The 56,121-nt window shown below is 71.7% G+C and carries 48 protein-coding genes, 2 tRNA genes and 1 pseudogene (2 of these 51 cut by a window edge); 30 read left to right on the forward strand and 21 right to left on the reverse strand.

Annotation, left to right across the window (positions count from 1 at the left end):
* The 3 genes in view from ACWD3E_RS26690 to ACWD3E_RS26700 are tightly spaced (each overlapping or abutting the next) and all read right to left on the reverse strand, a layout consistent with a single transcriptional unit that may run on beyond the window.
* Positions 1-332 carry the start of an NAD(P)/FAD-dependent oxidoreductase gene (locus ACWD3E_RS26690; RefSeq protein WP_451390092.1) on the reverse strand. 904 nt of this gene lie to the left of the window's left edge, so the window shows 332 of its 1,236 coding nt (coding positions 1-332); it begins with the start codon at positions 330-332; the stop codon falls past the left edge of the window.
* On the reverse strand, positions 329-1,774 hold the full coding sequence (locus ACWD3E_RS26695) for an FAD-dependent oxidoreductase (RefSeq protein WP_451390093.1): 1,446 nt from the start codon (positions 1,772-1,774) through the stop codon (positions 329-331). The genes ACWD3E_RS26690 and ACWD3E_RS26695 overlap by 4 nt, the downstream gene beginning before the upstream one ends.
* Positions 1,771-3,201, reverse strand: a complete 1,431-nt coding sequence (locus ACWD3E_RS26700) for an FGGY family carbohydrate kinase (protein WP_451390094.1) — start codon at positions 3,199-3,201, stop codon at positions 1,771-1,773. Before ACWD3E_RS26700 ends, ACWD3E_RS26695 begins: the two co-directional genes overlap by 4 nt.
* Positions 3,202-3,488: 287 nt before the next feature.
* On the opposite strand from ACWD3E_RS26700, the gene ACWD3E_RS26705 reads away from it, so the two are divergent.
* The 3 genes from ACWD3E_RS26705 (at position 3,489) to ACWD3E_RS26715 (ending at position 7,471) form a co-directional block, all read left to right on the forward strand.
* Positions 3,489-4,490, forward strand: coding sequence for a hypothetical protein (locus ACWD3E_RS26705; protein ID WP_451390095.1), 1,002 nt, complete (start codon positions 3,489-3,491; stop codon positions 4,488-4,490).
* Positions 4,491-4,627: 137 nt separating this feature from the next.
* Positions 4,628-6,160, forward strand: a complete 1,533-nt coding sequence (locus ACWD3E_RS26710) for an amino acid permease (RefSeq protein WP_451390096.1) — start codon at positions 4,628-4,630, stop codon at positions 6,158-6,160.
* A 213-nt stretch (positions 6,161-6,373) separates the two neighbouring features.
* On the forward strand, positions 6,374-7,471 hold the full coding sequence (locus ACWD3E_RS26715) for a mechanosensitive ion channel family protein (RefSeq protein WP_451390097.1): 1,098 nt from the start codon (positions 6,374-6,376) through the stop codon (positions 7,469-7,471).
* A gap of 18 nt (positions 7,472-7,489) precedes the next feature.
* Here the strand turns inward: ACWD3E_RS26715 and ACWD3E_RS26720 are convergent, their stop codons facing one another.
* Positions 7,490-9,079 (reverse strand): M1 family metallopeptidase, encoded by a 1,590-nt coding sequence (locus ACWD3E_RS26720; RefSeq protein WP_451390098.1) that lies wholly within the window; start codon positions 9,077-9,079, stop codon positions 7,490-7,492.
* 236 nt (positions 9,080-9,315) lie between these two features.
* Here ACWD3E_RS26720 and ACWD3E_RS26725 point away from each other — a divergent pair, with 236 nt between their 5' ends.
* Positions 9,316-11,535, forward strand: coding sequence for an NADP-dependent isocitrate dehydrogenase (locus ACWD3E_RS26725; protein ID WP_451390099.1), 2,220 nt, complete (start codon positions 9,316-9,318; stop codon positions 11,533-11,535).
* A gap of 124 nt (positions 11,536-11,659) precedes the next feature.
* On the opposite strand, the gene ACWD3E_RS26730 is transcribed toward ACWD3E_RS26725, so the two are convergent.
* Positions 11,660-11,980: a DUF5713 family protein gene (locus ACWD3E_RS26730; RefSeq protein WP_451390100.1), complete on the reverse strand. Its 321-nt coding sequence runs from the start codon at positions 11,978-11,980 to the stop codon at positions 11,660-11,662.
* Between the two features lie 102 nt (positions 11,981-12,082).
* On the opposite strand from ACWD3E_RS26730, the gene ACWD3E_RS26735 reads away from it, so the two are divergent.
* Positions 12,083-12,883 (forward strand): N-formylglutamate amidohydrolase, encoded by an 801-nt coding sequence (locus ACWD3E_RS26735; RefSeq protein WP_451390101.1) that lies wholly within the window; start codon positions 12,083-12,085, stop codon positions 12,881-12,883.
* 67 nt (positions 12,884-12,950) lie between these two features.
* Entirely contained in the window at positions 12,951-14,183 is a 1,233-nt protein-coding gene (locus tag ACWD3E_RS26740) for a cytochrome P450 (RefSeq protein ID WP_451390102.1), read from the forward strand.
* A gap of 9 nt (positions 14,184-14,192) precedes the next feature.
* Here ACWD3E_RS26740 and ACWD3E_RS26745 read toward each other — a convergent pair whose 3' ends face one another.
* From ACWD3E_RS26745 to ACWD3E_RS26755, 3 genes are all read right to left on the reverse strand, one after another.
* Complete coding sequence (locus ACWD3E_RS26745; RefSeq protein WP_451351103.1) at positions 14,193-14,636, reverse strand: hypothetical protein; 444 nt, start codon at positions 14,634-14,636, stop codon at positions 14,193-14,195.
* 104 nt (positions 14,637-14,740) lie between these two features.
* Positions 14,741-15,379, reverse strand: a complete 639-nt coding sequence (locus tag ACWD3E_RS26750; RefSeq protein ID WP_451390103.1) for an RNA polymerase sigma factor — start codon at positions 15,377-15,379, stop codon at positions 14,741-14,743.
* On the reverse strand, positions 15,376-16,800 hold the full coding sequence (locus ACWD3E_RS26755; protein WP_451390104.1) for a S8/S53 family peptidase: 1,425 nt from the start codon (positions 16,798-16,800) through the stop codon (positions 15,376-15,378). The genes ACWD3E_RS26750 and ACWD3E_RS26755 overlap by 4 nt, the downstream gene beginning before the upstream one ends.
* Before the next feature lie 86 nt (positions 16,801-16,886).
* On the opposite strand from ACWD3E_RS26755, the gene ACWD3E_RS26760 reads away from it, so the two are divergent.
* On the forward strand, positions 16,887-19,499 hold the full coding sequence (locus ACWD3E_RS26760) for a CHAT domain-containing protein (protein WP_451390105.1): 2,613 nt from the start codon (positions 16,887-16,889) through the stop codon (positions 19,497-19,499).
* A gap of 6 nt (positions 19,500-19,505) precedes the next feature.
* Here ACWD3E_RS26760 and ACWD3E_RS26765 read toward each other — a convergent pair whose 3' ends face one another.
* Positions 19,506-21,284: a LuxR family transcriptional regulator AbsR2 gene (locus tag ACWD3E_RS26765; RefSeq protein ID WP_451390106.1), complete on the reverse strand. Its 1,779-nt coding sequence runs from the start codon at positions 21,282-21,284 to the stop codon at positions 19,506-19,508.
* A 94-nt stretch (positions 21,285-21,378) separates the two neighbouring features.
* Between ACWD3E_RS26765 and absR1 the strand changes: the two genes are divergently transcribed.
* From absR1 to ACWD3E_RS26805, 8 genes and pseudogenes are all read left to right on the forward strand, one after another.
* On the forward strand, positions 21,379-22,467 hold the full coding sequence (absR1, locus tag ACWD3E_RS26770) for a beta-glucuronidase AbsR1 (protein ID WP_451390107.1): 1,089 nt from the start codon (positions 21,379-21,381) through the stop codon (positions 22,465-22,467).
* 305 nt (positions 22,468-22,772) lie between these two features.
* Positions 22,773-23,012, forward strand: a pseudogene (locus ACWD3E_RS26775) (ArsR/SmtB family transcription factor); the annotation flags it as partial.
* A gap of 67 nt (positions 23,013-23,079) precedes the next feature.
* Positions 23,080-24,282, forward strand: a complete 1,203-nt coding sequence (locus ACWD3E_RS26780) for an NAD(P)/FAD-dependent oxidoreductase (protein ID WP_451390108.1) — start codon at positions 23,080-23,082, stop codon at positions 24,280-24,282.
* On the forward strand, positions 24,279-24,581 hold the full coding sequence (locus tag ACWD3E_RS26785) for a (2Fe-2S)-binding protein (protein WP_451390109.1): 303 nt from the start codon (positions 24,279-24,281) through the stop codon (positions 24,579-24,581). The genes ACWD3E_RS26780 and ACWD3E_RS26785 overlap by 4 nt, the downstream gene beginning before the upstream one ends.
* Positions 24,574-25,992, forward strand: a complete 1,419-nt coding sequence (locus tag ACWD3E_RS26790; protein ID WP_451390110.1) for an FAD/NAD(P)-dependent oxidoreductase — start codon at positions 24,574-24,576, stop codon at positions 25,990-25,992. The genes ACWD3E_RS26785 and ACWD3E_RS26790 overlap by 8 nt, the downstream gene beginning before the upstream one ends.
* 72 nt (positions 25,993-26,064) lie before the next feature.
* Entirely contained in the window at positions 26,065-26,961 is an 897-nt protein-coding gene (locus tag ACWD3E_RS26795; protein ID WP_451390111.1) for a dihydrodipicolinate synthase family protein, read from the forward strand.
* Positions 26,962-27,043: 82 nt separating this feature from the next.
* Positions 27,044-28,045 (forward strand): proline racemase family protein, encoded by a 1,002-nt coding sequence (locus ACWD3E_RS26800; RefSeq protein WP_451390112.1) that lies wholly within the window; start codon positions 27,044-27,046, stop codon positions 28,043-28,045.
* A 42-nt stretch (positions 28,046-28,087) separates the two neighbouring features.
* Entirely contained in the window at positions 28,088-28,828 is a 741-nt protein-coding gene (locus ACWD3E_RS26805) for a GntR family transcriptional regulator (RefSeq protein WP_451390113.1), read from the forward strand.
* 30 nt (positions 28,829-28,858) lie between these two features.
* Here the strand turns inward: ACWD3E_RS26805 and ACWD3E_RS26810 are convergent, their stop codons facing one another.
* Positions 28,859-30,310, reverse strand: a complete 1,452-nt coding sequence (locus ACWD3E_RS26810) for a purine-cytosine permease family protein (RefSeq protein WP_451390114.1) — start codon at positions 30,308-30,310, stop codon at positions 28,859-28,861.
* Between the two features lie 186 nt (positions 30,311-30,496).
* Here ACWD3E_RS26810 and ACWD3E_RS26815 point away from each other — a divergent pair, with 186 nt between their 5' ends.
* Complete coding sequence (locus ACWD3E_RS26815; RefSeq protein WP_451390115.1) at positions 30,497-31,312, forward strand: serine hydrolase; 816 nt, start codon at positions 30,497-30,499, stop codon at positions 31,310-31,312.
* 34 nt (positions 31,313-31,346) lie between these two features.
* Here the strand turns inward: ACWD3E_RS26815 and ACWD3E_RS26820 are convergent, their stop codons facing one another.
* Entirely contained in the window at positions 31,347-32,063 is a 717-nt protein-coding gene (locus ACWD3E_RS26820; RefSeq protein ID WP_451390116.1) for a DUF4232 domain-containing protein, read from the reverse strand.
* Between the two features lie 606 nt (positions 32,064-32,669).
* On the opposite strand from ACWD3E_RS26820, the gene ACWD3E_RS26825 reads away from it, so the two are divergent.
* From ACWD3E_RS26825 to ACWD3E_RS26840, 4 genes are all read left to right on the forward strand, one after another.
* A complete protein-coding gene (locus tag ACWD3E_RS26825) occupies positions 32,670-34,658 on the forward strand; it encodes an ABC transporter ATP-binding protein (protein ID WP_451390117.1) in 1,989 nt (662 codons plus the stop codon).
* Complete coding sequence (locus ACWD3E_RS26830; RefSeq protein ID WP_451390118.1) at positions 34,655-35,227, forward strand: class I SAM-dependent methyltransferase; 573 nt, start codon at positions 34,655-34,657, stop codon at positions 35,225-35,227. Before ACWD3E_RS26825 ends, ACWD3E_RS26830 begins: the two co-directional genes overlap by 4 nt.
* A 22-nt stretch (positions 35,228-35,249) precedes the next feature.
* Positions 35,250-36,470, forward strand: coding sequence for a bifunctional class I SAM-dependent methyltransferase/NUDIX hydrolase (locus tag ACWD3E_RS26835; protein WP_451390119.1), 1,221 nt, complete (start codon positions 35,250-35,252; stop codon positions 36,468-36,470).
* 226 nt (positions 36,471-36,696) lie between these two features.
* Complete coding sequence (locus ACWD3E_RS26840) at positions 36,697-37,266, forward strand: substrate-binding domain-containing protein (protein WP_451390150.1); 570 nt, start codon at positions 36,697-36,699, stop codon at positions 37,264-37,266.
* Here ACWD3E_RS26840 and ACWD3E_RS26845 read toward each other — a convergent pair.
* The 3 genes from ACWD3E_RS26845 to ACWD3E_RS26855 all read right to left on the reverse strand — a co-directional run bounded on the left by ACWD3E_RS26845 (position 37,232) and on the right by ACWD3E_RS26855 (position 38,857).
* A tRNA-Pro gene (locus ACWD3E_RS26845) sits at positions 37,232-37,305 on the reverse strand. The two genes, ACWD3E_RS26840 and ACWD3E_RS26845, sit on opposite strands and share 35 nt — an antisense overlap.
* 71 nt (positions 37,306-37,376) lie before the next feature.
* A complete protein-coding gene (locus ACWD3E_RS26850) occupies positions 37,377-38,309 on the reverse strand; it encodes a dioxygenase family protein (protein ID WP_451390120.1) in 933 nt (310 codons plus the stop codon).
* Positions 38,310-38,341: 32 nt separating this feature from the next.
* A complete protein-coding gene (locus ACWD3E_RS26855) occupies positions 38,342-38,857 on the reverse strand; it encodes a hypothetical protein (protein WP_451390121.1) in 516 nt (171 codons plus the stop codon).
* Positions 38,858-39,020: 163 nt separating this feature from the next.
* Here ACWD3E_RS26855 and ACWD3E_RS26860 point away from each other — a divergent pair, with 163 nt between their 5' ends.
* From ACWD3E_RS26860 to ACWD3E_RS26870, 3 genes are all read left to right on the forward strand, one after another.
* On the forward strand, positions 39,021-39,365 hold the full coding sequence (locus tag ACWD3E_RS26860; RefSeq protein ID WP_451390122.1) for a cupin domain-containing protein: 345 nt from the start codon (positions 39,021-39,023) through the stop codon (positions 39,363-39,365).
* Positions 39,366-39,512: 147 nt separating this feature from the next.
* Positions 39,513-40,673 carry a Gfo/Idh/MocA family protein gene (locus ACWD3E_RS26865; RefSeq protein ID WP_451390123.1) on the forward strand — a complete coding sequence of 387 codons (1,161 nt, stop codon included), beginning with the start codon at positions 39,513-39,515 and terminating at the stop codon, positions 40,671-40,673.
* A gap of 76 nt (positions 40,674-40,749) precedes the next feature.
* Positions 40,750-41,754, forward strand: coding sequence for a Gfo/Idh/MocA family protein (locus ACWD3E_RS26870; RefSeq protein ID WP_451390124.1), 1,005 nt, complete (start codon positions 40,750-40,752; stop codon positions 41,752-41,754).
* Positions 41,755-41,803: 49 nt separating this feature from the next.
* Here the strand turns inward: ACWD3E_RS26870 and ACWD3E_RS26875 are convergent, their stop codons facing one another.
* The 5 genes from ACWD3E_RS26875 to ACWD3E_RS26895 all read right to left on the reverse strand — a co-directional run bounded on the left by ACWD3E_RS26875 (position 41,804) and on the right by ACWD3E_RS26895 (position 46,038).
* The gene (locus ACWD3E_RS26875; RefSeq protein ID WP_451390125.1) at positions 41,804-42,001 is read right to left on the reverse strand and encodes a hypothetical protein; all 198 of its coding nucleotides are present in this window, start codon (positions 41,999-42,001) and stop codon (positions 41,804-41,806) included.
* A 120-nt stretch (positions 42,002-42,121) separates the two neighbouring features.
* The gene (locus tag ACWD3E_RS26880; RefSeq protein ID WP_451390126.1) at positions 42,122-43,024 is read right to left on the reverse strand and encodes a sugar phosphate isomerase/epimerase family protein; all 903 of its coding nucleotides are present in this window, start codon (positions 43,022-43,024) and stop codon (positions 42,122-42,124) included.
* 2 nt (positions 43,025-43,026) lie between these two features.
* On the reverse strand, positions 43,027-43,938 hold the full coding sequence (locus ACWD3E_RS26885) for an ATP-binding cassette domain-containing protein (protein WP_451390127.1): 912 nt from the start codon (positions 43,936-43,938) through the stop codon (positions 43,027-43,029).
* Positions 43,939-43,942: 4 nt separating this feature from the next.
* Positions 43,943-45,019 carry an ABC transporter permease gene (locus ACWD3E_RS26890; RefSeq protein ID WP_451390128.1) on the reverse strand — a complete coding sequence of 359 codons (1,077 nt, stop codon included), beginning with the start codon at positions 45,017-45,019 and terminating at the stop codon, positions 43,943-43,945.
* Positions 45,019-46,038 carry a sugar ABC transporter substrate-binding protein gene (locus ACWD3E_RS26895; RefSeq protein ID WP_451390129.1) on the reverse strand — a complete coding sequence of 340 codons (1,020 nt, stop codon included), beginning with the start codon at positions 46,036-46,038 and terminating at the stop codon, positions 45,019-45,021. The genes ACWD3E_RS26890 and ACWD3E_RS26895 overlap by 1 nt, the downstream gene beginning before the upstream one ends.
* 313 nt (positions 46,039-46,351) lie before the next feature.
* Between ACWD3E_RS26895 and ACWD3E_RS26900 the strand changes: the two genes are divergently transcribed.
* From ACWD3E_RS26900 to ACWD3E_RS26915, 4 genes are all read left to right on the forward strand, one after another.
* Positions 46,352-47,692: an ABC transporter substrate-binding protein gene (locus ACWD3E_RS26900; RefSeq protein WP_451390130.1), complete on the forward strand. Its 1,341-nt coding sequence runs from the start codon at positions 46,352-46,354 to the stop codon at positions 47,690-47,692.
* Positions 47,693-47,700: 8 nt separating this feature from the next.
* On the forward strand, positions 47,701-48,618 hold the full coding sequence (locus ACWD3E_RS26905; protein ID WP_451390131.1) for a carbohydrate ABC transporter permease: 918 nt from the start codon (positions 47,701-47,703) through the stop codon (positions 48,616-48,618).
* Positions 48,615-49,502, forward strand: coding sequence for a carbohydrate ABC transporter permease (locus tag ACWD3E_RS26910; RefSeq protein ID WP_451390132.1), 888 nt, complete (start codon positions 48,615-48,617; stop codon positions 49,500-49,502). Before ACWD3E_RS26905 ends, ACWD3E_RS26910 begins: the two co-directional genes overlap by 4 nt.
* 160 nt (positions 49,503-49,662) lie before the next feature.
* The gene (locus tag ACWD3E_RS26915) at positions 49,663-51,063 is read left to right on the forward strand and encodes an amino acid permease (RefSeq protein ID WP_451390133.1); all 1,401 of its coding nucleotides are present in this window, start codon (positions 49,663-49,665) and stop codon (positions 51,061-51,063) included.
* A 244-nt stretch (positions 51,064-51,307) separates the two neighbouring features.
* Here the strand turns inward: ACWD3E_RS26915 and ACWD3E_RS26920 are convergent, their stop codons facing one another.
* Positions 51,308-52,624 carry a M20 metallopeptidase family protein gene (locus tag ACWD3E_RS26920; protein WP_451390134.1) on the reverse strand — a complete coding sequence of 439 codons (1,317 nt, stop codon included), beginning with the start codon at positions 52,622-52,624 and terminating at the stop codon, positions 51,308-51,310.
* 505 nt (positions 52,625-53,129) lie between these two features.
* Here ACWD3E_RS26920 and ACWD3E_RS26925 point away from each other — a divergent pair.
* A complete protein-coding gene (locus tag ACWD3E_RS26925; RefSeq protein WP_451390135.1) occupies positions 53,130-54,464 on the forward strand; it encodes a PP2C family protein-serine/threonine phosphatase in 1,335 nt (444 codons plus the stop codon).
* Between the two features lie 84 nt (positions 54,465-54,548).
* On the forward strand, positions 54,549-55,613 hold the full coding sequence (locus tag ACWD3E_RS26930; protein WP_451390136.1) for an MASE1 domain-containing protein: 1,065 nt from the start codon (positions 54,549-54,551) through the stop codon (positions 55,611-55,613).
* Positions 55,614-55,783: 170 nt separating this feature from the next.
* On the opposite strand, the gene ACWD3E_RS26935 is transcribed toward ACWD3E_RS26930, so the two are convergent.
* Positions 55,784-55,857: transfer RNA gene (locus tag ACWD3E_RS26935), tRNA-Pro, on the reverse strand.
* Between the two features lie 106 nt (positions 55,858-55,963).
* Here ACWD3E_RS26935 and ACWD3E_RS26940 point away from each other — a divergent pair.
* Positions 55,964-56,121, forward strand: partial view of a DUF309 domain-containing protein gene (locus ACWD3E_RS26940; RefSeq protein ID WP_451390137.1) — the 5' end (the start) only. The gene runs 352 nt beyond the window's last position; the window shows 158 of its 510 coding nt (coding positions 1-158); its start codon is at positions 55,964-55,966; its stop codon lies off the right edge, out of view.

Here is a 56,121-nt window from a genome sequence, read left to right on the forward strand (position 1 = left end):
GCCGAGATCGTCTCGGGTCCGGTGGGGCCGACCACGGTGACGACCGGTCCCCGTCCCGCCGCCCAGTCCAGCACGGTCACCCCGGTCCGGACCGGGGCGCCCGCACTCTCGGCGGCCTCGGCCAGCAGGCGGGCGTACGCGGGCCCGGTCAGCGGACGTGTCCGGGTGCCGAAGCCGCCGTGGGCGCAGTGCCGGGGTACTCCCCCGGCCTGCTGCTCGCGCTCCAGCACCTCCACCCGGCCGGCTCCGGACGCGGCGAGACGGGCGGCGGCCACCAGGCCCGCGGGCCCGGCGCCGACGACGAGGACGTCGGCGTCCCGGACAGTTGTCATCCCCCGGCCCCTTCCCGCTGTGCCGCCTCGAACAACTCCCGTACCGCCGCCCCGCAGTAGAACCCCTGGCAGCGGCCGGCCCGGGCGCGGGTGCGGCGGCGCAGGCCCTCCGGGGTGCGGGGCGGGACCGTACTGGCGAGGGCGTCGCGGATCTCGCCCCGGGAGACGCGCTCGCAGTGGCAGACGAGGGTGCCGTACTCCGGGTCGGCCGCGATGAGTTCGGGCCTCTGGTAGGGGCGTGGGAAGGCCTCGCCGAGATTGGGCATGGTCACCGGGCCGGGCTCGCGGACCGGCCCGAGGTCCAGGCCGGTGCCCGCCAGCAGCTCGGCGACGTGCGCGGCGATGGCCAGGGACGCGGTCAGACCGGTGGAGCGGATGCCGCCGGCCGTGACGTACGCCTGCTCGGGGTGGGCGGTGATGCGGTAGTCCTCGTGCTCGGTGGCCGCGCGCAGCCCGGCATACACGGCGGTGACCTCCTCGTCCAGGAGAGCGGGCAGGATCCGGCGGCCCTTCTCCCGGAGCGCGGACAGGCCCTCGGCGGTCGAGCCGGTGGCCCGCTTGTCGTCCAGGTCCTCGGCGGTGGGGCCCAGCAGTACGTTGCCGTACACGGTGGGCGCGACCAGGACGCCCTTGCCGAGGGCCGTCGGGACGGGCAGGAGGATGTGCCGGACGAGGGGGCGGGCGAGCTTGTCGTGGACGATGAGCTGGCCGCGGCGCGGGGTGACGGTGAAGTCGTGGTGGCCGAGCTGCCGGTCGAGGCTGTCGGCGTGCAGCCCGGCCGCGTTGACCAGGTGACGCGCGTGCAGGGTGCCCCGGGTGGTGGTCAGGCGGTGCCCGCCCATGTCCGAATGGGCCTGCTCCACACGGGTGTTGAGGTGCAGGTGGGCGCCCGCGCGGACCGCCTGGGTGGCGTAGGCGAGGGTGGTCGACCAGGGGCAGATGATGCTCTCGCCGGGGACGTGGAGCGCGCCGAGTGCGCCGGGGCCGAGGTGCGGCTCGCGCGCGTACAGCTCGGCGGGGCTGAGGAGTCGGGTGTCGTGGTACTCGTTGCGCTCGGCCTTCTCGGCCAGCCGGGGCAGTGTGGCGAGCTGTTCCTCGTCCCAGGCGACGAGGAGCGCGCCGACCCGTTCGACGGGGATGCCGGACTCGGCGGCGTAGTCGGCCAGCCGTCGGTAGCCCTCGCGGACGAGGCGGGCCTCCAGGGAGCCGGGGGTCGCGTCGAAACCGGTGTGCAGGATCGCGGTGTTGGCCTTGGAGGTGCCCTGGCCGACGTCGTCCTGGGCCTCGACCAGGGCGATGCGCAGGCCGGGGTGGCGGGCGAGTTCGCGGGCGATCGCGCAGCCGACCACTCCGGCGCCGACCACCGCGACGTCGTAGGTGTGCGTGGGCAGCGGTCCCGCGGCGGTGACTGTGGTGACCACCGTGTCCGTGCTGGGCGTCATGAGCCGAGGAGCGCGGTGACGGCGGTGCGGAAGCGGGCGCGGCGTTCGGCGGCCTGCTCGGCCGGGATGCGGGGCTCGTACACGGCGGCGGGTTTCCAGTCGGGGAGGGCCTGTTCGACGCTCAGCGTACGGTCCGCCCCGAGCCGGGCGAGGGCGGCGGCGCCGAGCGCGGTGGCGTCGGGCAGCGCGGAGACCTCGACGGGGCGTTGCAGCAGGTCGGCCTGGGTCTGCATGAGGAGCGCGGAGCGGGTGAGGCCGCCGTCGACGCGGAGCGTGTCCACGGGGGTGCCGAGGTCGGCCGCTGCGGCTTCGGCGAGTTCGGCGACCTGGGCGGCGATGCCCTCGCACAGGGCGCGCACCAGGTGCCCGGCGGTGGTGTCGAGGCCGAGCCCGGTGAGCGAGCCGCGCAGGTCGCCGCGCCACCAGGGGGCGGCGAGCCCGGCGAGGGCCGGTACGAAGGTGACGCCGCCGGTGTCGGGGACGGCGCCGCCCACCGGGTCGAGGTCGGCGGCGCAGGAGATGACGCCGAGGTCGGTGAGCCAGCGCACGGCGGAGGCGGCGGTGTAGACCTGGCCGTCGAGACAGTAGCTGGTGTGTCCGGCGAGCCGCCAGGCCACACAGCTGACCAGGCCCGAGGCGCCGCGCCGGGGGGTGTCGCCGGTGTGCGCGAGCAGGAACGCGCCGGTGCCGTAGGTGCACTTGGCGCCGCCGGGCCGGGTGACGCGCTGTGCGAGCAGGGCGGCCTGCTGGTCGACGATCAGGCCGGTGAGCGGGATCTCCGGGCCGAACGCCGTGGTCGTACCGATGTGTTGGGCGTTGTCGGTCGCCTGCGGGAGCCGTTCTCCGGAAAGGCCGTAGATCTCCAGTGCCCGCGGTGACCACTGCGCGCTGTCCAGGTCGAGGAGCTGGGTGCGCCCGGCGGTGGCCGCGTCGGTGACGAAGGCGCCGGTGAGCCGGTGGACGAGCCAGGCGTCGGAGGTGGTGACGACGCCCTCGCGGGTGAGGTGGCGCCGGATCCAGGCCAACTTGGGCGCGGCGAAGTACGGGTCGAGGGGCAGGCCGGACAGCTCGCGCAACTCCTCGGCGTGCTCGGCGAGTTCGGCGCACACGGACTCGGCGCGCCGGTCCTGCCAGACGAGGGCGTCGGTGAGCGGGCGGCCGGTCGCCGGGTCCCAGGCGAGGACGGTCTCGCCCTGGTTGGCCAGGCCCAGCGCGACGACCGGCTCACCGGCCTCGGCGAGGGCGGACCGGCCGGCGTCGAGCACGGAGGCGTACAGCTCGGCCGGGTCCACCTCGACCAGGCCGCCGGGCAGATGGCGGGGGCGCACGGCGGCGAACCCGGTGCCGAGGACGCCGCGTTCGGGGCAGACCACCAGAGCCTTGGTGCCGGACGTGCCCTGGTCGATCGCGAGCACCGGCCCGGTCATCGCACCCTCCCGCACTGTCATGCCGCCCTGCGGACCGCACTGTCGCGCCGCCTCGCTGAAGATCACGCGACAGACTGCCGTCGGCCGACACTCGCCGTCAAGCCTGGCTAACTATCGGTCAACATCCGTGCGTAAAAAGATCAGTTGGCAACAATGGCCCGCCGGAACGTCCGCCTCTATAGTGACCGCCGACTACGAGGAGTATCCCAACAACCGCCCAGAGGAGTGCTGTTGCCTTTTCACCACGCCACCGCGCCTGCGCGCCCGGATACCGGGGCGAGGGGCTGATGGCCAGAGAAGGAGCGCGCCCCTCCTACGATCCGGCCGGCCACGACCAGCCCCTGCGTGCCGCCCTGCAGGATCTGCGCACCGGGCGCTGGATGGCCATGCGCACCCTGCTCGCCGCCACCGCGGACAGCGCGGACTGGCCTCGCTGGACCCAGCGTACCCAGGTCCTCGCGGCGGCTGCCGCCGGCAGCGACGTGGTACGGGCCTGGCTCGCGGAGGAACCGCACAGCGTGCACGCCGCGGTGATGCAGGCCCGGGTCGGTGTCGAGCGGGCGCTGCGGGCCCAGCGGGAACGGCACCGCCGTACGCACGAGTTGTGGATCGAGGCCTGGGACGCCGCGCAGACCGCCACCCGGACCGCCCCGAAGGACCCCGTGCCCTGGGTGTGCTTACTGGCACTCTCCCAGCTCGACGCCGAACAGCGCTGGGAGGAGCACCGTACGGCCGCGCCGGAGCCGCTGCTGCCGTCGGGGCCGTGGGGGTTGCTGGCCGAGGCCGACAAGCGCGACCCGTACAACCGCGAGGCCCACCACCGGATGCTGCAGTTCCTGTACGCGCGCAGCGGCTCGGGCCGGCTCGCGGAGGCCGCCGGCTACGCCCACTGGGCCGCCGACCGGGCGCCGCGCGGCTCCGCGCTGCACCTGCTGCCGCTCTACGTCCGCGTCGAGCGCTACCGCCGGGGCAGCGGGCACGACGCCGCGCTGGACCTGAGCTGGGTGGCGGAGGAGGCGACCCGTGAGGCGGACCAGGCGCTGCGTTCCTGGTTCGAGCTCTCGCACCGGGCCGAACGCTCGATGCTGGACCTCAACCATCTGGCCCACGCACTCTGGGGCGCCGTGCAATTGCCGGAAGCAGCCCGGGTGTTCGAGGCGATCGGCCCGTACTTCACGCCTCCGCCCTGGATGTACCGCACCCCGGACCGCAACCGCGGAGTGGAGATCTTCCTCCAGGCCCGCGACCGCTGCCGGAAGGCCGCGGAGGGTTCCAGCCGCGACTCCTGACCCCCGCACGCCGCTCACTCCTCTCGTACTTCCCCATCGCGCACTACCCGCACCACCCCCGCACCTCCCCCGATCCCTGTAGTCCCTCGACTCCCTCTGCTCCCTCCTACTCCCTCTCATCCCCCGGAGGCCCGCCCATGTCCCACATCCCCGATCCCTCCCCATCGCCAGGTCTGCCGGCGCAGGACGAAGAGCAGCGCCTGCGCGAACTCGGTTACCGGCCGGTCCTGGCCCGCCGCATGGGCGGCTTCGGCAACTTCGCGATCAGCTTCTCGGTGATCTCGATCCTGTCCGGCTGCATGACCCTGTACGGCTTCGGCATGAACACCGGCGGGCCCGCCGTCATGCTGTGGGGCTGGGCCGGCGTCGGCCTGTTCGTGCTGTGCGTGGGCCTCGCGCTCGCGGAGGTCACCAGCGCCTACCCGACCTCGGGCGCCCTGTACTACATGGCCGACCGGCTCGGGGGCCGGCGCTGGGGCTGGTACACGGGCTGGCTGAACCTGCTCGGGCTGCTCGGCGCGATCGCCGGCATCGACTACGGCGCCGCCCTGTTCACCGGTGCCTTCGCGAACCTCCAGTGGGGCTTCGAGCCGACCCCCGGCAGGACCATGCTGATCTTCTGCGCGATCCTGCTGGTGCACGCCGTGCTGAACCTGTTCGGGGTCCGGCTGGTCAGCCTGCTCAACTCGGTGAGCGTGTGGTGGCACCTGGTCGGTGTCGGGCTCATCGTCGGGGCGCTCGCGATCGTCCCCGACCACCACCAGTCGGCGTCCTTCGTGTTCACCAAGTTCGTCAACAACACCGGCTGGCACAGCCCGATCTACGTGGCGGCGGTCGGTCTGCTGCTCGCGCAGTACACCTTCTCCGGCTACGACGCCTCCGCCCACCTGTCGGAGGAGACCTCCAACGCCTCGGTGTCCGCCGCGCGCGGCATCGTACGGTCCATCTGGGTGTCGTGGATCGCGGGCTTCGTGCTGCTCGCGGGCCTGACCTTCGCGATCAAGGACTACGCGGGCACGCTCGGCACCGACACCGGTGTGCCGCCCGCGCAGATCCTGCTCGACGGTCTCGGCACCGACGGTGCCAGCACGCTGCTTCTCGTCGTGATCATCGCCCAGCTGTTCTGCGGGAACGCCGAGGTGGCCGCGGCCAGCCGCATGGTGTTCGCGTTCAGCCGGGACGGGGCGCTGCCCGGCTCGCACCTGTGGCGCAAGGTCAGCACCCGTACCCAGACGCCGGTCGCCGCCGTGTGGCTGTCGGTCGTCGTCGCCGGTGTCCTCGCCCTGCCGTCCCTGTACTCGGCGACGGCGTACGGCGCGGTGACGGCCATCAACGTCATCGGCATCACCCCTGCCTACGCCATCCCGGTGCTGCTGCGGCTGCGCGCGGGCGACCGCTTCGAGCCGGGCCCGTGGCACCTGGGCCGGTGGAGCAAGCCGATCGGCTGGATCGCGGTCGTGTGGGTGGCCGCGGTGACGGTCCTGTTCTGCCTGCCGCAGTCCTCGCCGGTCACCGTGGACACGATGAACTACGCCTCGGTGGCGCTCGCCGTCGTCCTGGTCCTCGCCACCGTCTGGTGGTTCGTCGCCCGCCGTTCGTACGGTACGCCGACCACCGCCGCGTACGGCAGCGACCGCGACCAGGCCGAACTCGCGGAGGGCATCGTCTGATCGCGCGTCCGGGCGCACAGCTCTGAACGCACGGCTGCGAGCGCCGGTCCTGGTGCGAACCGGCATTCCGGATACGGCAGGATGAGCGATCGCGCGGGCACCGGTGCTGCCGGTGACCCGCGCGTTCGCACATCCGGCACATCGAGCAGGTGACAACGTGACGAGACTTCACTCCAGGCTCTCCGCAGCAGCTTTGCGCCCCGGAGGTGACCGGTGAACCGGACGCCCACCCTGGACGACCTCGTCCTCGCCGGCATCGCAGTCGCGGCCGGTCTGCTGCTGGCCTTCCTGTCCCGGGGCGTGCTGCGCTGGCTCGCCAAGCACGCCAAGCGCACGCGCTGGAGCGGCGACGACGTCATCGTGGACGCGCTGCGCACCGTCGTCCCCTGGGCGGCGATCGCGGCCGGTGCCTCCTCCGCGGCGGTGGTGCTGCCGCTGACCCGGACCGTCCAGCACCACGTGAACCAGACCATCCAGGTGGGGCTGATCTTCGCGGTGACGGTGTCGGCGGCGCGGGTGATCGCGGGCCTGGTCCAGACGGTCACCCAGTCCCGCTCCGGCGTCGCCGGTTCGGCCACGATCTTCGTCAACATCACCCGGGCGCTGGTCCTGGCGATCGGCTTCCTGGTGGTCCTCCAGACCCTGGGCATCTCCATCGCACCCCTGCTCACGGCCTTGGGCGTGGGCGGTCTCGCGGTCGCCCTCGCCCTTCAGGACACGCTCGCCAACCTCTTCGCGGGCGTCCACATCCTCGCCTCCAAGACCGTCCAGCCGGGCGACTACATCCGGCTGAGCGGCGGCGAGGAGGGCTACGTCGTGGACATCAACTGGCGCCAGACGACCGTCCGCCAGCTGTCCAACAACCTGGTGGTCATCCCCAACGGCCAGCTCGCCAAGGCCAACATGACCAACTACACGCATCCCGAGCAGCGGTTGACGGTGCTGGTGCAGGTCGGGGTGGGCTACGACGCCGACCTCGAGCACGTGGAGCGGGTCACGGCGGAGGTCGTCGCGCAGACCATGCGCGAGGTCGAGGGCGCCGTCCCGGAACACGAGCCCGCCATCCGCTTCCACACCTTCGGCGACACCCGGATCGGCTTCACGGTGATCCTCGGCGTCGGCGAGTTCAGCGACCAGTACCGCATCAAACACGAGTTCATCAAGCGCCTGCACCGCCGCTACCGCACGGAGGGCATCCGCATCCCCGTCCCGGCGCGGACGGTGGCGCTGGAACAGGGGGCGGTGGCGATTCCGCAGCAGCGCAAGGGCGACAGCGAGCCGGGCGAGGTGCCCTCCGCCCGGCTCGACTGACGGCCAGTGGCCGAGCGCCTACAGGGTGGCCGAGTTGTCGTGACGGTGCCCGCCGCGCAGGCTGTGCGGGGCCGTCAGGGACGAGGCCACCGGGGTGACCGTCCAGTCCGGGTGGCCGGGCATGCGGGGGGTCTTCGTGCCGTACAGCCAGTCGTGCAGGAAGCCGGACTGGTCCTGGCCGGAGACCTCCGTGGCGACGGCGATGTAGTCCCCTGTCGTCGCCGAGCCGCCCCGGAAGCGGTCCAGGAAGGTGCGCTCCACGTCGTGGAAGACGTCCTCGCCGACCAGCTGCCGGAAGGCGTACAGGACGAGGACGCCGCCCAGGTAGCGCTGGCTGTCGAAGAGATTGACCGCGCCCGGTGCGGCGACCGGGCCCGAGTCGTGGCGCCACTGGTCGCCGCGGGCGTAGGTGTCCTTCATGCGGGCCTCCAGCGAGGTGAGGCCCAGGGAGTCGGCCCAGCCGCGCTCGTAGCGGTACAGCAGCCCGTAGAAGTCGGCGTGACCCTCGTTCAGCCACAGATCGGCCCAGGTGGCGGGGCTGACCAGGTTGCCGAAGTAGGAGTGGACCAGCTCGTGCATCATGTGCGAGCCGATCCGCTTCTCCTCCTGGAGCAGGAAGTTCGGCTTGTACAGGGTGAGGGTCTGGGTCTCCAGGCCCGTGAAGTCGAAGGCCTTCGGGTCGTCCGAGTTGCACGGCAGCAGGCCGTACGTCTCGAACGGGAAGGCGCCCAGGCGGTCCTCCAGCCAGGTCACCAGGCCGGGAGTGAGGGAGAGGGCCGGTTCCAGGGCGGCGGCGCGGGCGGTGGGGACCACGTCGCGCAGGGCCAGGCCGTGCGGGCCCTCCCGGTCCTTGACCACGTAGTCGCCGACCGTGATCTGGACGAGTTCGGTGGCGATCGGCGAGAGCGAGCGGTACGAGTACGCCGTACGGTCGTCGTCCACCTCCTCCGTGTCGATGAGCAGGCCGTTCGCCACGCCGCGCAGCCCGTTCGGGACCGTGATGCGGAAGCTGAAGGCCGCCTTGTCCGAGGGGTGGTCGTTGCACGGGAAAACGGTGTGCGCTGAGTTCGGCTGGGGGCAGATCGCGAACCCGTCGGGGGTGGGGACCCAGGCGGTGTGCGCGAGGGTGCGGCGCGGGTCGGCGGAGTACTCGACGCGGACGGTGACGCAGGCTTGCTCCGGGAGCGTGCCGGCGGGCGTGACGCGCAGCTTCTCGTCCGCCTGCTCGAAGGCGGCGTCGCGGCCTCCGACGCGTACGGAGCGTATGTCCAGGCCGAGCGCGTCGAGGGAGAAGCGGGTCAGGGCCTCGGTGGTGCGTATCTTCAGGGTTGCGGTGGCGTCGACCAGTCTGGTCGTCGGGTCGTACGCGAGGTCGAGGTGGTACGACGACACGCGGTAGCCGTCGTTGCCGAGGGCCGGGTAGACCGGGTCGCCGAGGGTCTCCGGGCCTGTGGTCCCCGTTTCGTCCCCCGCGATCCCCCTGTCGTCCCCCTTGACCCGCGCGGCCCCCGTGGCGGGCCGGGCGTGGGCCGAGGTGCCCGTGGTCAGTGCGGTCGCCGTGCCGATCAGGACGGCCGCCGGGGCCGTCACTCTGGTGCGATATCTCATGGTCCGCTTTCGCTCGGGCGGCCGGGTGGTCGGTTCCGGCCGTCGATGAGTGGCGATCACCGAATGGGCGATCGTCTTGTCATGACCACCTGGACCACGGAATCGGTTGCATCCACCGCGCGAGGCGCTTGCACCCGGACTCCGACGTTGCCGAGTCGCGGACCCCTGTCGAGCCGGGGTCGATCACGAGATATCTTGATGTCGAGCAATGTTGCAGACGTGGAGCGGAGCACCCGGTGACTGACTCGACCATCTACTACACCTACACAGACGAGGCCCCGGCCCTCGCGACGCATTCCTTCCTGCCGGTGGTCCAGGCGTACGCCACCCAGGCCGGTGTGTCGGTGGAGACCCGCGACATCTCGCTGGCCGGGCGCATCATCGCCGTCTTCCCGGAGTACCTGAACGAGGACCAGCGCATCCCGGACGCCCTGCACGAGCTGGGCGAGCTGGCCAAGACTCCCGAGGCCAACATCGTCAAGCTGCCGAACATCTCGGCGTCCATCCCGCAGCTGAAGGCCGCCGTCGCCGAGCTCCAGGGCAAGGGCTACGCGCTGCCGGACTACCCGGACGACCCGAAGTCCGACGAGGAGCGCGAGATCCGCGCCCGCTACGACAAGATCAAGGGCTCCGCCGTCAACCCGGTGCTGCGTGAGGGCAACTCCGACCGCCGCGCCCCCGCCTCGGTGAAGAACTACGCCAAGACCCACCCGCACCGCATGGGCGCCTGGACCCCCGAGTCCAAGACCAATGTGGCGACGATGGGCACCGACGACTTCCGCTCCACCGAGAAGTCCGCGGTCATCTCCGAGGACGGCTCGCTGCGCATCGAGCTGAAGGGCGACGACGGCTCCACCACCGTCCTGCGCGAGTCCGTACCGGTCCTGGCGGGCGAGGTCGTCGACGCCTCGGTCATGCGGGTCGCCGCGCTGCGCGAGTTCCTGACCGCCCAGGTCGCCCGCGCCAAGGAGGAGGGCGTCCTCTTCTCGGTGCACCTGAAGGCCACGATGATGAAGGTCTCCGACCCGATCATCTTCGGTCACGTGGTGCGCGCGTTCTTCCCGAAGACGTTCGCGAAGTACGGCGAGACCTTCGCCGCGGCGGGTCTGACGCCGAACGACGGTCTGGGCGGCATCTTCAAGGGCCTGGAGTCCCTCCCGAACGGCGACGAGATCAAGGCCTCCTTCGAGGCCGAGCTGGCCGAGGGCCCGGAGCTGGCCATGGTCGACTCCGACAAGGGCATCACCAACCTGCACGTCCCGTCCGACGTGATCGTCGACGCCTCCATGCCGGCCATGATCCGTACCTCCGGCCACATGTGGGGCCCGGACGGCCAGGAGGCCGACACCCTCGCGGTGCTGCCGGACTCCTCCTACTCCGGCGTCTACCAGGCCGTGATCGAGGACTGCCGGGCCCACGGCGCCTACGACCCGTCGACCATGGGCTCCGTCCCGAACGTCGGCCTCATGGCGCAGAAGGCCGAGGAGTACGGCTCCCACGACAAGACCTTCGAGATCCCGGTCACCGGCACCGTCCGCCTGGTCGACCAGGCCGGGAACGTCGTCCTGGAGCAGACCGTCTCCGCCGGCGACATCTTCCGCGCCTGCCAGACCAAGGACGCCCCGATCCGCGACTGGGTCAAGCTGGCCGTCACCCGCGCCCGCGCCACCGGCGACCCGGCCGTGTTCTGGCTGGACGAGAACCGCGGCCACGACGCCGTGATCATCGAGAAGGTCAAGGCGTACCTGCCCGAGCACGACACCGAGGGCCTGGACATCAAGATCCTCTCCCCGGTCGAGGCCACGAAGCTGTCCATCGAGCGCATCCGCCGCGGCGAGAACACGATCTCGGTGACCGGCAACGTGCTGCGTGACTACCTGACCGACCTCTTCCCGATCCTGGAGCTGGGCACCAGCGCCAAGATGCTGTCGGTCGTCCCGCTGATGGCGGGCGGCGGCCTGTTCGAGACGGGCGCCGGCGGCTCCGCGCCGAAGCACGTGCAGCAGCTGGTCAAGGAGAACTACCTGCGCTGGGACTCGCTGGGTGAGTTCTTCGCCCTGGTGCCGTCCTTCGAGCAGTACGCCGAGGCCACCGGCAACGCGCGCGCCAAGGTCCTCGCCGACACCCTCGACCGGGCCACGGCGACCTTCCTCAACGAGGACAAGTCCCCGACCCGTCGCGTCGGCGGCATCGACAACCGCGGCAGCCACTTCTACCTGTCCCTGTACTGGGCCCAGGAGCTGGCCGCGCAGACCGCCGACGCCGACCTGGCGAAGGCCTTCGCGCCGCTCGCCGAGACGCTCGCCGCCAACGAGCAGAAGATCGTCGAAGAGCTGATCGCCGTCCAGGGCTCCGCGGCCGACATCGGCGGCTACTACCAGCCGGAGAAGGCGAAGGCGGACGCGGTCATGCGCCCGTCGGCCACCTGGAACGAGGCCCTGGCGTCCCTGAGCTGACACCCGGAGCCTGAGCGCCCCTGAACGTCCCCGCCCCGGTCGGCACTGCCCGGCCGGGGCGGAGGCGTGTCACGACCGCACCGGGACGGACGGCAGGGCGAAGGCGCGCAGGGCCGAACCCGCCTCACCACTCCCGGGTCGCGATCAGCTCCTCCGTGTCCGCGTCCTCGAAGCCGTAGGCCCGCGCGACGAACCGGAAGTCGCCGCCCATCTCCTCGCGGGCGACGGTCTCGATCTCGCTCCCGGCCGCCTCGAACTCGGCTTCCAGGGCGTTGAACTCCTCGGTGGCGGCCTGGGTCAGCCGGTAGAGCGCGGGCAGGTCGGCGGGCAGGTCGGCCTCGATGCGCTCGCACAGGGCCAGCAGGATCGCCCGGCCCTTGTCCAGGACGCGGTCGGGGAAGTACGCGTCCTCGTACAGCACTTCCAGAAAGGGGTGCCCGGCCACCCGGGGATTGCTGATCGGCGTGCTCCCGCCCCGCCTCGCTCCGTACTGATGTGGCACCTTGATCCTGCACCACGCCACTGACAACGCCCCCCGGAGCAGCCCGTGACCCAGATCGTCCCCTCGTTCGAGCTTCTGCCCGGTGCCGCCGAGTCGCCCGTGCTGTTGCATGTGCCGCACTCCGCGCGGGCGATACCCGGCGATGTGCGCAAGGGGATCGTGCTGGACGACACGGCGCTGGAGCGGGAGTTGGACCACATCACCGATGCGCACACCGAGCGGATCGCGGAGCGGGCCGCCGGGCCGGCCGGGGTCACGCCCTGGCGGTTCGTCAACCGGCTGTCTCGGCTGGTGGTGGATCCGGAGCGGTTCCCGGACGAGCGTGAGGAGATGCTTGCCGTGGGGATGGGGGCCGTGTACACGCGGACCACGCACCGGGAGGAGCTGCGAGCCGCGGACACCGACCCCGAGCCGTTGGTCGCGCGGTATTTCCGGCCGTACGCGCAGGCCATGACCGAAGCGGTGGCGGGGCGGCTCGCCGCCACCGGGCGGGCCGTCGTGATCGATGTGCACTCGTATCCGAGCGAGGCGCTGCCCTACGAACTGCACGGCAGCGGACCGCGTCCGCCCGTGTGCCTCGGCACCGATGGCTTCCACACGCCGCCCGAACTGAGGGAAGCGGCGCGGGAGGCGTTCTCCGGTTGCGGGGAGACGGGGCTGGACAGCCCGTTCAGCGGGACGTACGTGCCGCTGGAGTACTACGGGCGGGACCGGCGGGTGAGCGCGCTGATGGTGGAGATCCGCCGGGACACGTACATGTCCGAGCCCGGCGGTCCGGCCGGGCCGGGGCTGGAACGGCTCGCCGCCGCGCTGGCCGCGCTCGTGGACGCCGTACAGGCGCTATAGCCGTAGCGCCCTCCGACTGGAGCATTCCCGCAGGACAGCGGGCGGGGTGCGTACGAGGGTGAAGGGCATGACAGGCACAACCGAGGAGACCGGCGGTACTCTCGCCGGCCCTGCGCTGCCACCGGTACGGGACTGGCTGCCGCTGGACCTGGACGGCACGGAGTTCGACCCGACCCTCACCGAGCTGATGCGCGAGGGCCCGCTGACCCGGATCCGGCTGCCGTTCGGCGAGGGCTGGGCCTGGCTGGCCACCCGGTACGAGGACGTCAAGCTGGTCACCAACGATCCGCGGTTCAGCCGGGCCGAGGTCCTGCGGCGTCAAGTGACCCGGCTCGCCCCGAACTTCGCTCCCCGCCCGGGCTCGCTGGCCTGGGCCGACCAGCCCGAGCACAACCGGCTGCGCAAGCCGGTCGCCGCCGCCTTCACCGTCGGCGCGATGAAGCGGCTGCGGCCCCGCGCACAGGAGATCCTGGACGAGCTGGTGGACGGGATCGTGCGGGACGGACCGCCCGCGGATCTGGTCGAGCGCGTGCTGGAGCCGTTCCCGCTCACGGTCGTGAGCGAGGTGATGGGGGTGCCGCCCGCCGACCGGGAGCAGGTGCACGCCTGGACCCGGGAGATCATCTCCACCACCGGCGACGAGGCCGCCGGCCGGGCCAAGCAGGGCATGTACGCGTGGATCACCCGGACCGTCCGGGCCCGGGCCTCGAGCCCCGGACAGGACGTGTACTCGCTGCTCGGAGTCGCCGTCGCACGCGGTGAGATCGCCGAGGAGGAGGCCGTCGGCCTCGCCGGTCCGCTGCAGATCGGCGGCGAGGCCGTCACCCACAACTGCGGGCAGATGCTGTTCCTGCTGCTGACCCGGCCGGAGCTGATGGAACGGATGCGCGCCCGCCCAAAGGAGCGCGGTCCCGTCCTGGACGAGCTGCTGCGCTACATCCCTCATCGCAGCACGGTCGGGCTGGCCCGCATCGCGCTGGAGGACGTGGAGCTGGCCGGCCACCGGATCGCCGCGGGCGACCCGGTGTACGTCTCCTACCTGGCCGCCAACCGGGATCCGGACGCCTTCCCCGACCCGGACGCCCTTCACCTCGACCGCGACGCCAACTCTCATCTGGCCTTCGGTCATGGCCCGCACTACTGCACCGGGGCCGTCCTCGCCCGGCTGCAGACCGAGCTGCTGGTCGACACGCTGCTGGACCGGCTGCCCGGGCTGCGGCCGGCGGTGCAGCCCGAGGAGGTGCAGTGGCGGCACAAGACGATGATCCGGGGGCCGCAGACCCTGCCCGTCACCTGGTGACCGGCTCCCTCAGGCGCGCAGCCACTCCGTGACGACCACCTCTCCGCCCGTGCGCAGCCTGAGCGCGAACGGGCCGGCGGGCGGGGTGTCGCTGGAGAACCGGCCCAGGGTGTCGACCGGGACCGGCCGGGCGGTCCGCGGGCCGCCGAGCACCTCGATGCTCGCCGAACCCGGCGGCAGCACCTGGCCGATCAGGCCCTCCTCGGTGACCTCGATGTCGACGGTCAGCTCGCCCGCGCGGAAGGTCAGCATCCGTGGCGGTGCGGTGACTCCCCTGACCGGCAGCGCGTCCACTAGCGAGTCGAAGGCCAGCTCGGCGACCCGGGCTTCGAGGTCGTGCAACGCGAAGGCGTCCAGGGCCAGTTGGCGCAGCTCGGCGGGGACGGGGTCCAGGACGGCGGCGGCCTGGCGCAGCTCCTCCTCCAGCAGCGCGTCCTGCAACTCGTCCTGCATCACGGCGCTCTCGTCCCTCTCGTCCCTCTCGGCGTTCTCGGCGTTCTCGGCGTTCTCGGCGTTCTCGGCGTTCTCCGCGTTCTCCGCGTTCTCGTCGTAGCCGTTCACTCCGCCCCCCGTGCGGTCATCCGGGCCCGCAGCCGGCGCAGACAACGCTGGCGCAGGGGGCCGATACTGCCGACCGCGATGCCGAGCGCGGCCGAGATCTCCGTATAACTGGGCGGCGGCGAGGACATCAGCACACGCAGCAACTGCCGGCAGCGGTCCCCGAGCGCGTCCAGCTCCTGCCACAGACAGCGGACCCGTTCGGCCTGGGCCGCCGCCTCCTCCGAGTCGATCAGCGACTGCTCCGGCGTGCGGTCCTCGCTGGCCCGGTCCAGGATCTGCGGGTCGTCGGTCAGCGTCAGCCGCGCGAGCCCCTTCAGCACCTTCAGGCACTCGTGGCGTGCCGTACTGGCCAGCCAGGAGCCGGCCTTGTCGGGTTCGCGGATGCGGCCGAGGTGCTGGGCGAAGCGGAACCACACGGTCTGGTAGACCTCGTGTCCGTCGGCGTCGGAGAGCCGGTGTGCGCGCACCACCGACCACACCAGCGGGCTCATGCCCTCCACCAGCGCCTTCCAGGCCGCGGCGTCGCCGTCGACGGCGGACTGGACCAGCGCGCCGACCTCTGTTCGGTCCACGGTTCCACCCCTCGTGTACGGCACGTCATCGTACGCCGTGGAGAGGGTCGTTCCGCACCTCATGCGGGCTGAGCGGGGATCGCTACGGGCACGGGGCGCCAGGTGGAGGGGCGGAGCACCGGTACGTGCGCCCCGCGCACGTCCGCGCGCTCGGTGACGGCGGCGAGCACCTGTGCGCGCGCCGCGCGCGGGTCGCGCTCCTGATGCGCCGTCATGTGCGCCGCGATGAGCCCGGCGGCGACCGGCGTGGCGAACGAGGTGCCGCTCCACTGCGCGAGCCCGTCGAACATCACCTGGTCCGGCTTGGCCGCGGTGCTCTCCCGCGCCTCGCTCAACACGCCGACGTGGCGCGGGAACTGGCAGGTGCAGGCGTAGTCGCAGCCGTACCGGCAGGCGTCGTAGGTGGAGTGCTGGTAGACGTACGGCACCGGCGTGGCGAAGCCGGTGAGGGCGCTGGTGAGGCGCTCGCCGGGGGCGTAGACCCGCACCCAGGGGCCGTGGTTGCTGAAGCAGGCGCCGCCGTCGCCGTCCGACCGCAGGGCGCCCACCGAGAGCACGCTGTCCGCGTACTCGGGCAGGGAGGCGTACGCCGCGGGCCAGAACGGCGTGTCGCTCGCGTTGTTGCCGGCGGCGGCCACCAACAGGGTGCGCTGCTCGCGCAGTTCGCTCATGAAGGCTTCGAGGCCGATGAGTCCGTCGGTGCTGCTGCTCGTGGTGCCCGCGGACAGGCTGATGATGTCGGGCCAGCCGCCCCGGTCGACGGCCTCGAGGAGCTTGGCGCCGAACTCGGACTCCAGGACGGCGCCCGCGTCGGCGAGAGTCCCCCGTACGGTGATGTCGGTGTTGGGCGCGACCGCCGCGACGATCCCGGCGATGAACGTGCCGTGGCCGACGTACTGCCGCAGCACGCCGAAGGTGTCGGTCTCGGTGGCCTGGGTGTCGCCGGTGGTGTGGGCGAGCAGCGGGTAGGACCCGTGGTCGTGCACGAGGCCGGTGTCGATGACCAGCACGCCGACGGCGCTGCCCGGGTCGTACGCGCCGTCGCACGGCGCCGGGTTGGGCGCGCCGGTGCGGGGGACGGGGACGGGTTCGTCGCCGGGACAGGCGTTCACCGCGATGTGCACGACGTGGTTGCGGCCGACCAGCCTGCGGCCCCCGCGGTCCTCGGCCCCCCGCAGTGCGCCCAGCGCGTGGTGCACGGTGTCCTCGCCCAGGGTCGGGTCGCCGACCTGGATGCGGGTGACGCCGGTGCGGTTGGTGGCCGGGCCGGCCCGGCGCACATGGTCGGGGACGAGTCCCTCGGTGGCCGTGAAGTGGTCGCGCACGGTGTCCTCGACGAGCCGGGCCTCCTCGCCGTCACGGGCGAGGACGACACCCTTCTCGTAGAGGAAGTGGGCGTCGTCGTCCGGGCCCATCGCGAGCGGGACGTCCGGGAGGGCGCGCTGGATGTGGTCGAACTGTTCGTGGAATCGCTGTGGAGCCATGGTGTGTCCTCCCCCTGGAGACGGTGTTCGACAGTGAGAGTCGGCGGAACACCGATTGATACAGCTTGATACAGCAGGCCACTACCATGCGTGGCGTGACAGCGGGAAGCGAGTCGATCCTCGAACTGCTGCCGATGGTGTTCGCCGACCCCGGTGAGGCGCGGGCCCGCGCCGAGCAGGTGCTGCGGACCGATGCGTCGCCGTTGCACGGCAGCGTCGCCCACCAGGTGCTCGGCATCTGGCAGCGGGACTTCGGCGACCTGACGATCGCGCTGCGGCATCTGCGGCGGGCCCGGGACCTGGCCGCGCGTGCCGATTCGGCCGACCGTGAGGCGGACGTGCTCGCGACGCTGGGGGTCGCACTGGTGCACGCGGGGCGCACGCGACACGGGCTGGCGTCGTTCGAACGGGGTGTCGCACGGGGCAGCGGACACACCCGGGCCCGCGTGCTGTACCGGCGCGCCTATGTGTGGTGGGTGCTGGGCCGGCACCGGGAGGCGCTGGAGGACGTACGGCGGGCGCTGCCGGTGCTGCGGCAGGCCCGTGACGGCATCTGGACCGCGCGGGCGCTGACCCTGCGGGCCACCGTGCACCTGGCGCTTGGCGCGGTGGACCGGGCGGTCGCCGACTTCACGGCGGCCGAGCGGCTGTGGGAGACCACCGGCCAGGAGCACGACAAGGCGGACGCGGTGGAGAGCCGGGGGCTGGCCGCGTTCCGCTCCGGGGACATCCCGGCGGCGCTGCGGCTGCTGGACGAGGCCGGGGAGCGGTACGCCAAGCTCGGCACGCCGACGTTCATGCTGTCCGTCCGCCGCTGCGAGGTGCTGATGGCGGCGGGGCTCGCGCCGGAGGCCCTGGCCGAGGCGGACGTGGCGATCACGCTGCTGGACCGGATCGGCGGGCAGTCCACGCGCAAGGCCGAGCTGCTGCTCGCCGCGGCACGGGCCGCCCGGTCGGCCGGGGACCCGCACACCGCGATCGCACGGGCCGCGGTCGCCGTACGGCTGTTCGCGGCGCAGCGGCGGCCCTGGTGGGAGACGCACGCCCAACTGGTGCTGATCGAGGCGCGGGTGGCGGCCGGGCGCAGTTCGGGGCGGCTGGTCGCCGACGCGGCGGCGGTCGCCGAGCGGCTGGCCTCCTTCGGCTCTCCGGCGGCCCCCGAGGCCTCTTTGCTCGCGGGCCGCATCGCGCTCGCGCTGGGCTGGACCGCGGACGCGGAACGGCATCTGGCGGTGGCCGCGCGCAGCCGGCACGGCGGGCCGCCGCCGGCCCGGCTGACGGGCTGGGCGGCGCAGGCGCTGCGGGCGCGGGCGGCCGGTTCGCGGCGCGGGGTGCTGGAGGCCTGCCGGCGCGGCCTGGCCGTGCTCGACGACCACCGGATGACGCTCGGCGCCTCGGAACTGCGCGCCCACGTGACCGCACAGGGCGCCGAACTGGCCGCGCTGGCCCAGGAGATGAGTCTGGCCCACGGCGGTCCGCGACGGCTGCTGGAGTGGAGCGAGCGCTGGCGGGCGACCGTGCTGTCCGCGCCACCGACCCGGCCGCCCGCCGATCCGGCGCTGCTGAGCGGACTGACCGCCTACCGGGAGATAGCCGCCCGCTCGGAGGCCGCCCGCATGGAGGGCCGCCCGGTACCGGCGCTGGAGCGCGAACAGCGGCGCCTGGAACGGGAGATCCGCTCCCGCACCCACCACATACGCGGCGCTGCTGCCGGCGACGGGGACCGCTTCGACGCGGCCCGGCTGCTGGAGCGGCTCGGCGACGTGCGGCTGGTCGAACTGGCCGTGGTGGACGGGCAGGTGCACGTCCTGCTGTGCGGGCAGGGGAAGGTACGGCGGTTCGCGGGCGGGGCGCTGGCGGAGGCGGTCGCCGAGGCCGAGTACGTCCAGGCCGGGCTACGGCGGCTCGCGCACCCCGGGGCCGAGGCGCGGCTGCCGCTGGTGGAGATGGCAGGGCAGCGGCTTCAGGAGCTGCTGCTGGGCGACGCCGCCGCGCACCTCGGGTCCGGGCCGGTGGTGATCGTGCCGCCGGGCGCGCTGCACCGGGTGCCGTGGGCGCTGCTGCCCGCGCTGCGCGAGCGGGTGCTGAGCGTGTCGCCTTCGGCCGGCAGCTGGCTGCGTGCCCGGGAGACGGAGCCGCCGCCCGGCGGCCGACTGGTGCTGGTGCGTGGCCCGGGGCTGGCGACGGGCGGCGCCGAGGTGACGGAGCTGGCGGGCCGCTACGGTACGGCGACGGTGCTGGAGGGCGACGACGCACAGGTACCGCGCGTGCTCGCGGAACTCGACGGCGCGGCCCTCGCCCACCTCGCGGCCCACGGCACGTTCCGCGCGGACAGTCCGCTGTTCTCCGCGCTGCGGATGGCCGACGGCCCGCTGATCGTGCACGACTTCGAGCGGCTCGCGCGCAGCCCGTACCGGATCATCCTGGGCAGCTGCGACACCGCCCGGCTCGCGTCGGTCGGCGCCGACGAACTCCTCGGCCTGGTCACGGCGTTGCTGCCGCTGGGCACGGCCGGGGTGGTGGCGGCGAGCGCGCCGGTCAACGACGCCGCGGTGGTGCCGCTGATGTTCGCCCTGCACAAGGGCCTCGGCGCGGGCCTCTCCCTGGCCGAGGCCCTGCGCGACGCCCGAGCCGCACTGCCCGGGGACGCGCTCCACCAGGCGACGGGCTGGGCGTTCGCGGCGTTCGGGGCTGCGTGAGGGGTCTCAGGCCGACCTCTGCTCCGGCTGGTCCACCAGCCACGGCAGCGCGCCACGGTCGCTCGCGCCGAGCCGGGCGTAGGCGCCGTACAGGTGGTTGCCGACCGTGCGGACGGACAGGGTCAGCTTCTCGGCGATCTGCCGGTTGCTCAGACCTGCCGCCGCGAGCGTGACGATCTGCCGCTGCCGGGCGGTGAGTTCACCGAGGACGAGTCCGGACAGGGCCGGGGTCCGGGCGCCCTGGCAGCGCCGGGCGAGGGTGACCGCGCGGGTGCGGGAGAGGCGGGCGGCCCGGGGATCGCGGTGCGCCCGTACGGCCTGGGCGTGCGCCTCGGCCGCGAACAGCAGGAAGCCACGCTCCTCCAGCGCCTCGGCCACCCGGTCCAGGGCGGGTCCGTCGCCGCGGGCGAGGGCGTCGGCGTGCCGGGCGAACACCCCGTCGGCCGGCAGCCGTCCGGCCGCCCGTTCTGGGGCGCCGAGGCGCACGGCGTCGTAGCGGGCGAGGACGTCGTCGTCCGCGGCGCGGTCGGCCGGCGTGGCGTCAGGTGCGGCACATTCCGCCGACATCCCTTCCGCCAGGTCGAGTTCGGTACGGCAGCCGGTGTCGGCCGGGGTCGCCCGCAGCCCCTCCCGGGCCCAGGCCGCCGCCTCCCGCAGCTCTCCGCGCAGCCGGGCGTGCCGGGCGCGCGCGGCGGCGTATCCGGCGGGCACGGGCAGCCCCTCGGCCGGCAGCCAGTCCCCCACCGGCGTCGGCACGGACCGCACATCCAGCTCCGCCAACCTCCGCTCCAGGTCGGCCTGTTCGGTCGCCAGGGCGGGCCGGAGGCGGTCCGGGGTGCGGGCGAGCCGACGGGCCCGCAGCCGCCCGGCCGTGGCGCGCAGGGCGGGTCCGTGCAGCGGGTGAGCCAGGGTGACGGCGCCCTGCTCGTCGGCGTGGAGCAGGCCGTCCTCGTCCAGGCGTTCGAGGACGTCGACGTCGAAGTCGGTCAGGGGCAGCGGCAGGGGCTCGGCGAACGCAAGGCGTTCCAGGGTGTCACGTTCGCCGGGGCCGGTCCGCTCCAGGGCGGGTGCCAGGCGCTCGCGTACGGCCGTGGTGACCGGCAGCGGGCCGCGCCACGCCCACTGGCCCGTCCCCGCAAGCCGGTTCAGGCGGCCCGAGCCACGCAGCGCCCCCAACAGCTCGCGCAGCAGCCGCAGATCGCCCCGGCACACGCGGTACAGGCGGCGCACGGTGAGCGGTTCCAGTCCGTCCGCGGCAAGCAGTTGAGCGGTGTCGCAGTGGGGCAGCGGCGCCAGGGCCAGCCGGGGCAGCAGCTCCCCGGTCCACAGCCGGGACACCGCGGCCGGTGCCGGGGTACCGTCCGCCGCCGCGACGAGCAGACGGGTGCGTCCGTGCACGGCGAGCTGGTGCACGAGCGCGGCGGAGGCCTCGTCCAGCAGCTGGGCGTCGTCCACGACCAGGAGCCGCACTCCGGACAGGATGTGGACCGCACCGTGCAGCGAGACGGTGTCGGGCAGCAGGTGCGCGAAGGCCGCGAACCGCAGCCCCCGGGCCTCGGGCGTCCCGGTCACCCGGACGCAGTCCGTGCCCCGGACCGCCTGAGTGATCAGCCGGGTCTTGCCGCGACCGGCCGGCCCGGTCACCACGATGCCGGGCTGTCCCGCGGCCAACGACCCACGCACCAGCTCCAGTTCGGTTTCCCGGCCGGTGAACGGCCAGGGCAGCTCCAGCGCCCTCGCGTCGGTCCCCACGTCAGTCCTTGCACCCCGTTCGTAAGTCGTCACATCAACTGGAGTGCGATTACTCAGATTTGATACACAGCGACTTGAGTAGCCCCCGACTCAGGCGCGTGCCCGGCGGGAGCGGCACGCTGGGCGCATGACCCGACGTCTCTGCTCGCTCCCGCAGCAGTCGGCACCGGCCTTCCCGCCGGGGCTGACCGCCGAGCGGCTGGGTGCGCTGCTGGGCGGGCGGCGGATGTGGGTCAACGGCACGGTCCTGCACTACCACTTCTACGACGCCGACTCCGACGCCTCGGTGATCCCGGTCCCAGGGACCGGGGAGCTGCGGCGGGTGCCGTGGGCCGGCGGCAAGGAGCAGCAGGACGTGGTGCGCGAGTGCTTCCGCGAGTGGCAGGACCTCGGCATCGGCATCACCTTCGCCGAGGTCGGCGACCGGCACGAGGCGGAGCTGCGGATCGGGTTCCAGGCCGGTGCCGGGTCCTGGTCGGCGGTGGGCCGCGACGCACTGTCGGTCGGCCGGGGCGAGCGCACCATGAACCTGGGCTGGGACGTGACCGCGCCGGGCGAACGCGCCACGGTGCTGCACCAGATCGGGCACGCGCTCGGCATGCTGCACGAGCACCAGAGTCCGTTCGCCGGTATCCACTGGGACGACGAGGCCGTGTACGCGGAGCTGGCGGGCCCGCCCCACTTCTGGAACCGGCAGACGACCTACGACAACATCCTGTGCAAGCTGGACGCCTGCGAGGCGGCCGGCCCGGTGTGGGATCCGCAGTCGGTGATGGAGTTCCCGTTCGGGCCGGGGCTGATCCTGGAGCCGGAGCGGTACCGGGGCGGGTTGCGGCCGCCCGGTGTACTGTCCCCGGCCGACAAGGAGTTCGCGCTCCGCTGGTACCCGCCCGCGCCGGCGCCCCGGCCGCCGGCCGCGCTGGTGCCGTTCCGCTCGGCTCCGCTCGCGCTCGGCCCGCGTGAGCAGGCCGACTTCACCGTCGAGCCGCCGGAGACCCGCGACTACACCGTGGGCACCTTCGGCGACGCCGACACCGTGCTGGTGGTCTTCGAGGAGCGCGACGGGGAGCCGCGCTTCCTCGCGGGCCACGACGACGGGGGCACCTCGCAGAACGCCGCCGTCAGGGTCCGGTTCGTCACGGGCCGCCGCTACGTCGTCCGGGTCCGCCTCTGCTCCACCTGGGGTGCGGGAGAGACCGCGGTCATGTGCTGGTGACGGCACGGACGACCGTACGACTGAACGACCACAGTCCGGCGCCGGGGGGAAGCGGTCGCGGACATCATCCCCGGGGGAGGTGATGTCCGCGGCCACGCCGTGTCATCTCACCCCGCCCTGACCACCGTTGAGGCTGCGGCAGGGGGTCCCAGATCCGCGCGGGATGCCCCGCCCGGTCCAGGAAGGGCGCCCAGGACCATCGCTGAGCCGAGTTCCCTGATCCTTCTCGGTGGCGACGGCGGAGGCGGAGAGAAGCGTCGCGGCGGCCAGGCTGCCCCAGAGGGCGGCCGGGCCGTGGGGCGCGAGCACTCTCACATCCGGTACGGCTGCGGCTGCTGCGCACCCTGGCCCGCGGCCCGCGCACCACCGCTGAACTGGCCCACGTCTGGGAACTTTCACGCCCGGAGGTTTCCCGCCACCTCGCTGTGCTGCGCCGCGCGGGCCTGCTCTCGGCCCGGCGGCACGGCCGTTACGTCCGCTACACCCTCAGCCTGCCCGACCTGACGGCGCTGGGTACCGACCTGCTGGCGGCCGTGCTGCGCTGAGTGGCTTCGCGGCGCGGGTGTGACCGGGGTCTCCCCTTGGAGAGAAACATGTGACATAGTACTGGCCGTGACGAAGCGACTGACCTGCGATGTCGTGGTCGTCGGAGCCGGGATGGCAGGCGCGGCCTGCGCCTTGTACGCAGCCCGGTCCGGCCTGGACGTGCGAGTGGTGGACCGAGGCCCGGTGGCCGGCGGCACCACGGGTGCCGGCGAGGGCAACCTGCTCGTCTCCGACAAGGAACCCGGCCCCGAACTGGAACTCGCCCTGCTGTCCACCCGGTTGTGGGCGGAGCTGGCGGAGGAGCTCGGGGCGTCGATCGAGTACGAGCCCAAGGGCGGCGTCGTGGTGGCCACCACGCCCGCCACACTCACCGCGTTGCACGCCTTCGCGGCGGGCCAGCGCGCCGCCGGGGTCACCGCCGAGCCGGTCAGCCCCGACGAACTCCCCGATCTGGAACCGCACTTGGCGCCCAGGATGGCGGGTGCGGTGCACTACCCGCAGGACGCCCAGGTCATGCCCGCGCTGGCCGCGGCCCACCTCCTCCGCGTCTCCGGCGCGCGGCTGCACACGGGCCGGACCGTGACCGGGGTGCTGCGCTCGGCGGACGGCGCCGTGCTCGGCGTCCGCACGGACCGGGGCGACATCCACGCGCCCGCGGTGGTGAACGCGGCCGGCACCTGGGGCGGCGAGATCGCGGCGCTGTCGGGCGTACGGCTGCCGGTGCTCCCGCGCCGCGGCTTCGTCCTGGTCACCGAGCCGCTGCCGCGCATGGTCCGGCACAAGGTGTACGCCGCGGACTACGTCGCCGATGTGGCGAGCGATTCGGCGGGCCTGCGGACCTCGCCGGTCGTGGAGGGCACCGCCGCCGGCCCGGTCCTGATCGGGGCGACCCGCGAACGGGTCGGCTTCGACCGGTCCTTGTCGCTGCCGGCGGTGCGGGCGCTGGCGGCCGGGGCGATCGGGCTGTTCCCGTTCCTGGAGCGGGTGCGGGCGCTGCGGACCTACGCGGGATTCCGGCCGTATCTGCCCGACCACCTCCCGGCGATCGGCCCCGACCCGCGGGTGCCGGGCCTGTTCCACGCGTGCGGGCACGAGGGCGCCGGCATCGGACTGGCCACCGGCACCGGCCAGTTGATCGCCGGGGCGCTGACCGGGAAGACGCCGGAGCTGGACCTCACGCCGTTCCGTCCGGAGCGGTTCGAGGAGAACTTCGAGGAGCACATCGGCTCCGAGGAGGGCTTCAAGGAGAAGGGAGACAACCGCCCGTGAATCCACTGGAGTTGACCCGGGCCCGGCCGGGTGCCGCGTTCACCGTCACCTTCGACGGCCGGCCCGTCGAGGCACTGCCCGGCCAGACGGTCGCGGCAGCCCTCTGGACAGCTGGTGTCACCGCCTGGCGCAGCACTCGCGAAGCCGGGCTTCCGCGCGGGGTGTTCTGCGGGATCGGCGTGTGCTTCGACTGCCTGGTGACGGTCAACGACCAGGCGAATCAACGAGCTTGTCTGGTCGCCGTGCGGCCGGGCGATGTGATCCGCACACAGCGGGGAACGGGGCGAGACGATGGCTGAGCGACCGCATCTCGCCGTCGTCGGCGCGGGTCCGGCGGGCCTCGCCGGGGCGCTCGCGGCGGCCGAGCGCGGCGTGCGCGTCACCCTCGTGGACGCGGCAGCACAGGCGGGCGGCCAGTTCTGGCGGCAGCCCGCCACCGCCCTCGGCGCCCGCCGCCCGCAGGCCCTGCACCACCAGTGGCGCACCTGGACACGCCTGCGGGACGCCCTCGACCGGCACCGTGACGCCGGACGCATCACTCATCTGACAGATCATCATGTCTGGTGCGTGCAGCGGGACTCGGACACCGGCGTGGTCACGGTGCACGCGCTCCGCGGGCCCGCCCAGGACGAGGACGCTCAGGAGGAGGGCGTCACCGTCCGCGCCGACGCCGTCCTGCTCGCGACCGGCGGCTACGAACGCGTGCTGCCCTTCCCCGGCTGGACGCTCCCCGGCGTCGTCACCGCGGGCGGCGCGCAGGCCATGCTCAAGGGCGGCCTGGTACTGCCGGGCCGCAGGGCCGTCGTCGCGGGCACCGGCGTCCTGCTGCTGCCCGTGGCCGCCGGACTCGTGGCGGCCGGTGCCCGCGTGGCCGCGCTGGTCGAAGCGGCCGGACCGGCGGCCCTGCTGCGGCGGGCACCCGAGCTGGCCGCCCAGCCCGGCAAGCTCGTCGAAGGCGCCTGGTACGCGGGGCAGTTGCTGAGGCACGGCGTGCGCGCCCTGCCCCGGCACACCGTGGTCGAGGCGCACGGCACCGAGCGCCTCGAGGCGGTCACCGTCGCCGCGCTGGACCGCAACGGGCGTCCGCGGCCAGGCAGTTCGCGACGCATCCCGTGCGACACCCTCGCCGTCGGACACGGCATGCTGCCGCACACCGATCTCGCCGAGACCCTCGGCTGCACCCTGTCCGGGACGGACGTACGCGTCGACGACGAGCAGCGCACCGACGTGCCCGGCGTCTGGGCCGCAGGCGAGACCACCGGGATCGGCGGCTCCTCGCTCGCGCTGGCCGAGGGGCACATCGCCGGACGCTCGATCGCCGCCCGCCTGTACGGCAGAGCCCCCGACCCGCGCGGCTGGGCCGCCGCCGCCCGGAGCCGCAAGGGGCTGCGGGAGTTCTACGCGGCTGTCGACGCCGCGTACGCACCACCCGCGGGCTGGGCGGACCAAGTCACGGACGACACGGTGGTGTGCCGCTGCGAGGAGGTCACCGCCGGGGAGGTCCGTACGGCCGCCGGCACGCTCGGCGCGGGCGACCTGCGCACCGTGAAGCTGCTGACCCGGGCCGGGATGGGCTGGTGCCAGGGCCGGGTCTGCGCACCGGCGGTGGCGGGCGTGGCCGGCTGCCCGCTCACCCCGGGACGACGACCGTTCGCCCGGCCGGTGCCGCTCGGGGTACTGGCCGAACTGCCCGTGGAGCAGCCGGACTGACCGCGCGCACACCCCACGCAGACCTCAACATGGCACAGTAATATGTCACACCCTATTGGATTGGGGCCCTTCATGACCCACTCGGAGAACCGACCCTGGCGCGGCATCCTCGTCGCCACCGCGCTCCCCCTCCGCGCCGACCTCTCCGTCGACTACGACCGGTATGCCGAGCACTGCGCCTGGCTCGTCGCGGGCGGCTGCGACGGCGTCGTGCCGAACGGCTCGCTCGGCGAGTACCAGGTGCTCACGGCCCAGGAGCGCGCCAAGGTGGTGGAGACGGCCGTGGCCGCGGTCGGCGGTGCGCGGGTGATGCCGGGCGTCGCCGCGTACGGCTCCGCCGAGGCCCGCCGCTGGACCGAGCAGGCGGGCGAGGCCGGCTGTGCCTCGGTGATGCTGCTGCCGCCCAACGCCTATCGCGCCGACGAGCGTTCCGTGGTCGCGCACTACGCCGAGGTCGCCAGGGCGGGCCTGCCCGTGGTGGCGTACAACAACCCGATCGACACCAAGGTCGACCTCGTGCCCGAACTCCTCGCCCGGCTGCACGGCGAGGGCCACGTCCACGCCGTCAAGGAATTCTCCGGCGACGTCCGCCGCGCGTACCGGATCGCCGAACTGGCCCCGGAACTGGACCTGCTGATCGGCGCCGACGACGTCCTGCTGGAGCTGGCCATGGCGGGTGCCAAGGGCTGGGTGGCCGGGTACCCGAACGCCCTGCCCGCGGCCTCGGCGGAGCTGTACCGCGCCGCCGTGGCGGGCGACCTCGCCACCGCGCTCCCCCTGTACCGGCAGCTGCACTCGCTGCTGCGCTGGGACTCGCAGACGGAGTTCGTGCAGGCCATCAAGCTGTCCATGGACATCGTCGGCCGCTACGGCGGCCCGGTGCGCCCGCCGCGCGTGCCCTTGCTGCCGGAGCAGGAGGCCGCGGTCCGGGCAGCCACCGAGAAGGCCGTGGCCGCCGGACTCGCCTGAGAAGCCCGAGAAATCCAAGAAATTCGAGAAGTCCGAGAAGTTCGAGAAGTCCGAGAGAGAAGGCTGAGAAGGAGGCCGGAGCATGCGCAGCAAGCTCGTCCTGCACGCCGTCGACTCGCACACCGAGGGCATGCCGACCCGGGTGATCACCGGCGGGATCGGCACCGTACCGGGTGCGACGATGAACGAACGACGCCTGTACTTCCGTGAACACCGCGACTCCGTCAAGCAGTTGCTGATGAACGAGCCGCGCGGTCACTCGGCGATGAGCGGCGCGATCCTCCAGCCGCCGACCCGCCCCGACTGCGACTGGGGCGTGATCTACATCGAGGTGTCCGGCTATCTGCCGATGTGCGGGCACGGCACGATCGGGGTGGCCACCGTGCTGGTCGAGACCGGCATGGTGGAGGTCGTGGAGCCGGTGACCACGATCCGTCTGGACACCCCGGCGGGCGTCGTGGTGGCCGAGGTCGCGGTCGAGGACGGTGCCGCCAGGAACGTCACGTTGCGCAATGTGCCGTCCTTCAGCGTCGGCCTGGACCGCAAGGCGGTGCTCGCCGACGGGCGCACGGTGACGTACGACCTCGCCTACGGCGGCAACTTCTACGCCATCCTGCCGTTGGAGGAGTTCGGCCTGCCCTTCGACCGGGCCCGCAAGGACGACATCCTCGCCGCCGGGCTGACGCTGATGGAGGCGATCAATGCCGAGGAGGAGCCGGTGCACCCGGAGGACCCGTCCATCCGCGGCTGCCACCACGTCCACCTGTACGCGCCCGGCGCCACCGCTCGCCTCTCCAGGCATGCGATGGCCATCCACCCCGGCTGGTTCGACCGCTCCCCCTGCGGCACGGGTACGAGCGCGCGCATGGCGCAACTGCACGCGCGGGGCGAACTCCCTCTGCACACCGAGTTCGTGAACGAGTCGTTCATCGGCACCCGGTTCACGGGCCGGCTGCTGGGCACCACCGAGGTCGCCGGAATCCCCGCCGTCCTGCCGAGCTTCACCGGCCGCGCGTGGATCACCGGCACCGCCCAGTACCTGCTCGATCCGACCGATCCCTTCCCGGAAGGGTTCGTGCTCTAGGCTGCGACGACCGGGCGACAACCAGACGATGGCCAGTCTGCGATGATGCGTGACATGGTACAGAGAGCGCAGGGTCCACAGGGTGCGGACGCACCCGCGCTCCCCCGGCTCGACGGCCGGCGGAGCAGCTACCGCGAGCGGGTCGCCGACGCACTGCGGGCCGCGCTGATCGCGGGCGAACTGCGGCCGGGCGAGGTCTATTCGGCGCCGTCGCTCGCCGCCCGCTTCGGCGTGTCCGCGACGCCGGTGCGGGAGGCGATGCTGGACCTCGCCAAGGAGGGGCTGGTCGACACGGTGCCCAACAAGGGCTTCCGGGTCACCGCCGTCTCCGACCAGCAGCTCGACGAGTACACGCACATCCGTGCGCTCATCGAGATCCCCACCGTGGTGGAGCTGGCCCGCACCGCCGACCCGGTCTCGCTGGAGGCGCTGCGCCCGGCCGCCCGGGAGATCGTGACCGCGGCGGTGGCGGGCGACCTGATCGCTTACGTCGAGGCCGACACCCGCTTCCACCTGGGCCTGCTCGCCCTCGCGGGCAATGCCCACCTGGTCGAGGTGGTCGCGGACCTGCGGGGGCGCTCCCGCCTCTACGGCCTGACCGCCCTGGTCGAGGCGGGCCGCCTGCTGGCCTCGGCCGAGGAGCACCTGGAACTCCTCGACGCGCTGCTGGAGCGCGACGAGACGGCCGTGCACGCGATCATGACCCGGCACCTGGGACATGTCCGGAGCCTGTGGGCGGCGAAGGCGACGGGCGCGACGGGAAAGACGGACCCGCAGGACTGAACGCGCCTCCGGCCAGGGGAACTTCGCCGTTCACGGCTCGCGGTGCTCGTGTGCCGCCCGCTCCAGGGCCACCGCCTCCGCCTCGGCGACCCGCGTCTCGGCCTCCACGTCGATCGAGCGGGTCAGCCACCAGTACAGCAGCGCGGAGACCGGCAGTCCGATGAACAGGGAGATGTCGGCTCCGTCGAGCGCCTTGGCAGCGGGGCCGACATACAGGGTCCCGACGGAGAAGAACGGGATCATGGCCACGAAGCCCGCCAGGTAGGCGGTGATGCCGTGCCAGCCCCAGCGCCCGTAGATTCCGTGCGGGTTGAAGATCTCGGCGACGGCGTAGTGGCCGCGGCGCACGACGTAGTAGTCCATGAGGTTCACCGCGGTCCACGGGATGAACAGGTAGAGCACCAGCAGCAGGAAGTTGTTGAAGTTCTCAAGGAAGTTGGAGGTCGCGGCCAGCGCGCCGACCAGGGAGAGCGCCGCGGTCAGACCCAAGGTCACCAGGCGTACCGCGAGCGTGGGCCGGACCCGCTTGAACGAGTCGATGGCGCTGATGAGGGTCAGCGAACCGCCGTACATGTTCAGCGCGGTGACGGACACCAGGCCGAGGGCGGCGAAGAGCAGCACGATCGCGCCGAACCCGCTGAACACCTTGTCGCCGGCCGCGTTGATCGACTTGATGGTCTCGAAGTCCTTGCCGGCCCAGGCCGCCAGCAGGGACCCGAGCACCATCAGCCAGATTCCGCCGAGCGCGGAGCCGAAGTACGTCCAGTAGAAGGTCTTGCGGACCGTCACGTCCGGCGGGAGATAGCGCGAGTAGTCCGAGACGTAGATGGCCCAGCTGATCTGGTAGCCGGCGACGACACCGAACTGGGCGAGGAACGGCGTCCACTTGAAGCCGCCGAGGTCGAAGGAGCCCGCCGGGTAGTGCAGGGTGACGAGGACGCCGACGGTGAAGATCCCGAAGATGACCAGGAAGGTGTACGTCAGGAACCGCTCGGCCTTGTGGATGATGTCGTAGCCCACCAGCGCGACGACGAGCGCGATCACGGTGACCACGACCACCCACAGCTTGACGCTGCCGTGCAGGGTGGTGTGCAGGGAGTCCGCGGCGAGGATGCTGTTGAAGACGTTGAACCCCGCGTACTGCACATAGGCGAAGAGCCACACCAGGAGGGCGCCGACGTAGCCGAACTGGGGCCGCGACTGGATCATCTGCGGCAGGCCCAGCTGGGGCCCCTGGGCCGAGTGGAAGGCCATGAAGAAGGTGCCGATGACGGTGCCGGCGATGATGGAGAGCAGCGACCAGATGAGGTTGCCGCCCTCGGTGATGCTGATCAGGCCGACCGCGAGGGTCGCGATCTGGGCGTTGGACATGAACCACAGCGGGCCGAGGTGCCAGAGCTTGCCGTGCCGCTCGTCCAGGGGGACGTAGTCGATGGACCGGATCTCCAGGCCGGTCACTCGTGGCTCCGCTGATGTGCCCATGACGCCTCCCGAGTGCCGGTCCGCCCCTCTGGTCACATTGTTCCCCGACAGCCTGCCAGTCACGCCGTGCAAGGCTCGGTGACTACTGGTGCACATATCTGTTGCTCTGCTCACAAACAGCCGAAAAGCGACCTTTTCGTGGCAGCCGTCACTTCGCCGAGGCGGCGTCTTGTCTAGGTTCACTCCATGCCGAACCGAACCCGTTCCCTGTCGCTCTGCGGCGTGCTCGCGGCCACACTGACGACGCTGGTCACGGCCGGCACCCTCAGCCCGGCCCAGGCGGCCACAGCCACCGTGCCGACCCCGGCACCGCGCGTGACGACAGCGGTGCTCGACCTGGACGCCACCGGCCGGCAGCCCGCGCTGTACGGCGCCGACGCCCCCTACGACACCGCGAGCATCGTCAAGGTCGACATCCTCGCCACGCTGCTGCTGCAGGCGCAGGACTCCGGGCACGCCCTGACCGCCCAGGATCGCGCCCAGGCGGAGACGATGATCGAGCACAGCGACAACACGGCCGCGAACGCCCTCTGGCGGCGCATCGGCCTCGCCCGCGGCCTCCAGGCGGCGAACAAGCGGCTGGGCCTGACCTCCACCACGGGCGGCCCCGGCGCCAAGTGGGGGCTGACCCGCACGACGGCGAGCGACCAGATACGGCTGCTGCGCGCGGTCTTCGGCACCGGCACGACCACGAAGGCGGGCTCCGCGCCCGCGCTCAACCAGGCGTCCCGCGCCTACATCGGCACCCTGATGCGCCGGATCGCCACCGAGCAGTCCTGGGGCGTCTCGGCGGCGGCCGGCTCCGGGTGGGCCCTGAAGAACGGCTGGCTGGAGCGGAACACGACCGGGCTGTGGGACGTCAACAGCGTCGGCCTGATCACGACGGGCGGCCACCACTACCTCGTCGCGGTCCTCTCGGACGGCCACGCGTCGATGCAGGACGGCGTCGCACGGGTGGAGCGGGCGGCGCGGGCCGCCGTGAACGCGACAGCGGCCCGCTGACGGTACGGCCGACGCCCGCCCCCTCGCGCCGGCGTCAGGACGGCTTCGCCGCCGAGACCGCCGTCGCCGTGACCTTGTTGTCGCACTCGGCGAACACCCCGTCCGTCAGAGCGACTTGATGTGCCCCGGCGCCGGGCAGCCCGACCACCAGCGTCGGGTACGAGGCGGGCTTCGCGCCGGACACGCAGTAGCCGTCGCCCTCGCCCTGCACCTGAACGAAGGTCAGCTTCACCCACGCCTTGCCGCCCGGCGCCAGCTTCACGGTCGACGCGGCGCCGGCAGCGGTCACCGCCAGCGGAGCGTTGTGCTCGGGCGAACCGTTGCCCGCCCCGGCCACCGTCGGGTGGCCCTGCAGGACGCACGGCTTGCCGGACACGTTGACGAACTGGATGACCGCCGCTCCGGTGCCCGTGCCGTCCGGACGTACGGCAGCCTGGTACGCCGTCGCCTCCAGCGACGTGGCCGCGCACGTCGGTACGGCGTGGGTCGATGTGTCGGACGCCGGTGAGACAGGGGCGGCCGGGCTCGAGGGCGAGGAGGCGGCCGGCGAGGAGGCCGTAGGAGAGGCTGCCGCGGGGGAAGCGGCCGGGGCGGAGGGGGCCGTGGGGGACGGAGCCCCGATGGTCGGGGCCTGGGACGGCGCCTTGGACGCGTGCCCGTCGTCGCTCGACTGGCACGCGGTCAGCGACACGGTCGCCGCGATCGCTGCTATCGCCGACGCGGCGACGCGGATGGTGTTTCGGTGCTGCATGGGGTCCCCCGAGGTTCGACGTGCACAGGACGGCCGGCCTCCGAGCCGGTGCTCACCGACGGAGACAGAGCCGCCTGACCAGGGGTTCCACCGCGCAGCACCTGTGACGCGGCAGTGACGAAACCCGGCAGGAATCATGAAGAATCCGCGGACCGGAGGGACAGAAGAGAACCCCTGGGCGTGTTCCGCCGGCTCGCCCTCGCCGCCGTCGGAGCCGGCGTCCGTGACGTTCCAGGCGAACACCCGTCGTCGGGTGCCCGGACGTGTCTCCCGCAATGCCTCGAAGGGGTGATCCGAGCCGTTCGAGTGACACAGGCACGCCCCCGGGCAAGGCGTGCTTGCCCGCAGCCGCCCCATAGAACATCTGTCCACGATCTGCTCCGGTACTGCCCGTTACAGGTCCATCCGGGGGACGTTGTTAGAGCACCAGTACCCCTTGTGCGTCCGTTTGGAGGACCCCGTGAATCCTGTACCCGCCCTCGTGGATCCTGCCGCCGTATTCGAACGTCTCCAGCCGGCCGTCCCGTGCTCCACCCGATCCTGGCGCCGGGTTGACGCCGCCCAGAGCGCAGTACGACCGGGGCCTGCACAAGGAGGCATCCTGTGATGCGGTTCTTCGGACGTGTACGGATGGTCGAGCCCCGGGTTTCCGATGCCGAACATGAGCTGTTCGGGGGTCCCCTGCGCTACGACACGGGCTGGTCCGAACACGAGCACGCGCAACTCGACCTGACCATGCTGTCCGCCCTGCGCTCCATGCCGAGGCTGGTCGGGACGACCTTACGCATGGCGTGGGACGCGGACCGGCGTGCCTTGCTTGCCGTCACATACAGCGAGATCGGACAAGGTATCGCGGCAGCCGTCGGGCTGCTCGCGGTCAATGCGGTCATGCACGCGCTGCTCGGCTCGGGCACGGCGGTGCAGCGGTTGCACGCAGGGTTGCCCGGGCTGCTCGCCGCCGCCGGGATCGCGGTGGTCAACTCGGCTTTCGCCGGATGGTCCACCTCACGGGCGGGCCGCCTGGAACCTCTCGTCGAGCGGATCGCCACCACTCAGTACCTGGCCGCCGCGGCTTCGGTGGAACTGGAAGCCATCGAGGACCCGGACTTCCGCAGGCTGATCGACGTCGCCCAGTACGGTGCGGCATCCGCCCGCCGCATGATCAGTGCGTGCGTGGCCGCCCTGAACGGCACCATCTCACTGATCGCAACGGCCGGCGTGCTCACCGCGCTGCACCCGGCATTGCTGCCCATGCTGATCCTCATCGCCGCCCCACGGGGTTGGGGTGCCATGCGCGTGGCGCAAGAACGATATGTGTCGGTGATGAGCTGGATCGAGCACGTACGGGCCGGCCGCCTCATCGGCAATCTGCTCACCGAGCGCAGCGCAGCCCAGGAGGTACGCATCCACGCCGTTGGTCCGTTCCTGCTCAGCCGGTACCAGCGCATGGCCGAGAGCGCCGAAGCCGAGCAGGAGCGGCTGGCCTCCAGCAAGGCCGCCACGGAGTGGGTCGCTGCCGCCATGTCCGGTCTGGCCATGGCGGCAACGTACGGGACCATGTTCTTGCTGATCATGAGCGGGCACATGAGTCTGGCCGTGGCCGGGACCGCGGTCATCGCCGTCCGCTCCGGCTCGGCGAGCCTGGGCGCACTGGTGATGAACGTGAACCAGCTGCACGAGGAGTCCCTCTACGTCCGCGATCACTCCCGCTTCCTGAACGAGGCCGCACGCAGGGCCATCCCTGGCGGAGGCGATCCCGTTCCGGTGCGGGTGAAGCAGGTGGTCCTCGACCAGGTCACCTACCACTACCCAGACCGCCAGACCCCTGCCCTGGACGGTGTGTCGCTCGCACTGCCCATGGGCTCGGTCACCGCGGTGGTCGGCGAGAACGGTTCCGGCAAGAGCACTCTGATGAAGGTGCTGTCGGGCCTCCTGCTGCCGCAGAGCGGAACCGTTCTATGGGGTGATGCCGAGGTGGCGTCCCTGGACCGCTCCCACCTCTTCGACCGCGTCGCACTGCTCACCCAGGACTTTCAACGCTGGCCCGTCACGGCAGCGATGAACATCCGGATCGGCCGCCCAGCCCATGAAGCCGGCCCCGAGGACCTGCAGCCGTCCGTCGACTACGCCGGGGCCGGACCCGTCATCGCGAAACTCCCCGACGGCCTGCAGAGCCTGCTGGCCCGGATGTTCCGCGGCGCAAGCGAACTGTCCGGCGGCGAGTGGCAGAAGATCGGCCTGGCCCGCACCCACTGGCGCAGCTCCACCTCGGCGGCCGACGGCGTCCTCATCGTGGACGAGCCCACTTCCGCCCTCGACCCGGAAGCGGAGATCGCCGCCTTCGAGCGTATCCGCCGGCTCGCCGGCCCGAACCGGGCCGTCGTCCTGGTCACCCACCGCATGTCCGGCGTCCGGCACGCCGACCGCATCTACGTCCTGCACCAGGGCCGACTGGCCGAACAGGGCAATCACGAAGAGCTGATGGCTGCCCAGGGCCGCTACGCCGCGATGTTCGACGCCCAGGCCGCCCAGTACGCGCCGGCACCCGTCATCCCGCGCCCAACAGTGCCGCCCGCTCGCGAAGGAGCCGAATGACGACTGTTACTGCCGGCCCCGACTATTGGGAGCCTCTCTGGGCCGGCGGACACCGGTACCGGGAAGTCACCAGCGCCGAAGCCACGCTTTTGGCGGATCATGTCGGGCCCGGGCGCGGACGCCCGGCTCTCGACATCGGCACCGGCGACGGCGCCCTCGCCCGTCGCCTCCACCGGCTCGGATACCGCACCACCGGCATAGACTTCGCGCCCAGCGCCATCACCGCAGCCCGGAACGCGCAGCGCGACGACGGGCCGACCTGGCATCTGATGGACTTCACCGCCGACGACCTCAGCGCCCTCCCGGACCCCGCGTACGCGGTCGTCACCTGCCGTCTGGTCTACCGGTGGATGGACGACAAGCCGGCCTTCCTCGACCGCGTCCGCCAAGTCCTGGCACCCGGCGGCATCTTCTGGGTCGTCACCGAACTCGCCGGCCGCCGCGAGGACAGCGATCCCCTCAAGCACCTCGGGATCACCGCCGCCGAGGCCGCGATGCTCACCACACGCTGGTCCGACGTCCGCACCGCCGATCTCGACGTGCTGCGCTGCTACGCCCTCCGCCCCTGAACTCGACTTTGGAGCCCCTGTGTTGGACATCGAGCGAGAGACACGCCTCGCCTGGCACGCCTACGGAACACACCACCTGCGGCGCGGTACGCCCCTGACGGAAGTGGACCGGATCGCCTGGGGCCCCGCGGCGAACGGGCCGGGGGACGACATCCTCGGGGACCTGAGGGGCCTGCGCGTCCTGGATCTCGGCTGCGGCCCCGCCCGGCACGCCGCACACCTGGCCCGCACCTCCGGCGCACAGGTCGACGGCGTCGACGCTTCCCCCAGCCAGCTCGAGCGGGCCCGCGCCCGCTACCCCGATGTGCCGGGACTGCGGCTGGTCCACGCCGACGCCGTCGAGCACCTGGGCACGGCTGCGCCGTACGACGTGATCTACTCCCTCAGTACCGTCCACTTCCTCGACCCGCACCGACTCCTGCCCGCCCTGGCGACCGCCCTCAAGCCCGGGGGCCGCCTGTGCTTCACGGTGCTGCACACCAACTCCGCCTGCGACGGCCCCAGCCCGACCGTCGCCCCACGCCCGGAGATCCTGCGCCTGGTGGACGGCGACGACCTCACCGTGCACATGTGGGTGCTCACACCCGAGTTGTGGGAAGACCTGCTCGTCCAGTACGGGCTTCGCGTGAAGAGCGTCACCGTCCTCGATGCGCCGGAGGAGAACAACCACGCCTCCTACCGGCTGTTCCAGGTCTACCGACCGGCCCGGATCACCGCCCGTCCCCGTACCGCGAGGCCGCCTGTCGCCCGCGCGGCGGTAGGCGTCGGCGCCGTGCTCCTCGGGCCCCGGGGCCTGCTCCTGGGCCGGCACCGGCTGGGCACACGAGAGCTGCCCGGCGGGACTGTGGAGCCGGGCGAATCTCTGCAGGAGGCAGTCGTGCGTGAACTCGCCGAGGAGACCGGCCTGTACGCGGACCCCGCCGACGTCCGCCTCCTGGGCATGCTCCTCGACCAGGCCGGCGACGTCGTCCGCATCACCTTCGGCGCGCTCGTCACACGGTGGCGCGGAGAGCCGACCGACCAGCCCGACGAGAGCGTCGGCGACTGGCGCTGGTGGCCACTGGACTCCCTGCCCCCGAACCTCTTCGAGTGCAGCGCCCAGATCCTCACCGCCTGGCGCCCCGACCTGCCGATCGACCACACACCTGCCCGCTTCACACCCGCCGACGGGGGGGCGAAAAATGGGCCGACGGTCAGGCTGAGGTCGTCGCAGGTGGACGTGGATGACCCGGACGGCAGGTAGCAGAAGACCGTAGCGGAGGTGTTGGCGGCACCGGTGGTGAAGGTGTGGGACACCGGGGGCCAGCCCGTGGCCGAGGTGTGGGCGGTGGCTTGCGCGCCTCCGTAGTCCAGGAGCTCACGACGTCGGGCCCACCGCTCGAGTCGGGAGAGCACGGCTTTCGTCGACATGCTCGACGCGGGCGCCGAGGGGCTGCTGCTCGTGCCCACCCTGACCGGGCCAGGCCCGGCTGGGCCACCGGGCCATCGGCCTGGTCCTGCGGATCCCCAGCCCGCCCGCCGAGCCGGTTCGCCATGGTTTCCGCCAGGCGGTCCGCGAACTCGGCCTGGCCGACAGCGAGTTCCGGGCAGCGCTGGAAGAGTGGAGCCCGGCTGCCGCCGACCGCTGCCTGGCCGGGCTGCGGCATGCGGGGGCCACAGCGGCGGTCTGCTTCGGCGACCGGCAGGCGGTCCTCCTGGAGGCCGCCGCGCGGCGGCCCGGGTTGCGCGTTCCGGACGACCTGGCGCCGGTCGCCTACGACGACGAGATCCCGCTGACCGCCGTGCCGCCGCCCAAGTACCTGCTGGGTCGCAGGTCCTGCTCCGGCCGACGATCACTGTCCGCGACTCCTGCGGCGCCGCTATCTGACGTTGCCTCGGATACCACGGGCGCCCTGCCCGGCGCCGTCCGTCCCACGCCCCGGCTTACGACCACCCAACCACCACCCACGAAAAAGGCCGCTCCCACCATCCGGTGGAAACGGCCTCTGACCTGCGAAAAGCAAGTCGGGACGACAGGATTTGAACCTGCGACCCCTTGACCCCCAGTCAAGTGCGCTACCAAGCTGCGCCACGTCCCGTTGCGGGGCCACGCGGAGCGTTCCGCGTGATCAAGCAGGTCAAGCCTACCGCACCTGTGCGGGTGCCCCGGTCACCTCGGCTGTGCGGGCTCCAGTACGAGCTCGAACCGGGCGTGCCGGAACGGGTTCGCCACGCCGAACTGCCGGGCGAGGGCCGTATCGTCGGTCACGGCGAAGTCCTTGACCAGGCTGTCCTTGACGGCGAACACCGCGTCCGAGTCCAGATGTGCGCCGCCCGCCACGAAGATGTGCGTGGTGAGCGGGGTGTGTCCGGCCGCCGAGGCGATGAAGTGGATGTGCGCGGGCCGGTGGGCGGGGCGGCCGGCGGCCTTGAGCAGGGCGCCGACGGGGCCGTCGACGGGGATCGCGTACGGGCTGGGCACGCAGGTGCGGAACCAGAAGCCGCCGCCGTCGCCCGCGGTGAAACGTCCGCGTCCGTTGCCCGGCGGCTGCACGTCGGGGCGCTCGACGTCGTAGAAGCCGTGCCCGTCGGCCTGCCAGACGTCCAGGGCGGCGCCGGGCAGCGGGGTGCCGTCGGCCGAGCGGACCCGGCCGCTGATCACGCAGGGTTCGCCGCCGCCCACCAGGTCGATGCTCTCGCCGAGTTCGCGGGCCGGGGACTCGGCCAGGTGGAAGGGGCCGAGGACGGTCGACTCGGTGGCGCCCGGCGCGCGGTGGCCGTGGAGCGTCTCCACGAGCATGGACAGGCCGAGGACGTCGGAGAGGAGGATGAACTCCTGCCGGGTGCCGGTGCAGGCCTGCCCGGTGTCCGTGAGGAAGGCGACCGCCCGCTCCCACTCGGCCTGCGTCAGCCGGGTCTCGCGGGCGAAGGCGTGCAGATGCCCGACCAGGGCGGTGAGCAGCTCGCGCAGCCGGGGGTCGGCGGTGGCGCGGAAGCTGTCGAGGGCCTGCCGGGTCACGGCGTCGGCGGCCTCGGGGTCGACAGCCCCGGTAGCGACGGCCCCCGTGCCGGCGTCCTGGGTGCTCGTGTCTTCGGTGGTCATACCGACTCCATGCCCAGAGGCGCCCCGGGAACCTACTTGATGAACGCGTTCGCCACCACCACACCCACGCCGAGCAGCGCGTCCGCCGCGCCCACGAGGACGGAGACCGGCCAACTCCGCGCCGACCAGCGGGCGGTGACCATGCCCAGGGCGAACAGGATCGCGATGTTGAGGCCGAACACCATGTACTGGACGCCGTTGGCCGGCCACAAGTACCAGCCGGCGCCCGCCAGCAGGAACACCGAGGGCAGGACGACCGCGACCAGCGGCCACTCGTCCCGCAGGGTCCGCAGCACGTCCCAGCGGCGGTGCGCGCCCCGCTCGGCGATGTAGTGGGCGTAGCCGTGGGCGAGGGCGGAGGCCAGCGCGGTCACCAGCAGCCAGGCGGCGTCGTAGCGGCGTACGGCGGCGTCGGTGCGGCCGTACTTGGAGAGCGCGGCGACCATCGAGCTGGCGAGGACGGCGCCGTAGACCCCGCCGAACAGGACGGCCTCGCGCGTGTCGTGCCCCCGGTGCGGCTCACCGGTGGCCGCCGTGCGGTCAGCCATGCCCTCCACGATCACCCGGGCCCGGCGCCACCGCCAGTCGGCCGCCGGTCCACCACCCGTCCGCGCCCCGCCCCCACGCCCGACGAAGTGTCCTCCCACCAGGCCGTATGCCCCACACACTGTCTGCCGCGGCACGGCACGGGCGCTGGCTAGGGTCGGCCTCATGACGCACAGCTTCGCTCTCCACATCCCCGACGCCGACCTCGAACCCGAGCCCCTCGACCCGGAGCAGATCGTCTCCGGGACTCCCGAGGTGACGGGCAAGGTGGTCTGGGAGTCGGCGGACGGCCGGCAGATCCGCGGGATCTGGCAGATCACGCCCGGCGTGGTCACCGACACCGAGGCGGACGAGCTGTTCGTCGTGATCAGCGGCTCGGCGACGATCGAGGTCGAGGGCGGTCCGACGCTGGAGGTCGGGCCGGGCGACATGGCCGTGCTGCGCGCGGGCGACCGTACGACGTGGACCGTGCACGAGACGCTGCGCAAGGCCTACGCCATCAACCTCTGACCGCGCCTGCCCGCCTCCCTGCCCCCCTCTCTGCCCCTCCGGCCACCTCTGACGGGTCAGCGCGGCCTCGCGCTTCTTGACAGCCCAGTTCATGTCCGGACATCGTGACCTGGACAGGAGATGGACCGGTCCGAGTGAGGGGCTGTCATGGTGGATGCGCTCGGTGTCGCCGTCGTCGGATTCGGCTGGATGGGCCGGGTGCACACCCAGGCGTATGTCCGCCTCCCGCACCACTATCCGCAGCTGCCGCTGCGCCCGCGGCTGGTCACGGTGGCCGAGGAGGTGCCGGGCCGCGCGGAGGAGGCCGCCGCGCGGTTCGGGTTCGCCTCCGCGACCCGTGACTGGCGCGAGGTCGCCGCCGATCCGCGCATCCAGGCCGTCAGCATCACCGCGCCGAACTTCCTGCACCGGGAGCTCGGCGTGGCGATGGCCGAGGCCGGCAAGCACATCTGGATCGAGAAGCCGGTGGGCCTGAGTGCCGAGGACGCCCACGCGGTCGCCGACGCGGTCGCCAAGGCGGGCGTGCAGGGCGCGGTCGGCTTCAACTACCGCAACGCGCCCGCCGTGGAGGCCGCCCGCGAGCTGATCGCCTCCGGCGAGCTCGGCACCGTCACGCATGTCCGCATCCGCCTGTTCAGTGACTACGCCGCCCACCCGGACTCCGCGCTGACCTGGCGGTACCAGCGGGAGCGCGGCGGCAGCGGGGTCCTGGGCGACCTGGCCTCGCACGGCGCCGACCTGGCCTGCTTCCTGCTCGGCGACCTCGCCTCCCTCACCACGGACACCGCCGTCTTCGTCCCCGAGCGGGCCCGCCCGACCGGGGCCACCGCGGGCCACGCGCTCGCCACCGGCGGCGAACCGGGGCCGGTCGAGAACGAGGACTACGTCAACTGCCTGCTGCGCTTCGCCTCCGGCGCCCGTGGGGTCCTGGAGGCCTGCCGGGTCTCGGTCGGCGAGCAGAACAACTACGGCTTCGAGGTGCACGGCACCAAGGGGGCGGTGTTCTGGGACTTCAGGAGGATGAACGAACTCGGGGTCAGCCGCGGTACGACGTACCAGGACCAGCCCGTGAGCACGGTGTACGTCGGCCCGGGCGCGGGCGAGTTCGCCGCGTTCCAGCCGGGCGCGGCCAACGCCATGGGCTACGACGACCTGAAGGTCATCGAGGCGTACCGGTTCCTGCGCTCCGTCGCCGAGGACACGCCGTACGGCGCCACACTCGCGGACGCCGTGCGCAGCGCCGCCGTGCTGGACGCCATGGCGCGGTCGGCCGAGAGCGGGCGGTGGATCAACCTGCCGGTGTCGTAGGCAGGTTGCACGGCGCGACCACCACAAGAATGGCACCACCACGTCACTTCCGTGACCGAAAGGAACTGTTCAACCCATGCGTATCGGAATCCTCGGTCTCGGCCGCATCGGCGCGTTCCACGCCGAGACCCTCTGCGGACTCGGCGCCGTCGAGTCCCTCGTCGTCGCCGACCCGCTCGCGGACGCGGCCAAGGCCGCCGCCGAGCGGTTCGGGGCCGAGGTCGCCGACTCCCCGGAGGCGGTGCTGGCCGCGGGGGTGGACGGGCTGGTGATCGCGGCGGCCACCGACGCCCACCCGGCGCTGATCCGGGCCGGAGTCGAAGCGGGCGTGCCGGTCTTCTGCGAGAAGCCCGTCGCCCGCACCATGGCGGAGGGCGTCGAGGTACTCAGGGCCGTCCAGGGCAGTGACGTGCCGGTCCAGATCGGCTACAACCGCCGCTTCGACGCGGGCTTCGTCGCCGCCCGGGAGGCCGTACGCAGCGGGGAACTGGGCAAGCTGCACACGGTCCGCTCCACGACCCTGGACCCGGCGCCGCCGCCGGCCGCGTACATCGCCGCCTCCGGTGGCATCTTCCGGGACTGTTCCGTGCACGACTTCGACATCATCCGCTGGGTGACCGGCCGCGAGGTCACCGAGGTGTACGCGGTCGGCGGCAACCGGGGCGCCGACTACATCAAGGAGGCGGGCGACGCCGACACCACGGGCGCGATCCTCACCCTGGACGACGGCACGATCGCGGTCGTCTCCAACTCCCGGCACAACGCCAGGGGTTACGACGTCCGCATGGAGCTGCACGGCTTCGAGGACTCCATCGCCGTCGGCCTGGACGACCAGCTGCCGCTCCGCTCGGTCGAGCCCGGCGTGACCTTCCCGGCCGGCACCCCGCACGACTTCTTCATGGACCGCTTCACCGACGCCTACCGCGCCGAACTCACCGCGTTCACCGAGCTGGTGGCGGGCACCCGGCCCTCCCCCTGCACGATCGAGGACGCGCTGGAGGCGGGCTGGATCGCGGAGGCCTGCACCCGGTCGCTGCACGAGCACCGGCCGGTGACACTCGCGGAAGTACGGCAGGGGTGACTCACCGGGCGGCGCCGGCCCGGTGCCCGGTGCCGCACGCGTCGGCCGGTCAGGCGCAGTAACGCACCAGCCACTCGTCCGCGTTGTACGCGTCCCGCGCAGGGTCCGGCAGCGTCGCCGGCCTGGTCTCCACCGTGTCCTGCGGGCGTATCCGCTCCGGCAGCGCGCCGAAGCGGGCCCGACGGCGGGCGGCGTCCCCGGTCGTCGCACCCTCCACGGTCTCCCGGTGTTGCGTGCCGTGCGTCATCCCGTCCTCCTCGTCTTCGTGGACGTCCCCCGTACACCATGACGAACGCCCGGGAACCACCGTTGGTTCCCGGGCGTCCTGCGTCCTCAGGGCCTTCTACTGGATCCTCCGGCTGAGCCCTCAGGCCCCGCACGAGCGCAGGAACCGGCGGGTGCGCGCCGCGATCGGCAGCGGAGCGTCCGGCTCGCACGGGTACATGTCCTGCTCGACGATCGCGAACAGCTCCACGCCGAGCCGCTGCGCGGCCTCCAGCACCGGCCCCAACTCGGGGACGCCGGAAGGAGGTTCGCACATCACCCCCCGTGCGACCGCCGGGCCGAACGGGGTGCCCTCGGCCCGCACGCCGGCCAGGATCTCCGGGTCGACCTGCTTGAGGTGCAGGTAGCCGATCCGCTCGCCGTAGGTCTCGATCAGCTTGACGCTGTCCCCGCCGCAGTAGGCGTAGTGCCCGGTGTCCAGGCAGAGGTTGACCAGTTCGGAGTCGGTGGAGTCGAGGAACCGTTCGACGTGTGCCTCGGTGTCGATGTGGGTGTCGGCGTGCGGATGCACGACGAGTTCGAGGCCGTACGCCTCCCTGACCTCGTGGCCGAGCCGTTCCATGCCCTTGGTCAGGTGCGCCCACTGCTCGGCCGTCAGCTCCGGCGGCTCCAGGATCTCGGCGGTCTTGTCGTCCCGCCAGAAGGAGGGGATGACGACGAGGTGCCGGGCGCCCATGGCCCGGGTGAGCGCGGCGACCTGGCCGACGTGTGCCCAGGTGGACTCCCAGACGGAGGGGCCGCGGTGCAGGCCGGTGAAGGCCGTGCCCGCGGACACCTTCAGGCTGCGCCGCCCCAGTTCGTCCGTCAGCCGGGCCGGGTCGGTGGGGAGATAGCCGTACGGGCCGAGTTCGATCCAGTCGTAGCCGGCCTCGGCGACCTCGTCCAGGAAGCGTTCCCAGGGCACCTGGCGTGGGTCGTCGGGGAACCAGACGCCCCAGGAGTCGGGGGCCGAGCCGACCCGGATGCGGTCGAGGGCATGGGGCATGGTCAGGAGGTCCCTTCGGGCGGGTTGGCCCCGGGTGCGCCGAGGTCGCTCTCCTCGGGGAGTTCGTCGACGTCGACACCGCGCACCTGGGCCAGTTCGTGCTTGAGGGCGGCGAGTTCGGCGCCGCCGGCCATGTGGTTGGTCAGCTCCTCCAGGGTGATCTCGCTGCGGTCGGCGGACAGTTCGAGGGTGCCGAGGCGCAGCACGGTGAAGTGGTCGCCGACCATGTAGGCGTGGTGGGGGTTGTGGGTGATGAAGATGACGCCGAGGCCGCGGTCGCGGGCGGCGGCGATGTACTTCAGGACCACTCCGGACTGCTTGACGCCGAGGGCGGCGGTGGGCTCGTCGAGGATGAGGACGCGGGCGCCGAAGTAGACGGCGCGGGCGATCGCCACGCACTGGCGCTGACCGCCGGAGAGGGTGCCGATGGGCTGCTCCAGGTCGTCCAGGACGATGCCCATGTTGCGCAGTTCCCGGTCGGCGGTCTTCTTCATGCGGTCGATGTCGAGGCGGCGCAGGGGCCAGGGGCCCTTGGTCATCTCCGAGCCGAGGAAGAAGTTCCGCCACACCGGCATCAAGGGCACGGTGGCGAGGTCCTGGTAGACGGTGGCAATGCCCTTGTCGAGGGCCTCGCGCGGGGTGCTGAAGCGCACCGGGTGACCGTCCACGAAGAACTCGCCCTCGGTGTGCTGGTGCAGCCCCGAGATGATCTTGATGAGGGTGGACTTGCCGGCGCCGTTGTCACCGAGGACGCAGGTCACCTGGCTCGGGTACACCGTGAGGTCGACGCCGTGCAGGGCGCGGATGTTTCCGTAGGACTTGCCGGCGCGGCGCAGTTCCACGAGGGGGCCCTCGCCCGCGGGCACGGTGTCCTGGAGGACGGCGCCGTGGGTGCCGGCTGCGTTGCTGGTCATGAGGTCACCTCCGGGTCGCCGTGCGCTGGACCCACAGATTGATCAGGACGGCGCCGAGCAGCATCACGCCGAGGAAGGCCTTGAACCAGTCGGGGTTCCAGCCGGCGTACACGATGCCCTGGTTGACCATGCCGAACATGAACGCGCCGAAGACGGGGCCGATCGCGGAGCCGTAGCCGCCGGTGAGCAGACAGCCGCCGATGACGGCGGCGGCGATGTAGATCAGCTCCTGGCCGACGCCCTCACCGGACTGCACGGTGTTGAAGGAGAACAGGTTGTGCATGCCGACGAACCAGGCGCCGAAGCCGACCAGCATGAACAGCGTGATCTTGGTGAAGGTCACGGGGACACCGACGGCGCGGGCGCTCTCCTTGTTGCCGCCGACGGCGAAGACCCAGTTGCCGTACTTGGTGCGCAGCAGCACCCAGGTGGCGAGGGCCGCGAAGACCAGCCACCAGACCACGGTGCTCTTCACCTGGACGCCCCCGACATCGAAGGACGAGGCGAAGACCTTCTTGGCCTGGCCGAAGCCGTCCATGTCGCTGATGTCGTCGGTGGCGACGTTGCCGGTGACCAGTTTGGTCACGGCCAGGTTGGCGCCCTGCAGGATCAGGAAGGTGCCGAGGGTGACCAGGAAGCTGGGCAGCCCGGTCTTCACCACCATCCAGCCGTTGAAGGCGCCGATGGCAAGGGAGACGAGCAGCGCGACGATCACGCCGGTCCACACGTTCACCGTGAGCTGGTAGCTGAGCATGCTCGCGGTGAGCGCGGAGCTGATGACGGCGACGCCGGAGGACAGGTCGAACTCGCCGCCGATCATCAGCAGGGCCACCGGGAGGGCCATGATGCCGATGGTCGAGGACTGGTAGAGGACCGTCGCCATCGAGCTGCCCTGGCGGACGGAGGGCGCGGCGATCAGGAAGAAGATCAGTACGGCGACGGCGCCGAGGAAGACGCCCACCTCGGGCCGGGCCAGCAGCCGGAGCAGCAGCGGGCGCCGGGCGGTGCGGCCGTCTCTCTCCTCGGGGCCGGACGCCGGCGGTGTACCCACCGCCGGCCCGGCGTGCTGGGCCATGCTCATCACCGGGTGCCCTTCGCGGCGAACTGGGCGACCTTGCCGACGTTGGACTTGTCGACGAAGGCCGGGCCGGTGAGCACCGGCTGGACGCCGCCGCCGCTGTAGTTGCCGTTGTTCTTGTAGAGCCACAGGGAGTCGACCGCCAGGTAGCCCTGCAGGTAGGGCTGCTGGTCGACGGCGAACTCGATGGAGCCGTTCCGTACGGCCTTCACCAGTTCCTTGTTGAGGTCGAAGGTGGCCACCTTGGCCTTGCTGCCCGCGTCGCCCAGCGACTGCACCGCGGTCAGCGCGAACGGGGCGCCGAGGGTGACGACAGTGTCGATGGAGCTGTCCTGCTTCAGCTTCGCGGTGATCGTCGACTTCACGGACGGCATGTCGGTGCCGTTCACGTACAGGGTCTCAGTCGTGCCCTTGAACGTCTTCTTCACGCCGTCGCAGCGCTGGGTGAGGCCCACGTTGCCCTGTTCGTGGATCACACAGACGATCTTCTTGGCTCCGGTGGTGTTCAGCTTGTCACCGAACGCCTCACCGGCCACGCTCTCGTCCTGCCCGAAGAACTCCAGCAGCCCCAGCTTCTTCCAGTCGCTCAGTCCCGAGTTCAGGCCGACCACCGGTATGCCCGCCTGCTGCGCCTTGCCGAGCACGCTCTTCATCGCGTCGGGCTTGGCGAGGGTGACCGCGATGCCGTCCACCTTCTGGTCGACTGCGTTCTGCACCAGGTTGGCCTGGTTTCCGGCGTTCGGGTCGGAGGAGTAGACGAGCTTGACGTTGTCCTTGGCCGCCGCGGCCTGAGCACCCTTGCGGACGGTGTCCCAGAAGGTGTCGCCGGGCGGCGCGTGGGTGACGAGCGCGACCGTCATCCGGGGGGTGTTGGCCTTGCCCGCGGAGGCGTTCGCCGCTCCCTCCTCGGCCTTCTTGCCGCCGGAGCTGCTGGAGCAGCCGGCGAGGGTGAGGGCCGCCGCAGCGGCCACGGCCAGGACGGGGGCCAGTCTGCGGGAGCGGAAGCGGGAAGGGCGGTCCATCATTCCTGCACCTCACTGTGGGACGGGGCGGAGCGGGACGCTGTTGCGTTGGCACGGGATCCAAGTCCCTGCCAGGCCTGCTGTCAATACTTTGTCAAGACATCATTTCAGTAACAGGTCTGAATGTAAGTACAAATCAGGCACGGGGCCGTTGATCCCCGTCTACCTTCCCTTTTCCCGGCGCGCTCATGACCTCCACCCTGGACCGCACTTACCTATTGACGCGTGAGCGGAAGTGGGGCTGTGATTACGCCCGTGATGTTTGGGCAAGTTGGATTCTGATCGGTTTCGAAAACTTTTCGTTGGAGTCGCCATGCGCCTGTCCCCTTCTTCTGGTTCTTCTGGTTCTTCTGGTTCTTCTGGTTCTTCCGTCCCTGGTCCCAGCCGCCGCTCGCTGCTGCGCGGAGCCGGTGGCGCCGCGCTCGCCGGCGCCGGCATACCCCTGTTGTCCGCCTGCGGCGGCAGCGGTTCCTCCGCCGACCCGAAGACCGTCACGCTCGGCTCCAACGCATCGGACGCGGTGCCGAAGCAGGCCTTCGCGAGCGTCTACGCGGCCTTCAAGCAGCAGTCCGGCATATCCGTGCACGTGAACACGAAGGACCACAACACCTTCCAGGAGCAGATCAACTCCTACCTCCAGGGCACCCCGGACGACGTGTTCAACTGGTTCGCCGGCTACCGCATGCAGTTCTTCGCGGCGAAGAAACTGGCCACGCCGATCGACGACGTGTGGCAGAAGATCGGTGCCAACTTCCCCGAGGCGATGAAGAAACTCAGCAAGGGCGAGGACGGCAAGTACTACTTCGTGCCGATGACCACCTACCCCTGGGCGATCTTCTACCGCCGAAGCGTCTTCCAGCAGCACGGCTACCAGGTCCCCACCACCTGGGACCAGTTCACCGCCCTGTGCAAGCAGATGAAGAAGGACGGCCTGGTCCCGCTCGCCTTCGGCGACAAGGACGCCTGGCCCGCGATGGGCACCTTCGACCAGATCAACTTCCGCCTCAACGGCTACGACTTCCACGTGCAGCTGATGGCGGGCAAGGCGTCGTGGACGGACGCCAAGGTGAAGGCCGTCTTCGACCACTGGTCCGAGATCCTGCCCTACCACCAGGACGGCGCCATGGGCCGCACCTGGCAGGACGCCGCCCAGACGCTGGTGTCGAAGAAGGCCGGCATGTATCTGCTGGGCAGCTTCGTCGCCCAGCAGTTCACGAACAAGGCCGACCTGGACGATCTCGACTTCTTCGCCTTCCCCGAGCTCGACCCGGCGTACGGGCAGGACACGGTGGAGGCGCCGACCGACGGCTTCATGGTCAGCAAGGCCCCGAAGAACCACGCGGGCGTCCTGAAGCTGCTGGAGTACCTGGGCTCCCCGCAGGCCGAACAGCTCTACCTGAAGACCGACTCCAGCGTGGTGGCCGCCTCCGACAAGGCCGACACCTCCGCGTACTCGGCGCTGCAGAAGAAGGCGTTCACGATGATCGGCGAGGCCAAGAGCCTCACCCAGTTCATGGACCGCGACAGCCGCCCGGACTTCACCTCCACGGTGATGCAGCCGGCCCTCCAGAAGTTCATCCAGAACCCGAAGGGCGTGGACGGCCTGCTGTCGTCGATCGAGCGCCAAAAGAAGACGATCTTCGCGTCCTCATGAGCGGCGCCATGACCAACGACAAGTCGGCGCAGAGCCGTCGGCGCCTGCTGACCCGCCGCGACCGCGTCACGCTCGCCCTGATGGCGGGCGTGCCGACGGTCCTGCACGTGGCCCTCGTCTGGGTGACCGCCCTGGCCTCGATCCTGCTCGCCTTCACCACCTGGGACGGAATCGGCTTCGACTCGATCAAGTGGGTGGGCCTGGACAACTTCCGTCAACTCTTCGACGACAACCCGCAGTTCTGGCCCGCCGTCCAGCACAACATCATCTGGTTCGTCGTCCTCATCCTCGTCCCGACCCCGTTCGGCCTGTTCCTGGCCGTCCAGCTGGACAAGCGGATCCGGTTCAGCCGGGTCTACCAGACGGCGTTCTTCCTGCCGGTCGTCATCTCGATGGCGTGCATCGGTTTCGTCTGGCAGCTCGTCTACAACCCGGACACGGGCCTGATCAACAGCATCCTCGACGCCAACAGACCCGGCCACTACATCGACTGGATCGGCGACCCGCACCTCAACCTGTGGGCCGTCCTGATCGCCGCTTCCTGGCGGCACACCGGCTACATGATGATCCTCTACCTGGCCGGCCTCAAGAGCGTCGACCCGTCCCTGAGGGAGGCGTCCGCCCTGGACGGCGCGAACGAGTGGCAGACGTTCAAGAACGTCATCTTCCCCACCCTGCGCCCGACCAACACGGTCGTCCTCGTCGTCACCATCATCGAGGCCCTGCGCGCCTTCGACCTGGTCTTCGTCTTCAACAAGGGCGCCCAGGGCACCGAGTTGCTGTCGATCCTGGTGACCAACAACATCATCGGCGAGTCCAGCCGCATCGGTTACGGCTCCGCCATCGCCGTCGTCCTGCTGGTGATCTCCCTCGCGGTGATCATCCCGTACCTGGTGGCCACCTTCCGGAAGGAGCGGCGCGCATGAGCGGCACCGCTGTCCCGCTGAAGCGGAGCACCCCGGTCCGCCCCGCCCGGATCGTGCTGCACGTCTTCCTCACCGGCACGGCCCTGGCCTGGCTGGCCCCGCTGCTGTGGGCGGTCTACTCGGCGCTGCGGCCGTACGGCGAGACCAGCACCAAGGGGTACGTCTCCTGGCCGGACAAGCTGAGCCTGGAGAACTTCAGGAACGCGTACACGCAGTCGGACATGACGCACTACTTCGGCAACACTCTGCTGATCGCGGTGCCGGCCGTGCTGCTGACGCTGTTCCTGTCGTCGATGGTCGCCTTCTACGTCAGCCGCTTCGACTTCCGCCTCAACCTCGCGCTGCTGCTGGTCTTCACGGCCGGCAACCTGCTGCCGCAGCAGGTGATCATCACCCCGCTGTACCGGATGTACCTGCTGACGGACCTGCCGGGCATCACGGCGAGCGGCAAGCTGTACGACTCCGCGCTCGGCCTGGTCCTGATCCATGTGGCGTTCCAGTCCGGCTTCTGCGCGTTCGTGCTGAGCAACTACATGCGCTCGCTGCCGCACGAACTGACGGAGGCCGCGCTGGTCGACGGCGCCTCGGTGTGGCGGCTGTACTGGCAGATCACGCTGCCGCTGTGCAAGCCGGCGATGGCGGCCCTGGCCACGCTCTTGTCCATCTGGATCTACAACGACTTCTTCTGGGCCCTGGTGCTCATCTCCACCGGCGAGAACATGCCGATCACCTCGGCCCTGAACAACCTCTCCGGCCAGTACTTCACCGATCCCAACCTGGTCGCGGCGGGCTCCCTGCTGACCGCGATCCCGACCCTGATCGTGTACTTCGTCCTCCAGCGCCAGTTCGTCAGCGGCCTGACGCTGGGCTCCAACAAGGGCTGAACATATCTCTGCGCAAAGCCCGTGAAAGCGCATGTTTTGCATGATCGGGCGGCCCTGACGGGACAAGAAACGGCGATTTGTCCGGAGCCTGGAGCATCCCCGACCATGGCCCGGTCCCGGCGATCCCGGGAACGTTCGTTCGATGAGAGGCGCACCACCCATGCACGTCACCGGAACCGCCGCGCAGACGGCTCCGGCCCCGTCGGAGACCCCCGTGGTTTCCGCCGGGGACCCCCACGGCGACAGCGACAAGCACGCCCGCCGCTTCGGACTGCCCGTCGCCACCGCCCTGGTCATGGGCAACATCATCGGCGGCGGCATCTTCCTGCTCCCGGCCTCCGTGGCCCCCTACGGCACGGTCAGCCTGCTCGCCTTCGGTGTCCTGACCGTCGGCGCCATCGCCCTGGCCCTGGTGTTCGGCCGGCTCGCCGAACGCGACCCGCGCACGGGCGGACCGTACGTCTATGCCCGCGAGGCCTTCGGCGACTTCGCCGGCTTCCTCGCCGCCTGGGCCTACTGGATCACCACCTGGGTGTCGAACGCCGCGATCGCCGTCGCCGGCGTCGGCTACCTCGACGTACTGATCCCGGTGAACGGCCACCGCTGGAGCGCGTGCCTGGCCGCGCTGGCACTGCAGTGGCTGCCGGCGCTCGCCAACTTCGCGGGCACCCGTTACGTGGGCGCCGTCCAACTCGTCTCCACCGTGCTGAAGTTCGCGCCACTGCTGCTGGTCGCGGTCGGCGGGCTGTTCTTCTTCGACCCGGACAAGCTCGGCCCGTTCCACGCGGGCGGCGGCAGCACGGCCGGCGCGGTGTCCGCCTGCGCCGCGCTCCTGCTCTTCTCCTACCTCGGTGTGGAGTCGGCCGCGGTCAGCGCGGGCGAGGTCAAGAACGCCCGCCGCAACGTGGGCCGCGCCACCGTCATCGGCACCGCGGGCGCCGCGCTGGTCTACCTGCTGGGCACGCTGTCCGTCTTCGGCACGGTCGCGCACGACCGGCTCGTGAAGTCCACCGCACCGTTCTCGGACGCCGTGAACGCCATGTTCGGAGGCTCCTGGGGCGGCTGGGCCGTCGCGCTCGCCGCGCTCGTGTCGATCGCCGGCTGCCTCAACGGCTGGACCCTGCTGAGCGCCCAGACGCCGTACGCCGCCGCGCAGGACGGGCTGTTCCCCGCAGCCTTCACGCGCCGCCGGCGCGGCGTTCCGACGGTCGGGGTCGGCGTCACGGTCGTCCTCTCCTCGCTGCTCACCGTCTACAACTACATGGCGGGCTCGGCGAAGGTCTTCGAGGTCCTGGTCCTCGTCACCACCTTCACCGCGACCGTGCCCTACCTGCTGGCCACCGCCGCGCAGGTCTTCCACCTCGTCTCCGGCCGCCGACAGGCCGTCGACCGGGCACGCCTGGCACGGGACTCCGTGATCACCGCGGTGGCGGTCGCCTTCTCCATCTGGCTCATCGCGGGCTCCGGCTACGCGGCGGTGTACCAGGGCGTGCTGTTCCTGTTCGCCGGGATCGTCGTGTACGCCGTGATGGCGGGCCGGCGACGCCCGGAACCGGCGTGAAGTCGCCGTCGCTCCACCTCTCGGGGCCGGCCCGCTCATGGACGGTGATCGTGGCGACGGGCCGGCCGGCGCGGAGGGCGAGGCGGCAGTCGCCCGCCTCGATGGCCTCCGCCGTGCGTCACCGGCGCGGCGGGTAACCGCCACCGGTCCAGGCCCCGGCCCGCCGGCCGGCGGCTCGCCTCCAGCCACAGCGCCTCGACCTGCTCCGGTTCGCCGGAGCGGGCGACGCGTATGTCTGATCCCGTCACCGCGCGGGCTCCGGTCCGCCGTCCGCTCCGGCACCCGCTCCAGGGCCCGCGAGGAAGGCCAGGGCCACGGCCGCCTCGCAGGCGATGCCCGAGGCGATCACGTCCTCGTCGATGTCCATGCGGGGCGAGTGCAGCGACGGCGCCTCAGGCGGGGCCAGGCCCGCAGGACACGCGCCGAGGAAGGCCAGGGCGCCGGGCACGGCCCGCAGTACGTAGCTGAAGTCCTCCGCCGTCATCTGGGTGGCCGTCAGCATGTCCACCGCCTCGGTGCCGAGCACTTCCGTGGCCGTACGCAGGACGAAGTCGGTGAAACCCGGGTCGTTGACGGTGACCGGGTAACCGGCTTCGACGGTGGCCTCAGCCGTCGCTCCGTGGGCGGCTGCCACCCCCTGGGCGACTCTGGCGATCGCCTCGTGCAGCCGCTGCCGCGTCGCCTCGGACACGGTGCGCAGGGTGCCGCCCAGTTCCGCGGTGTCCGGGATGACGCCCGTGGCGGCGCTGCCCGCGCTCAGGCGGGTCACGCTGAGGACGGCCATGTCGTCGGCGGACAGGCCGCGGGTGACCATCGTCTGGAGGGCCAGCACGATCTCGCAGGCCACCGGCACCGGGTCACAGGCGGTGTGCGGCGCCGAGGCGTGGCCGCCGCGCCCGCGGACGACGACCCGGAACCGGTCGGAGGCCGCCAGCTGCGGGCCTGGGCGCAGCCGCAGCGCGCCGGCGGGCAGGTTCGGGTGCACGTGAAGGGCGAAGGCGGCGTCGACTCTGCGTCCGGATGCCTCCAGAACCCCCTCCTCGATCATGTGGCGGGCTCCGTGGTAGCCCTCCTCGCCGGGCTGGAACATGAACACGACGCTGCCCGGCAGGTCCGCCCGCCGGGCGGCGAGCAGCCGTGCGGCGCCCACCAGCGTCGCCGTGTGGGCGTCGTGCCCGCAGGCATGCATCAGCCCGGAGGTCCGCGAGGCGAACGACAGTCCGGTCTCCTCGGTGACCGGCAGCGCGTCCATGTCGGCGCGCAGCAGGATCGTCGGCCCGTCGGCCGGCCCGGTGAGGGTCGCGGTGACGGAGGACAGGGCGCGGCCGGTGCGGAGCTCCAGCCCCAGGCCGTCGAGCGCGTCGAGCAGCAGGCGCTGCGTGCCGGGCAGGTCGAGGCCCAGCTCCGGGCTGCTGTGCAGGGCGCGGCGCAGGACGACCGCTTCGGGGGCCAGCCGGCGGGCCTCGTCGAGGACAGAGCCAAGGAGCGATTCAGGGAGGGCGCCGGGCCGAGAGGCGGGGAGAGGCGGGGCAGTGGGCGAGACCCGAGGCGAAGGTGTCATGCAACCGTTCTCCTTCCCAGGCCGGTAGAGACCACGGGACAGGGCTGGACAGCCCCCCGTCGGCCCCGGCGGGCCGGATTCGGACAGGCCGCCTACTGACAGGATGGCGGAATCCGGCCGCTGACCAGGGGCCGACGCGCTGACATGTTCGAACGAGGGCAGCCCGCAGGCCCGCTACCCCGTTGGCCCGTTGGCCCGTTGGCCCGTTGGCCCGTTGGCCCGTTGGCCCGTTGGCCCCAGTGAGGGTGCGGACCGGGCCGAGGAGACCGGCCGCTCCTGGCTGCCCCGGACGTGCTGCGCCGGGCGCACAGCCCGCGGCGCATGGGTGCCGGTGCCACAATCGATGACAACGCCGCAATGGCCGTCCGCCCTGATCGTGATCGGGGTCGTGGAAGGAGGCCGCGATGCACTGCTCGAGTCAGGGGCTGCACGGGCGGATCCGCTGTGACCGACGAGCACGCCCGACGATGACCGGGACCGGGCATCAGGCCACTGGGCGCCGGTGATGTCGGGACAGAGGCACGGGAGACAGCCGAGGCAGCCGCACCTCCCCGGCCTGCACCTGCGCCTGCGCTCCGAGCTGGGCCGGATCGACGAGCAGCTGCGCTCCCTGCTGTCCTCCATGGACCGGCTGCAGGGCCTGCTGGACGCGGTGGTGGCCATCAGCCGTGAGGTGGAACTGCCCGCGGTGCTGCACCGCATCGTGACCACCGCCATGAACCTGGTCGGCGCCCGCTACGGGGCACTGGGCGTACTCGACGACTCCGGGAAGCGCCTGGAGCAGTTCATCACGGCCGGTCTGTCCGAGCAGGAACGCATTGCTCTGGCCGAGACGGGCCTGCCTCGCGGCCTCGGTGTCCTCGGCCACCTGATCCACTACCCCGAACCCCTGCGGATCGACGACATCCCGGCCCATCCGTCCTCCACCGGGTTCCCGCCCGGCCATCCGCACCTGCACACCCTGCTCGGCGTCGCCATCAGCGTGCGCGGCGAGATCTACGGCGACCTGTACCTCTCCGAGCGGCAGGACGGAATGCCCTTCGACATGCACGACGAGAACGTCCTCGTCGCCCTGGCCAGCGCCGCCGGCATCGCGATCGAAAACGTCCGCCTGTTCGAACGGATTCGGCTCGGAGCCGAGCAGTTCCAGCGGCTGCTGCTGCCCACCCTGCCCGACCTGCGGCCCTTCACCGCCGCCGCCGTCTACCGGCCCGCCGCCGAGCCCAGTCAGCTCGGCGGGGACTGGTACGACGCCATCCTCCTGCCCGACCATGTGGTGGCGGTCGTGATCGGTGACGTGGTCGGCCACGATCTGCGGGCCGCGGCAGCCATGGCCTCCACCCGCAACATGCTGCGCGCTCTGCTGTTCGACCGGAGCAGTCCGCCCGGCGCGGTCCTCGCCCAGCTCGACCTGGCTCTGGAGGCCATCACGAACAATCCCGTCACGACCACCACCCTGGCCCGCATCGAACCGGAGGGATCAGGGTGGCAACTCTGCTGGAGCACCGCGGGCCACCTCCCGCCCCTGCTGCTCACCCGTGACCGCCGCGTGGCCTATCTGCTCGCCGAGCCCGGACTGCCGCTCGGCGTCGACACCGCACAGCCCCGCCCGGACCACTCCCGCTTCCTGCCCCCGGACGCCACCGTGGTCTTCTTCACCGACGGGCTGGTCGAGGATCCGGGCCTCTCCATCGACGAGAGTCTGAACGCACTCGCCGATCTCGCCGTGCAACACGCCGCCCTGCCTCTGCCCGAGTTCGTCCAGGCTCTGGCCGATCACCACCCCAGCGATGGTCACGACGACATGGCCATCCTCGCCGTGCGCACGCCGCCGGCCTGACCCCGGGTCGGCCACTCGTTGGAGGATCAGGCGGATCCAGCGGATGATGGGCCTATGGGTGATGCCGATTCCGGAGGTCGCCCGATGGCTGTCGCGCGGCATGTTCGACTCAGCCGCGGTGGTGTGGTGGCCGTTCTGGAGATCTGTACCCTTGCCGCGCTGTACTACGGCTCGGCCAGGGTAGGACTGCTCCAGCAGCTGGTGCGCGGCCAGGTCACCCCGCTGTGGCCGCCGAGCGGAATAGCGGTGGCGGGTCTGCTCCTGCGCGGCCCGAGGGTCTGGCCCGGGATCGCGCTCGGCGCCTTCCTGGTCAACATTTCGCTGGGGCCGTCGCTCCCGGCCGTACTCGCGATCACGGCGGGAAACACCCTGGCACCCCTCTGCTCCTACGCACTGCTGCGCCGCATGGGCTTCCGGAACGAACTGGACCGTCTGCGGGACGCGCTCGCCCTGATCCTTCTCGGTGCGTTCGCCGGGATGCTGATCAGCGCGACGACGGGCAGCGCGACCCTGCTCCTCGCCGGTGTCCTGGGCACCAGCGGCTTCTGGCAGACGTGGTCGGTCTGGTGGACCGGCGACGCGATGGGCGTTCTCGTGGTCACGCCGGTCCTGCTCGTCCTCAGCTCGGCTCGCCGGCCGAGGGACGCGCCGCCGCTGCGGTGGGTGGAGGGACTGCTGCTTCTGGCGGCCGTCGTCAGCGTCGGTGCCATCGAGACCAGTCGCACGCCGCTCCTGTTCCTCGGCTTCCCGCTGCTGATCTGGGCAGCCTTCCGCTTCCAGCTGGCCGGGGCCGCGCCCTGCGCACTGGCCGTGTCCACCTTCGCGATCATCGCCGCCGCGCGGAGAACAGGCCCCTTCTACGGTCATGACCTGTTCGTCAACATGATCACCCTCCAGGCGTACAACGCCTCCGCCTCGCTGACCGCGCTGCTGGTGGCGGCCATCATCAGTGAGCGGAACCAGACCCAGCGGGAGATCGCGCGAGCCTGCGGGCAGCTCGCCGGGATGGTGGCCAAGATCGCCACCGGGGACCAGCGCCCGAGGCTCCCCGACGCGGAGCCCGACGGGGAGGCCGACGAGGAGGCCGGGAAGGAAGAGCACGGCGGACCCGCAGACACGAAAAGAGACCCCTTGGCCCCCAGAGACTGACCGGCCACGAGGCCGTGCCGCACTCGCAGTCCACGACCTGACGAATGCCCCGACCTTCGACGACGCCTCACCGGCGTTCTTCCAGACCTCGACGGACACAAAATGATCAAGGGCCCTGTCTCACTGTTGTGAAACAGGGCCCTCACCTGCAACGACGGAGCGGACTCCAGTCGGGACGACAGGATTTGAACCTGCGACCCCTTGACCCCCAGTCAAGTGCGCTACCAAGCTGCGCCACGTCCCGATGCGCTGACTCGCGGTGACCCGCGTGATCGCGCGAACAGAACTTTACCCCACGTACGGGGCTGCGCCGAAGTGGGCCCCACGGGCGGCAGGGGACAATCGGTCGCATGGGAAACGCGGACGCCAGGGACCGGGACACGGACGGCCGGGCGCGCAGCGCACGGCCCCGGGACGGACTGGGCAGGCCCCTGCCGTACGGCGCGCAGGGGGTGCCCCGGCAGCCCGAGGGTGTCGTACGCACCCCGCGGGAGACGGTCGCCGAGGC

This window comes from Streptomyces sp. NPDC002676, assembly GCF_053592455.1.

Bases quoted from the DNA above. Each gene is read 5' to 3' on its own strand.
- ACWD3E_RS26695 (WP_451390093.1), bottom strand. From the start codon at position 1,774: ATGACGCCCAGCACGGACACGGTGGTCACCACAGTCACCGCCGCGGGA.
- ACWD3E_RS26700 (WP_451390094.1), bottom strand. From the start codon at position 3,201: ATGACCGGGCCGGTGCTCGCGATCGACCAGGGCACGTCCGGCACCAAG.
- ACWD3E_RS26705 (WP_451390095.1), top strand. From the start codon at position 3,489: ATGGCCAGAGAAGGAGCGCGCCCCTCCTACGATCCGGCCGGCCACGAC.
- ACWD3E_RS26710 (WP_451390096.1), top strand. From the start codon at position 4,628: ATGTCCCACATCCCCGATCCCTCCCCATCGCCAGGTCTGCCGGCGCAG.
- ACWD3E_RS26720 (WP_451390098.1), bottom strand. From the start codon at position 9,079: ATGAGATATCGCACCAGAGTGACGGCCCCGGCGGCCGTCCTGATCGGC.
- ACWD3E_RS26740 (WP_451390102.1), top strand. From the start codon at position 12,951: ATGACAGGCACAACCGAGGAGACCGGCGGTACTCTCGCCGGCCCTGCG.
- ACWD3E_RS26745 (WP_451351103.1), bottom strand. From the start codon at position 14,636: ATGCAGGACGAGTTGCAGGACGCGCTGCTGGAGGAGGAGCTGCGCCAG.
- ACWD3E_RS26750 (WP_451390103.1), bottom strand. From the start codon at position 15,379: ATGAGGTGCGGAACGACCCTCTCCACGGCGTACGATGACGTGCCGTAC.
- ACWD3E_RS26755 (WP_451390104.1), bottom strand. From the start codon at position 16,800: ATGGCTCCACAGCGATTCCACGAACAGTTCGACCACATCCAGCGCGCC.
- ACWD3E_RS26760 (WP_451390105.1), top strand. From the start codon at position 16,887: ATGCGTGGCGTGACAGCGGGAAGCGAGTCGATCCTCGAACTGCTGCCG.
- absR1 (WP_451390107.1), top strand. From the start codon at position 21,379: ATGACCCGACGTCTCTGCTCGCTCCCGCAGCAGTCGGCACCGGCCTTC.
- ACWD3E_RS26790 (WP_451390110.1), top strand. From the start codon at position 24,574: ATGGCTGAGCGACCGCATCTCGCCGTCGTCGGCGCGGGTCCGGCGGGC.
- ACWD3E_RS26795 (WP_451390111.1), top strand. From the start codon at position 26,065: ATGACCCACTCGGAGAACCGACCCTGGCGCGGCATCCTCGTCGCCACC.
- ACWD3E_RS26800 (WP_451390112.1), top strand. From the start codon at position 27,044: ATGCGCAGCAAGCTCGTCCTGCACGCCGTCGACTCGCACACCGAGGGC.
- ACWD3E_RS26805 (WP_451390113.1), top strand. From the start codon at position 28,088: ATGATGCGTGACATGGTACAGAGAGCGCAGGGTCCACAGGGTGCGGAC.
- ACWD3E_RS26810 (WP_451390114.1), bottom strand. From the start codon at position 30,310: ATGGGCACATCAGCGGAGCCACGAGTGACCGGCCTGGAGATCCGGTCC.
- ACWD3E_RS26815 (WP_451390115.1), top strand. From the start codon at position 30,497: ATGCCGAACCGAACCCGTTCCCTGTCGCTCTGCGGCGTGCTCGCGGCC.
- ACWD3E_RS26820 (WP_451390116.1), bottom strand. From the start codon at position 32,063: ATGCAGCACCGAAACACCATCCGCGTCGCCGCGTCGGCGATAGCAGCG.
- ACWD3E_RS26825 (WP_451390117.1), top strand. From the start codon at position 32,670: ATGCGGTTCTTCGGACGTGTACGGATGGTCGAGCCCCGGGTTTCCGAT.
- ACWD3E_RS26830 (WP_451390118.1), top strand. From the start codon at position 34,655: ATGACGACTGTTACTGCCGGCCCCGACTATTGGGAGCCTCTCTGGGCC.
- ACWD3E_RS26850 (WP_451390120.1), bottom strand. From the start codon at position 38,309: ATGACCACCGAAGACACGAGCACCCAGGACGCCGGCACGGGGGCCGTC.
- ACWD3E_RS26855 (WP_451390121.1), bottom strand. From the start codon at position 38,857: ATGGCTGACCGCACGGCGGCCACCGGTGAGCCGCACCGGGGGCACGAC.
- ACWD3E_RS26860 (WP_451390122.1), top strand. From the start codon at position 39,021: ATGACGCACAGCTTCGCTCTCCACATCCCCGACGCCGACCTCGAACCC.
- ACWD3E_RS26865 (WP_451390123.1), top strand. From the start codon at position 39,513: ATGGTGGATGCGCTCGGTGTCGCCGTCGTCGGATTCGGCTGGATGGGC.
- ACWD3E_RS26870 (WP_451390124.1), top strand. From the start codon at position 40,750: ATGCGTATCGGAATCCTCGGTCTCGGCCGCATCGGCGCGTTCCACGCC.
- ACWD3E_RS26875 (WP_451390125.1), bottom strand. From the start codon at position 42,001: ATGACGCACGGCACGCAACACCGGGAGACCGTGGAGGGTGCGACGACC.
- ACWD3E_RS26880 (WP_451390126.1), bottom strand. From the start codon at position 43,024: ATGCCCCATGCCCTCGACCGCATCCGGGTCGGCTCGGCCCCCGACTCC.
- ACWD3E_RS26885 (WP_451390127.1), bottom strand. From the start codon at position 43,938: ATGACCAGCAACGCAGCCGGCACCCACGGCGCCGTCCTCCAGGACACC.
- ACWD3E_RS26890 (WP_451390128.1), bottom strand. From the start codon at position 45,019: ATGAGCATGGCCCAGCACGCCGGGCCGGCGGTGGGTACACCGCCGGCG.
- ACWD3E_RS26895 (WP_451390129.1), bottom strand. From the start codon at position 46,038: ATGGACCGCCCTTCCCGCTTCCGCTCCCGCAGACTGGCCCCCGTCCTG.
- ACWD3E_RS26900 (WP_451390130.1), top strand. From the start codon at position 46,352: ATGCGCCTGTCCCCTTCTTCTGGTTCTTCTGGTTCTTCTGGTTCTTCT.
- ACWD3E_RS26905 (WP_451390131.1), top strand. From the start codon at position 47,701: ATGACCAACGACAAGTCGGCGCAGAGCCGTCGGCGCCTGCTGACCCGC.
- ACWD3E_RS26910 (WP_451390132.1), top strand. From the start codon at position 48,615: ATGAGCGGCACCGCTGTCCCGCTGAAGCGGAGCACCCCGGTCCGCCCC.
- ACWD3E_RS26915 (WP_451390133.1), top strand. From the start codon at position 49,663: ATGCACGTCACCGGAACCGCCGCGCAGACGGCTCCGGCCCCGTCGGAG.
- ACWD3E_RS26920 (WP_451390134.1), bottom strand. From the start codon at position 52,624: ATGACACCTTCGCCTCGGGTCTCGCCCACTGCCCCGCCTCTCCCCGCC.
- ACWD3E_RS26925 (WP_451390135.1), top strand. From the start codon at position 53,130: ATGTCGGGACAGAGGCACGGGAGACAGCCGAGGCAGCCGCACCTCCCC.
- ACWD3E_RS26930 (WP_451390136.1), top strand. From the start codon at position 54,549: ATGGCTGTCGCGCGGCATGTTCGACTCAGCCGCGGTGGTGTGGTGGCC.